Raw genomic sequence first — 54,493 nt, 5'->3', positions numbered from 1 at the left:
CGAGCAGGCCGATGAATGCGCCGGGCGCGTTTTCCAGACCTTCGGCGATGTCTTCGACGACTTTGATATCGCCGTTTAGAACCTTGGGCGCGACTTCGGCCAGGAAGGCGGGCAACCGGTCCCAGTGGTTCGAGATGATGAAGCCGTTGACCGACAGGAAGTTGACGAGGATGGGCCGCCAGAGGGCCGGGGCGGAGAGGGTCGTGTCGGCGCCCGCGCCGAGGCCCCCGGCATTGTACCACGAGATCATGCCGCAGACCGGAATGCGCCCGTGGGGGTTCATCAGCGGCATGACCGCTTCCAGCACTTTGCCGCCCACGTTTTCGAAATAGATGTCGATGCCGTCTGGGGCCGCGTGCTTAAGTGCGGTGCGGAGCGATTTGGCGTCTGCATGCGCGCGGTGGTCTATGCAGGCGTCGAACCCAAACCTGTCAGTAGCCAGCGTGCACTTGTCGGGGCCGCCCGCAATGCCGACGGTGCGCAGGCCCAGTGACTTCGCCAGTTGGCCGACCATGGAGCCGACGGGGCCGGTGGCTGCGGCGACCACAAGCGTTTCGCCAGCCTTCGGCCGTCCGTATTCCATCAGGCCGTGCCAGCCGGTGAAGCCGGGCATGCCGAGGACGCCGAGCGCGGCGGTGATGGGGCCGAGGTCGGGGTTGAGTTTGCGCAGGGTTTTTGCATCGGCCACGGCGTGGGTGGTCCAGCCGAACATGCCGAGGACCATGTCGCCCGGCGAAAAGCCATCCGCGTTGGAGGTCAGCACCTCGCCCACGCCGCCGCCTTCCATTGTGCCGCCGATGGGCACGGGGGCGGCGTAGGATTTCGCGTCGTCCATGCGCCCGCGCATATAGGGATCAAGCGACATGTAGTGGACGCGCACCAGCACCTCGCCCGCGCCGGGCTCTGGGACCGGGGCCGTTTCCATTGCGAAATTGTCTTGGGTCGGCGCGCCCTTGGGGCGGCTGGCGAGGGTGATGTGCTGCATCTGGTCGGGCATGGGGTTCCTTTCGCGTTTGGCGGGAACTGAACAGGTCCGTCCCCCCTTGGCAACCGTGTAGCACGCCGCTATAGCGCGCCCTTGACCTTTCCTATCCCCCGGAGTCATTGGCATGCAAGGCAGCGCAAATCTCAACATCATGATGAAGGCCGCGCGCAAGGCGGGCCGGTCGCTGGTCAAGGATTTCCGCGAGGTGGAGAACCTGCAGGTGTCCATGAAGGGCGCGGGTGATTTCGTATCCAAGGCCGATCTGGCCGCCGAGGAGATCCTGAAGGAAGAGCTGCGCACGGCCCGTCCGAACTATGGCTGGCTGGCCGAGGAGGGCGGCGAGGAGGATGGCGAGGACCCGACCCGCCGCTGGATCGTGGACCCGCTGGATGGCACCACCAATTTCCTGCACGGACTGCCGCATTGGGCCGTGTCCATCGCGCTGGAACACAAGGGTCAGGTTGTGGCCGGTGTCGTCTATGATGCGGCCAAGGACGAGATGTTCTTTGCCGAGAAGGGTGGCGGTGCGTTCATGAACGACAGCAGGTTGCGCGTTTCTGGTCGGCGACAGTTGATCGAGTGTGTGTTTGCCACGGGCCTGCCCTTTGGCGGGCGGTCGGACCTGCCGGAGACGCTGAAGGAGTTGGCGCGGTTGATGCCCACCTGTGCGGGTGTGCGTCGGTTCGGGTCGGCAGCGCTGGATTTGGCCTATGTCGCTGCCGGTCGCTACGATGGGTATTGGGAACGGCGCCTGAATGCATGGGACATTGCCGCGGGGTTGTTGATCGTGCGCGAAGCAGGCGGGCTGGTCGAGCCGTTGACCGAGGGTGGCAACATTCTGGAGGATGGCGAGATCATCTGTGCCAACGAGAACATGTTCTCGTCTCTGGCCAAGATCATTCGGACCTAGGCTTTTGCATCTGAGGGGTGGTTGACCCCGTCATGCCAGAGGATCGGCTCGTGTTCGGCAGGGTTGACCCCGTCGAGCGTGCCCATGTTCACCCCGATTTCGTTCGGATCGGATCGGCGGTTGTGGAACATGTAGATGCCGCAGATGCTGCAGAAGTGGTGTTTTGCCGTGTTTGTGCCCCATTGGTAGCGCGTGAGCTTGTCCGCGCCTTGCAGGATTTTCACACCGTCCTTGGGTGCTGTGACTGCGGGGGCGGCGCGGCGGCGGCAGAACGAGCAGTCGCAGCGTGCGGCAGTGCCCAGCCCGTTGGTCAGCGTCACCTCGAGCACGACGGCGCCGCAATGGCAGGTGGCTTTCATCGTCTGACCTTTGGAATGCGTGAGGTGGCGTATCGCGCTTCGGGGTGGGGCGGGTGCCCATCGGTGCGCCGCCAGAAGGCGGGGCCGCCGAGCCGGAGCCAAAGCGGGATTGTCAGCAAGACGCCAGCGACGAACCCGCCTGCATGGGCCCAATAGGCCACGCCGCCGCCGTTCGGGTCGCTGCCCACCCCACCGATGAACTGCATCCCGAACCAGACGGCCAGCATGATCCACGCCGGGATCGGGAAGACGCGGAAGATGATGATCAGGATCAGCAGGATGTCGATCCGCGCCTTGGGGAAAAGCAGCAGGTATGCCCCCATGACGCCGGCAATGGCGCCTGATGCGCCGACGACCGGCACCATCGAGGTCGGGGCCGAAAGGATGTGGATGCTGCTGGCGGCGATGCCGCTGGCGAGGTAGAGCGCGAGGAAGCGGGCATGCCCCATCTCGTCTTCGACATTGTCGCCGAAAATGTAGAGGAACAGCATGTTGCCCGCCAGGTGCAGCCAGCCGCCGTGCAGGAACATCGATGTCAGCAGCGTGGAGAGGCTGTCACCCGAGAGGATGCGCGCGGGGATGGCCGCGTAGTCGAAGAAGAAGCGACCAAGCGCGCGCTCGTCTGCGAAAAGGCTGACATAGCTGAGAAAAATCAACACATTGAGCGCCATAAGCCCGTAAGTGACATAGGGCGTGCGGCCGGATGGGTTGTGGTCACGGATTGGAAACATGTCCCGACACTTGTTTGGTCGGGCCTCCGGGTCAAGGGGGGTGCCGGAAACCGATGCGGTTTCCGGTCCGTTTTCCGTGCCGGAAAACAGCGCTGTGGTCAGCTGGCGGCCCCCAACAGCGCCGCGTTGCCGCCCGAAGCCGTGGTGTCCACGCAGATATGCCGCTCGATCAGCGCATGCGCGCGGTCAGGCTGGCCGGTGATCAGCGGTATGATCGGGCCGCTGCGATCGCTGAGTGCCCGTTCCATGGCGCGCGCCGTATCCGTGTCCCCCACCACAGGACACCGCCATAGGCCGGGCCGTCGGCCAGCGCCTGTGGGTCGACCGCGCCCACGGCTTCGACCGCGATGCCGCCATGCGCGCGAACGGCTTTTGCCTGTGCGGCTGCTGCGTCTGCCCCCGGCCCGGTGCAAAGAAGGGCGGGACGCGGGTGGCGGCTGTGCATGTTGGATTCGCCGGTTGGGCCGGGCAAGGCAGTGCTGGTGTGGTCGGTGGCTTCGGCCACCGGACGCGGCGGCAACGGAGCCGGAGCGTTCCATCTGCCTGGCGCTTGCGCCGGTGTCGGAGCCCGGAACCGCAGCAGGTAGTCCGGCCCGCCCGCCTTGGGCCCGGTCCCCGACAGCCCGTGCCCGCCGAACGGCTGGCTGCCGACGATGGCGCCGATCTGGTTGCGGTTGACGTAGAGATTGCCCGCCGTGATCCGGTCCGTCACGTGCTGCACCCGGTCGTCGATCCGTGTGTGCAGGCCGAAGGTCAGCCCGTAGCCCGTGCCGTTGATCGCCTCGATCACGTCGTCCAGCGCCTGCGCCTTGAACGTCGCGATGTGCAGGACGGGGCCGAAGATTTCGCGGTCCATGTCCGTGATCCCGTTCACGCGGATCAGGGTGGGGGCGATGAAGTGGCCCTCGGCCGGGGGTGTCAGTTGGTGCAGGACGCGGCCCTCGGCCCGTGCGTTGGCGATGTAGTCTGCGATGCTGTCTTGCGCCTCTTGGTCGATCACGGGGCCAATGTCGGTGGACAGGTGCCAGGGCAGGCCGATCTGCAGCGCGTCCATGGCGCCCATCAGCATCTCGGTCAGGTGCGGCGCGATATCTTCCTGCACGTAGAGGCAGCGTAGGGCGGAGCAGCGCTGCCCAGCGGATTGAAATGCGCTTTCCACGATGCTGCGCACGGCCTGTTCGGGCAGGGCGGTGCTGTCGACGATCATGGCGTTGAGCCCTCCGGTTTCTGCGATCAGTGGAGTGCCGGGGGCGGCATGGTCGGCGAGACTGGCGCGGATGCGCAGGGCTGTGTCTGTGGAGCCTGTGAACGCGACGCCGGACACGCGGCTGTCGCGTGTGAGGGCGGCGCCGATATCGCCCGCGCCAAGCAAGAGTTGCAAGGTGTCGGTCGGCACACCCGCTTCGTACATAAGCGAGACCGCGCGGTGGGCGATCAGCGGTGTTTGCTCGGCCGGTTTGGCCAGCACCGCGTTTCCGGCGGCGAGGGCGGCAGCGATCTGGCCGGTGAAGATGGCGAGCGGGAAGTTCCAGGGAGAGATGCAGGCGAAGGTGCCTGCGGGGGCGCTGTCGCCTGCCTGGGTGGCGTAGTAGCGCAGGAAGTCCACCGCCTCGCGCAGTTCGGCGACGGCGTCGGGCAGCGTTTTTCCGGCCTCGCGCGAGAGGAGGGCGAAAAGCGCGCCAAAGTGCTGTTCGTAGAGGTCGGCGGCCACGTTGAGCACTTTGGCGCGTTCCATCGCCGGGGCCGTCCACGATGATGCGTCGGCATAGGCTTGGCCAACCATGTCGGGCGTCGCCCAGTGCACGGTGCCGACGGTGTCCGTGGTGTCAGCGGGGTTGAGAACGGGTGCGGTGGTGCATTGGCCCGCCGTGACGGTCAGTGATTTTGCGGTCCACCGGTGTCGGGCGAAGGGCGCGCGGGCGATCTCTATCCTCTCCAATGTGGGCAGGTGCGTCAGGTCAAAGCCCTGCGAGTTGCGCCGCGCGGGCGCAAAGAGTGCTGGCCCGTCCGGGATCGTGACCGCGCCGTCTTCGAGCGCGTCGAAGGGATCGGCGGCCACGACCTCGGGCGGCACGTCCTCGTCCACGACCTGGTTGACGAAGCTGGAATTGGCCCCGTTTTCCAGCAATCGCCGCACGAGATAGGCCAAGAGGTCACGATGTGCGCCCACAGGGGCGTAGATGCGGCAGCGGGTGCCATGATCGCGCAGGACCATGCTGTGCAAGGCTTCTCCCATCCCGTGGAGGCGTTGGAATTCAAAGGGTTGGCCATCGGCCATGTGCAGGATGGCGGCGACCGTATGTGCGTTGTGGGTGGCGAATTGCGGATAGATACGGTCCGTCAGCCCCAGCAGCTTGCGCGCATTGGCGATGTAAGAGACATCCGTGGCCGCCTTGCGTGTGAAGACGGGAAAACCCTGGACCCCTTCGACCTGGGCGCGCTTTATCTCGGTGTCCCAATAGGCGCCCTTGACCAGCCGCACCATCACCTTGCGGTCGTGCCGCGTGGCCATGTCGTGGATCGCGTCGATGGCGGCAGCCGCGCGGGGGCCGTAGGCTTGCACGACGACGCCAAACCCGTCCCAGCCCGACAAGGCGGCGTCGCCCATCACCGCGTCGATGGCCTGCAGGGACAGCGACAGCCGGTCCGCCTCTTCCGCGTCGATGTTCAGGCCCATGCCAGCCGAGGCGGCAAGCAGCGCGAGGGAGCGCAGGCGCGGCACCAGATCGCGCATCACGGCGGCCTCTTGCGCGCGTTCGTAGCGGGGGTGCAGGGCCGACAGCTTGACCGAGATGCCGGGGCTTTCGCGGATGTCCGCACTGGTGCAGGCCCGCGCGATGGCCGAGATGGCCCGCGAATAGCTGAGGTGGTAGCGGCGTGCGTCGGCGTCGGTCAATGCGGCCTCGCCCAGCATGTCGTAGGAATAGGTGAAGCCCTTGGCCTCCATCCCTGCGGCGCGGTCCATGGCGCTGTCGATGTCCTCGCCCAGCACGAATTGCCGTCCCATTTCCTTCATCGCGCGCGACACGGCAGTGCGGATCACCGGCTCGCCCAAGCGTTTGATGGCGCCGCGCAAATGCCCGATGGGTCCGGGCTGATCGTCGTCCAGGACGCGGCCTGTCAGCATGAGGGCCCAGGTGGACGCGTTGACGAGGGTCGAGGTCGATTGGCCCAGATGCTTGCCCCAGTTGGAGGGCGCGATCTTGTCCTCGATCAGCGCGTCGATGGTGTCCGCGTCGGGCACGCGCAAGAGCGCCTCGGCCAGGCACATCAGCGCGACGCCTTCATCGGTGGAAAGGCCGTATTCGGCCAAGAACGTCTCCATCAGCCCCGGTGCGGTGTGCGTGCGAATGGCCGTCACGAGCTGTGCTGCAGTGGCGCAAATGGCCGCGCGGTCCTCAGGCGTCAGGTCGGCCTCGGCGACAAGGCGGCGGAGCGCGGTGTCGGTGCAAGCGTACATGTCTGCATCCAGCCGGGTGGCGATATTCAGGTCGATGTCGCGTGGCATTGCCGTTTCCCTTTTCGTTTCGCGCAGTATATCATCACAACAGAAGCCAATTTTACTGAATATGATCCGAGTTGCGATATAAATGGTAATTCACCCCGCAGATGCACCGCAAAAACAGCCCGTCACCCTGGATCGACTGGACCAGCTGATTCTCACTGCGTTGGCCGAAGATGGGCGGATCAGCATCACTGACCTCGCCGCCCGCATCGGACTGTCCAAGTCGCCCACGCAGGCGCGGCTTCGGCGTCTCGAAAAGTCTGGTATCATCATGGGCTACCGCGCGCTGCTGGACCCGATTTCGCTGGGGCTTGATCATGTCGCCTTTGTCGAGGTGCGGTTGAGCGATACGCGCGAGGCGGCCTTGCGGGCCTTTAACACCGCAGTGCAACAGGTGCCCGAGATCGAACAGGCGCATATGATCGCGAGCCACTTCGACTATCTGCTCAAGGTCCGCACCCGCAACATGGCGCATTACCGTCAGTTTCTGGGCGATGTGATTTCCGGCCTGCCGCATGTGGCATCGACTTCGACTTATGTGGCGATGGAAGCGGTCAAAGAGGTGATGCTGCCCGGTCTGGACTGAGCCGGGCCTTGACCAGTGCGGAGGCAGCATCACTTTTGTTCGGATGAAGCGATATATGCCAGCCATTACGTTTGCGTGCGTACCCGTATGGGCGATCGCGTGCCCCGCACCGCCCGACATCGCCGCAGAACTTGGCGCGTTGATTGAAGAGGCGAATGCCGCCCCGGATGAACGCGCGGGCCGGGCGGCCTCGGACAAGATGTGGCAGGTCTGGCTGCGGGCACCCGATGCCTCGGCGCAGGAGGTTCTGGATCGCGGCATGCGCCAGCGCGGCAATTTTGATTTTGTCGGTGCGTATGACAGCTTTGACGCCTTGGTTGCGTATTGTCCGGACTATGCCGAAGGGTACAACCAGCGCGCTTTCATCAGCTTTTTGCGAGAGGATTTCGCGGCGGCGCTGATGGATCTGGATCGGGCGTTGGCCCTGTCGCCGGACCATGTTGGTGCGCAATCGGGGCGTGCGCTGACCTTGATGAACCTGGGCCGCCGCGATGAGGCGCGGGCGCAGCTTGAGGCTGCGCTGGTGAACAATCCATGGCTGTCGGAGCGTCACTTGCTGGCCGACGGTGCGCCCTTGGGACCTGTCGGCGAGGAGCTGTAATCGCGGCCTTGAGGTCACGCGCCCGATTGCATATCACACAAGGTGTCGCGGACGTGGTGGAATCGGTAGACACAAGAGACTTAAGCCATGTTTTGAGTGCCCTGGTGGAAACGCTGGGAGTAGAACTGCTCAAAGTCGGGGAAAGCTAATGGCCATCAATATGGCTTATGCCAATCCCGAGCCAAGCCGGTCGAGTGTCACGCTCGGACGGAAGGTGTAGAGACTAGACGGGCAGCACCTAAGGCTGGGAAACCAGTGATGGTGAAGGGATAGTCCAGACCACAAACGGCGCAAGTGCGTCGGCGACGAAAGTCGTAGCGGGTAAGAAAATCTCTCGATCGTATGATCGTGCGGGTTCAAGTCCCGCCGTCCGCACCAATTCTGTTTTCCCGGTCAAGGAGACGCGCTGCGGTTTCAGACGGCGCATGTCACGCCTTGCACTGTTTGAGGGTGCTGGGAGCAGAAACCTGAAACACACCCGTTTGGGCAGATATTCGGATCGCCTTTCAAATCGGCCTGACGTGTGCGTATGCAGCGGCATCAGTCATGGCGTTGTTGGCGGGCGCGGGGTTTCTGACCATTGTTCAGCGCCTGCCGCCGACACAATCGCTGCCGATCCCGCGGGTGGGGCTGGTCTATGGTGGCGTGTTGGGGGCGGCACTGGGATGTGCTGGCTTTGGGACATGATGCAGCCACCAATCCGGGTTTGCGGGTCCGGCGCGAGATGGTGTTTGCGCTGCTCTTGGTCGCGGTTCTGGTTTCGGTGTCCACGGCGCTTGTTGGAGCCGTTGCATTTCTTGGTCTTTTGGTTGTTAGTCTTGCGCGGCTGGTGGATGCGTCCGAGACCCACCCGCGGCTTTTGCCCATAGCGCCGCTGATCTCGGCCATTGCGCTTGTCGGCGGGCAATTGGTGCCGGAGCGGGCCACACCGCTGTCGGTGGTCGTCGATCTGCTGGGTGGATTGCTGTTTTTCGTACTCTTGCTCAAAGGTTGGTCCCGATGATTTCGATCCGGAATGTGGTCCATGACATCGCGGGCAGACCTATCCTGTGTGACGTGTCACTTGATCTGCCGAAACACGGTATAAGCACGCTGATCCAACCGAATGGCGCCGGCACGTCGCCCCTGTTGTCCCTGGTCGCCCGGCTGTTGCCGTTGCAGCAGGGCCGCATAACGGTCGATGCGCATGACCTTACGACCTGCGATACCGCCGTGCTGGCCCGTATCCTGGCGATCTGCCGCAGATCAGGATACAGCGCCCCGGCTAAGCGTGGCGGACCTTGTTGCCTTTGGGCGGTATCCGCATTGTGGTGAAACACCTTGCTGTTCTGCCGCGCCCCGTCGATCGAGATGGCAAGGTTGTTTTCCTCGATCCCGTTCACATACACCTTCTGCGAGATTGGGATGGAGCCGCCAACCGGGATGCTTGGTTCTGCCATGAACACTTCTGACAAGTCCACCGGATTGCTCGGCACCAAGCTCTCGCGTGTCACCGAAATCCCGTCCTCGGCAATCGGGTTGTCCGGTGCGGACAACACAATGGTGCCAGGGAACGCGTCATCGCCTGTTTCGGGCGGCGCGTCCGGCGTGGTTTGATCCTGTGCGATTGCTCTAGTTGGTATCAACGCAACGGCGGCGCACACCTTTATAAAGGTGGATGACATATCTGTTCCCTCGTCTGGCTTGGTAGGTGGCGAGACGGATCACGGAGCTGCCTTGTATTGGCTTCCGCCTTGAACGACTGCGCAACACAATGCATCGGTGTCCGCGTGATGCTGTCTGTGTGCTTCGCGCCGAGCCGTCAAGGCGTCGCACCGGCGGCATGCCACCACTCAACCGCGATGTGTTTGATCGTCGTCAGGATGTGTTTAACGACCAGCGTGTCGATGCGTTTGACCGGTGGCAAATGGGTCAGGACCTGAAGGAAACGACCAAGGCGCTGCTTGAGAGTGAGCAACTGTTCGCTGGTGCCGTGAGCCAAAGAGGGGGCTCTCACGTCTCCACCCTCGTCGCGCATAGGGCGACACGTGGTCGGCTGAAATTTTGGAAAACGTATATTTTATAGCTGCTTATATGGAAGAGACAGGTGGGCGGATATGGACGGATTGGACCATGTCGGCGAGCTTGAAGTCCCAAGGGCGAACGTTCGCGTGCGTTCCAACCCCTCCGTCTGTACCAATTTTCGGAAAATTTACGGCAGTCTGGCCAACACGTGGGTTGGCGAAATTAAGGTGCCGGTAATGGCGCTGACGTAAATGAACAGGCAATTCAGCTTGGGACCGCCGTTCTGGTCCTCCGCAATGCCAAGGATCACGTCATGCCAGAAACTGGTTACAGCCGGTTGTTTTTGTCCCGTTTGAACACCCTGATGGTCAAGGCGCTTGCAACGACAGCATTTCTGACAATATCCGTCCTGGCCGCGATGGTGACGTTCGACTACACGGCGCAGCGCAATCTGTTGCACAACGAGATGACATCGCGCGCCGAAAATGTGACCGAACTTTTGGCTATGCAGCTGGGCGGATCCATCAAGTTCGCCAACGAAATCGCCATCCGGGACATCGCCACCAGTGTCTTGTCCGCGGCCGAACCGGAGGCGCGCAGCGTGTTCGTCACGGGCCCTGAAGGCGACTCCATGTACGCAACTTCGGTCGGTGTGGATGCGACCCTAGACCCGCGCATCTATGCGCGACAGGCGATCGAAACCGCGGGAGCGGTCAGGTCGGATGATGGGATGGTTGTTGCCTATCCGGTCTTCTTCGGGTCCGAGCAGTTGATTGCCGGTGCCGTGGTCACAACATGGGATGACGCTCGGATCATTTCGCTTTTGAGCCGCAACCAGATGATTGCCATGGCGGTCGCGATCAGCGTTTTCGTTGTGACGATGGCCTTTTTGATCTTGTACGCTTGGTATGACGTGTCGCGACCGCTGAACCGCATTGCGTCCGTCATGAAGGCGATGGCGCGCGAGAAATACGACATAGACGTGCCCGGCACGCAGCGCGGCGACGAGATCGGCAACATCGCCCGCCGACTTCACGGGTTCAGGAATGCCTTGTCCAATGCGCAGAAAGGTCAACGCGAAAGTGCGTTCAAAAGCGCAGCTTTCGAAGGATCTACGGCGCCAATGATGATTGTGGACGAGCGTGGGCGCATCAATTTTACCAATCCTGCATGCGCGGTGTTGTTGGATGATTTGTTGCCGGGACTTGCAGATCTATGGCCCGACGCGACAGGAGAGAACTGGATCGGCGCGGACTTGAGCAATCTGGAGGGGTTTGCCGAACTTGCCGCACTGGATAGGCCCACAGGTGTGCGCGACGCTGGAACCACCGTCTTGCGTGTTGGGGACCGGCACGTTCGCGTGACTATAAGCCCTGCATGCGACGACGCGGATCAGCCCATTGGCGCGGTTGTCGAATGGTCCGAGCAGACTGTGGCCCACCGAAACGCTGCATTGCTGGGTGGAATTGATAGCACCCAGATGCGTATTGAGTTTGATGCACAGGGGCAATGCTCTGACATCAACGACGTTGCAGCCTCGCGTCTGAAACTGGATCCAGGCGATCTGTCGCACTTATCCTTGCAGTCGATTTTGGCGCCCGTACAATCCACTGCCGATATTCCCGAGGATGTGCTTGGCAATCTGGCGGAGGGGGACGGCATCCACGGCAAGATCGACCTCATTCGCAGCGATGGCAAGCGGGTCGTCGTTGACGGCAGTTTTATCAACGTGTCGACTGCGGATGGCATCATGGAACGGTGCATTCTGATTGGAACGGATGTGACCGTGGCCGAAGCGGAAGTCCGCGATGCACGCGACCGACAAGCCCGTCTGGCAGAAGAGCAGGCCAAGGTTGTTGCCGCATTGGGTCACAGTCTTCAATGCCTCTCCGAGGGAGATCTCACTTTGGAACTGACCGCGCCGTTCCCGCCCGAGTATGAAAAGCTGAGGCGGGACTTCAACAATGCGCTGGTCGGGTTGCGTAGTGCCATGACCAGCGTAACGCACAACGTTGAATCGATCCGCAATGAAACAACGGAGATCACCAGCGCCGCGGACGATCTTTCCCGTCGGACGGAACGGCAAGCCGCCACGTTAGAGGAAACAGCCGCCGCGCTAGACGAATTGACGTCGTCGGTCCGATCCGCGGCCGAGGGTGCCGATGCAGCCAGCAAAATGTCCGAAGACGCGCAGCAAAACGCGGAACATGGAGGAGAGATTGCACGCCAGGCCGTGGTCGCGATGGATGGGATCAAGGCATCGTCGCAGGAGATTTCAAAGATTACGTCGGTCATTGACGATATCGCCTTCCAAACCAACCTGTTGGCTCTGAATGCGGGTGTCGAGGCCGCCCGCGCAGGTGAGGCGGGGCGCGGATTTGCGGTTGTCGCCACCGAGGTCCGCGCGCTGGCGCAACGATCTTCTGAAGCTGCGCGCGAGATCAACACCCTTATTTCGACCAGCGGCGAACAGGTGCAGCAGGGCGTCCACTTGGTCGACAGCACCGGCACGGCCCTGGCTGCAATTGTGTCATCGGTGGATGACATTTCAAACCGGGTGGCTGAAATTGCCAGTTCGGCGCGACAACAATCCGCCGGTCTGAATGAGATCAACGCGGCGGTGAACGAATTGGATCACGTCACGCAGCAAAACGCCGCCATGTTCGAGGAAACGACGGCCGCCAGCCATGCGCTTACTGGTGAGGCGGATGCGCTTGCGGAAGCCGTTGCGAAATTCAACATCGGAACAAGCCGGCTTGCGGTACGGGCCGGTGAGCAAAGCGCATCAGCACAAGTCGACATATCAAAGTCGCTCGCGACAGACGGCGCGCTGGCATTGCAGCCCGAACGCGAAGAAGAACCCATAGCCACCGGATGGGAAGAGTTCTGAGCCGACCCCGGCGTATGCCTGTTGAGCATTGTGCTGTCGCCTTTTTGAGACATTGACATTGGCCGCACACCCATATGGTTTCGAGCGGGTGGCGTTGTGCGCGTATTAGGAATTGACCGGATATCAACGGTTAAAGCGGTGCTCTGGCACGTGCCATCAACACGGGCCCGAGTTGGATGCGAGCGCGTATTCCATCATTCGCGAATGCCTGAGAACCGCTCTTGCCAGGCGCTACGATCATCATCGCTGATCTTTGCAAAAAGATTTTCCGGCACGGTGAATGCCTGTCCGGCCTGCAACCGGGTCAGCGCGTCTTCTGCGGTGTCCGGCCAGTTCAAGTCTTGGAGCCCCAACGCAGTCGCCATCAGCGCAGACGTGTCCGGAATGAAGGGCGACGACAGTGCGGCGTAGAGCGCAATAAGGTTCAGACCCAGCCGGATCTGCATGGCCGCACGCGCCTCGTCCTCCTTGATCGTTGCCCAGGGGGCAGCTGTTTGCAGGTACTCGTTCCCGGACACCCAGATGGCACGCAGTTCCTGCGCGGCCTTGCGCACCTCCATGGCGTCCATCAACGCGGCATAGCGCGCGATCCGGGTATCGAGGTCGGCGATAAGGGCCTGTTCTGCGTTTCCGTATGCGCCACCTTCCGGCACTGTCTCGCCAAACTTGGACCGGCAGAACTTGGTCACGCGGCTGACAAAGTTGCCCAGCACGTCGGCCAGATCCTTGTTCACGCCCTGCTGGAACAGCTCCCACGTGAATTCGGAATCGGATGTTTCGGGGCAGTTCGACAGCAGCCACCAGCGCCAATAGTCGGCGGGCAGGATCTCGAGCGCCTGGTCCATGAAGACGCCGCGGCCCTGGCTGGTCGAGAATTGACCGCCGTCATAGTTCAGGTAGTTGAACGACTTGAGGTGATCGACCATCTTCCACGGCTCGCCCGAGCCAAGGATGGTGGCCGGAAAGCTGAGTGTGTGGAAGGGCACGTTGTCCTTGCCCATGAACTGGGTGTAGCGCACGTCATCCGCGCCCTTGTCCGTCCGCCACCAGCGTTCCCAGTCGGCGCCGCCCTGCGCATCGGCCCATTCGCGAGCGCAGGCGATGTATTCGATGGGCGCGTCGAACCAGACGTAAAACACCTTGCCTTCCATGCCGGGCCAGTCTTTGTCGCCCCGGCGCACGGGAATGCCCCAATCGAGGTCCCGCGTGATGCCGCGATCCTGCAGGCCGTCGCCGTCATGCAGCCACTTCTTGGCGATGGAGGTGGTCAGGACAGGCCAGTCCGTCTTGCTGTCGATCCATGCGTCGAGATCGTCCTTGAGCGCGGATTGGCGCAGGAAAAGGTGCGTTGTCTCGCGCACCTCAAGGTCGGTCGAGCCGGAGATGGCGCTGCGCGGGTCGATCAGGTCGGTTGGATCCAACTGCTTGGTGCAGTTCTCGCACTGGTCGCCGCGTGCTTTGTCATAGCCGCAATTGGGGCAGGTCCCTTCGATATAGCGGTCGGGCAGAAACCGCCCGTCGGCGTTGGAATAGACCTGTTTTTCGGTCACTTCACGGATCAAACCTGCATCTGCCAGCCGCCCTGCAAAGTGCTGCGTCAACGCGTGGTTCTGCGGTGACGAGGAGCGCCCGAAATGGTCGAAGGACAGGCGGAAACCCTTGGCGATCTCTGCCTGGATCGCGTGCATCTCTGCGCAGTATTCGGCGACCGGCTTGCCTGCTTTGGCCGCGGCCAGTTCCGCTGGCGTGCCGTGCTCGTCCGTGGCGCAGAGAAACAGCACCTCGTTTCCGCGCGCGCGCTGGTAGCGGGCGTAAAGGTCGGCGGGCAACTGGCTGCCCACCAGGTTCCCGAGGTGCTTGATGCCGTTGATATACGGGATGGCGGAGGTGATCAGGTGACGCTGCATGATGGGCCTTTGACTGGTTGCGGCCCGTGTAGCAGCGGGATGTCGGCTGGAAAAGGCCCCTTACTTGCCGTCACGGCTTCGGCCCAGCAAACGCCCGATCTGGAACGAGGTGCGCGGGGCATAGACATAGCGCGTGCGCTCGGCGGGTGTGGCCCGCGCGCGCATTCGGGCGAGGCCGAAGACAATCAGGGCGACATGCCCCACCGCGATCATGGCAAACAGCGCAGGCGGGCCGAAGGTGTCGATCAGGGCCGAAGCGGTGAACGGTGCCGCAATGGCCCCAAGCGCGAAGTAGAACATGAGCGCGGCCGACAGCTCCACCCGTTCTGATGCGTCAGCGAAGTCGTGCGCGTGGGCGGCTGCCACAGAGTAGATCGGGAAGGTCGTCAGACCGAAGACGCCTGCGGTGATCATGATGCCTGTGGGGCTGAGGCCTGTTGCGAATGCGGTGATGCCGCAACTGGCAACGGCGGCGCCAGACAGCCAGATCAGCACCCAGCGCCGGTCGTATTTGTCCGCAAGCCAGCCAACGGGGTATTGCGCGAGCGCGCCACCGAGGACAAAGGCGGCCATGAACCATGCGATTTGCTGCGTGGTCAGCCCAACCTCTTGCCCGTAGATCGGGCCGACCATGCGGAAGGATGCGCTGGACAGGGCGGCGACAACCACACCTGCGGCCGCGAGGGGTGAGCGTTGTGCAGCGAGGCGCGGGCGCAGGCGGGGGGCAGAGGGGGTTTCGGGCTGTTTGACCCGGGTCAGTGTCAGGGGCAGGAGTGCCGCGCAGCAGACGATGGCAAGGATGTTATAGCTGACATAGCTTGCCGGTTCGAGCACCCCGATGACCAGCTGGGCCGCAAGCGACGCGCCCATGTCCATCAGTCGGTAGACGGCCATGGTGCGTCCGCGGGTTTCGTTCGTGACCTTGGATTGCAACCAAGCCTCGATCACCGTGTAGCAGCCCGCCACGCACATGCCGGAGGCGACCCGCATGACGGCCCAGGCCATGGGGTCCACAATCAGCATATGCGCGATCAGGCCGATGGCGCCCGCTGCCGTGAACGCGGCAAAGGCGCGGCTGTGCCCGACGCTGCCCATGAGCCGGGGCGCCCACCAGCAACCGACGAAGAAGCCGAGGAAGTGGGCAGAGCCCAGAAGGCCGATCTCTTGCCGTGTGAAGTCCAGGACCAGCCCCGACAGTGCGTCGAGCGGGCCAAGCGCGCCCGAGCTGAGTTGCAGCAGAATGACCGACAGAAACAGGGCCGCGAAGGAAATGAGCATACGCATGGCACCGCTCTTGTCGCTCAAGTGTGGTGCCGTTCCTAGCGGGTATTCGACGGCATGGCGTCGTTTTTAGCCTGCTGCGCTGATTTCCGCGGTGATGTCGATACCGACGTTGTTGTCCACAAGGTCCGGGTATCCCGAGGCGCCAAAGTCGCGCCGGTCCACGCGGCCCTTGAGCATGACGGTGAGCCGGGAGAAATCCTCCGCCGCGCTGCCACGCGCGCGGAAGAGGCCCGCATCGAAGCGGACGTTGCGGGTGACCCCGCGCAGGGTCAGATCCCCGTCGAGCGTGGCACCGTCCGAGATACGCCCGCCGGGGCCGAGCCGCACGCGGGTTGATCGGAACTGTGCAGTGGGGTGGGTGGCCGCATCGAGGACGGAGGCGGATTTCAGCGCCTCGGTCGCAAAGATAAGCCCGGTGCGGGCGCGGCGCACGTCTGCGCGCACGACAGCGGTCGAGGCGGCAAGGTTGTCAGGGTCCACCTGCAGATCGGCCTGGCTGATCGGCACCGTCCCTTTGACCGGGGCGCCGTTCAACATGAACGTATAGGTGATCGTGGCACCCCCGCCGCCCAGCCGATAAGGCCTGGGACCGGCGAGTGTGGTGCGCGGGGCAAGCGTTGCGAGGGCGCAAAGCAGAAGGTGACGGCGGTGCATGGCGATGTCCTGTGCGGGTGGGTTGTGCAAGGGTAACACGCCCGGCCCGCGATTATTCGGTCGCTCACGCGGCGTTGATCGATCCGGACACGCGCGGCAGGGGCTGGCCCGGCTGGCGCGTGACATTCCACGCCCGTTCGGGAGCGGTGCGCGCCCGCAGGCGGGTGAGTGTCCAACGCCCCGGGGCGCCCTTGTGATCGGTCGCCAGATGCCAGCGGCTTTCCACCCCTTGCGCGCCACCCATGCCGGGGGTCAGCAGCAGGCCCAGCGGCGCGTCCCCCTTGCCCGCAGCGCCATTTTCGGCGGCCAGGTGCATTCGCCGCACCGGCGTCAGCCCCGGCAGGCCGGGCAGATCGGCGATGGCCAGGGGCACGGTGCCGGACCGCAGCACTTCCTCCATGCTCCACAGCACGTCTTCGGGCCGTCTGGCATGGACCAGAAGCAGCCGGGCCGGATCGACGATGGGCGCGAAGCCGCAGGGGTTCAGGCTTTCGGTGTTCCAGTCCGTGGTGATCCAGATCACCGGGCCTGTCGTCTGGGCCGCGAGCCACAGGGCAAAGCGGTGGCGGGCGGGGCCGCATGCCTCATGCACGCGGCCAAGCGCCAGCCCATCGCCCAGCCCGTGCTGCGCGCCCTCGGGCAAGAGGGGCAGGCACGGGGCGGTACGGGTGTGTGTGCGGTGGGTAAGTGCGGTGGGCAGCGGCATACTGATGAGTATAGATGTTCTATTTTTGTTCTCAAATGAATTTTGCATGTTCTGCGCCAGGAATTTTGGCTTGTCCCTCATGCCCGCGCCGTTAGGGTCAGCCCGATGACCAAAGGAGCAAGGCGCATGGAACGACGTAAGCTGGGCCGCACGGGGATCGAGGTGTCGGCGCTTTGCCTGGGCTCGATGACCTGGGGCACACAGAACACCGAGGCAGAAGGGCACGCGCAGATCGATCGGGCGCTTGATGCGGGAATCGACTTTGTCGACACGGCAGAGATGTACCCGGTGAACCCCATCGCCAAGGACACCATCGGCCGGACCGAAGAGATCATCGGCACCTGGTTTGAGCGCGGCGGTGCGCGGGACCGGATGATCCTGGCCTCCAAGCACTCAGGGGCCGGGATGCGCCATGTGCGCGACGGGGCTGATATCTCCGGTGCGACAATCCCTGGCGCGGTCGAGGGATCGCTCAAGCGGCTGCAGACCGACTACATCGACCTTTATCAATTTCACTGGCCCAATCGCGGCAGCTACATGTTTCGCCAGAACTGGGCCTATGACCCGTCGGGCCATGACACGGCCGCCGTGCGCCAGAATATGGAGGACTGTCTGGGCGCGCTGCAACGCGAGGTGGAGCGCGGCACGATCCGCGCCTTTGGCCTGTCCAACGAAAGCGCGTGGGGCACCGCGCAATGGCTTGCGGCCTCCGACCGGACAGGCGGGCCGCGCGTGGCGTCTGTCCAGAACGAGTATTCGTTGATGTGCCGGTTCTATGATACGGACATGTCCGAGTTGAGCCTGAACGAAGATGTCGGGCTTTTGTCGTTTTCACCTTTGGCCGTCGGGCTTTTGACCGGGAAATATCAGGGCGGTGCGGTGCCTGATGGATCACGGCTGACGCTGAACTCTGATCTGGGCGGGCGCAAGACCGCGCGGGCCTTTGAAGCTGTGGATGCCTATCTGGCCGTGGCGCGCAAGCATGGGTTGGACCCGAGCCAGATGGCGCTGGCGTGGTGTGTGACGCGGCCCTTCATGTGTTCGGCGATCTTCGGCGCGACGACCATGGCGCAGTTGGAGGTCGCAATTGGGGCCGCTGATGTGCAGTTGAGCGACGAGGTGATGGCCGATCTGGACGCGGCGCACCGAGCCCATCCGATGCCGTACTGATCCAGATGCGCTGACGCATGTGATTTTCGGTGACCCCCATCCTGTCCTTCCCCTCGGGGGAAGGGAGCGGGGTGGTAGGCCGACCCATTTGGATGTGGCGTACGGCCCTTGGCATAGCGGCCCTCCTGGGGAGTTTATCTGGCAAGATGAAGGGCTTGGGCGCGGGCGGCGCGCGGGCTTTGGCCGTATTGGGCCATATGCGCGCGCGACAGGCCGGACTGGCTGGAGAAGCCTGTGGTGAGCGCGATGTCGTGCAGGTTCTGCGTGGTGGTGGTGATCAGCCGATGCGCCTCTGAGAGGCGCAGAGCGGCGTAATGTGCCTTTGGGCTGTGGCCGAACTGGGTCTGAAAGTGCTGTTGCAGGCGCCTTGGGCTGAGGGCCAGGCGTGCGGCGATGTCGGGGATCCGCAGCGGGGTGTCCAGGTGCGCTTCCATCACTTCGTGAGCGCGGGCGGTGATCCGGTTGTGGCCCGTTGAAGGCAGGTGTCGGATTTGCGGGTCTGACGGCGCGGGGTGTGCGGTGTGGATGAAACCGGCGGCCACCTTGGCGGCCAGTTGCGGGCCTTGCTGTTGCGCGATCAGATGCAGCATCATGTCAAGCGCCGGGGCTGCGCCACCGCTGGTCCATCGGGCTCCGGATACCACGTAGCGCGCGTTTTTGACAGTCACGGCGGGGAAGGTTTCGGCAAAGATCTCCAAATCTTCCCAATGGGTTGTGGCGTTGTGCCCGTCAAGCAGCCCGGCCTTGGCCGCCAGCCACGCGCCGCCGTCGATGGCGAGCAGCGTGACAGTTTTGGTTGTCAGGCGCCGGATGCTGGCCAGGAGGTTTGGACTGGCCTGATGGGCGGGGTCGAAGCCTGCCACGAGGATCAGCGCGTCACAGGCCGCGCGCCGGTGAATGGGATTGGCGGGGATGATCAGGCCGGAGGTGAGACGCACGGGGCTGTCGGTCGGAGTGAGAAATTCCCACCCGTAGAGGTCTTGTGCCGCTTGCCTGTTGGCGGCGCGCAATGGGTCCACGGCGGCGGCGAGGGACAACATGTTGGTGTTTTGCAGCACGAGGATTGCGATTTTAGTCATGTTGCTTCGCTTTTTGACAAGTCTCTTGGCCGTTGGATGCCAATGTGGGAGCGGATGCAAGGAGGATTGTCATGCCGCTGTCCATGAACCGTGAGGTTTTTATCACCTGTGCTGTGACGGGGTCGGGGGGCACGCAGGATCGCAGCCCGCATGTGCCGCGTTCGCCGGCGCAGATTGCCGACAGCGCCATCGCCGCGGCGAAGGCCGGGGCGGCGGTGGTGCATTGCCATGTGCGGGATCCGGAGACTGGGGTGCCGAGCCGGAAAATTGAATATTATCGGGAGGTTACCGATCGTATTCGCGAGGCTGACGTGGACGTTGTGCTGAACCTGACGGCGGGCATGGGCGGGGACATGGTGTTTGGTGATACCGAGGCCCCTTTGCCCCTGAAAGACGAAGGGACGGACATGATCGGGGCCTCGGCGCGGGTGGCGCATGTGGCCGAATGCCTGCCGGAAATCTGCACGCTCGATTGCGGCACGATGAACTTTGCCGAGGCTGATTACGTGATGACCAACACGCCCGGAATGCTGACCGCGATGGGGCGCATGATGACCGAGCTGGGGGTGAAGCCCGAGATCGAAGCCTTTGATACAGGGCATTTATGGTATGCAAACAATTGGTTAAGGAGGGTGTGCTGGACGCGCCCGCACTGGTCCAGCTGTGCATGGGCGTGCCGTGGGGGGCGCCGGATGACCTGAATACGTTCATGGCAATGGTGAACAATGTGCCCGAGGATTGGACCTTTTCCGCCTTTGCGCTGGGGCGCAATCAGATGGCCTATGTCGCTGCTGCGGTGCTGGCGGGGGGCCATGTGCGCGTGGGGTTGGAGGACAATCTTTGGCTGGGCAAGGGCGCGTTGGCGCAGAACTGGCAGCTGGTCGAGAGGGCCGCGACGATCATCGAAAACATGGGCGCGCGGGTCATTGGACCGGAGGAGGTGCGGGCGAAACTGGGCCTCGTGAAACGGGCGCCCAAGGCCGTATGACAGGGTGTCACACCCCGTGCACCGGGCGTGCACACCCTGTGCACCGCCACCGGGCGCTGTGGTGCACTTTGGTTAACCTCTGCGCAATAGGTTGGCTGGCTGCCTGCGCGCCTGCGCCATCCGGCGAGACACAGATGCTGCGCAATCCGACAGTGCCCATCGGTGCGATCACGCGCTTTGACGCGACCCTGTTCGAGGGGCGGTGGCAGACCGTGCGCAGTGGGGGCGGCGACTGGGCACTGGCCGGGTTCGACGTGGTGGGTGGGATGTGGCGCGAGCGGGATGGCGCGGGCGATGGGCGCGCCGGGACGGTGGAGCCGATTGGCACCGGCATTCTGCGCATCGCCTATGACGACGGCGGCACGCGGGACCTGTGGGTTCTGTGGATTGACCCCGATCACAACACCGCGGCGCTGGGCGATCCCGAGGGGCGCTTTGGGTTCGTGGCGACCCGCGCGGGCACGAGGCGCGGTGATCAGGTGCGCGCCGCCGAGCAGGTTTTGGATTTCAACGGATATCGGACAGAGACATGGGCGACGTTGCAGTAAGGACCGCGGCCATTATCGGCGGCGGCGTGATCGGCGGTGGCTGGGCCGCGCGGTTCCTTTTGAATGGGTGGGATGTGCGGGTCTTTGACCCTGATCCGGAGGCGGAGGCCAAGCTGGCGCCGGTGTTGGCGCAGGCGCGGCGGGCCTTGCCGAGCCTGACGGATGTGGCTTTGCCGGATGAGGGGGCTTTGAGCTTTCATTCTGATTTGGCTGAGGCCGTGGCGGACGCGGGCTGGATACAGGAGAGCGTGCCCGAGCGGTTGGACATCAAGCATCGCACATTGGCTGCGGTGCAGGCGGCTTGCCCGAAGGATGCGATCATCGGGTCCTCGACCAGCGGGTTCAAACCGAGTGAATTGCAGGAGGGCGCGGCGCGGCCCGGTCAGATCATGGTGTTCCACCCGTTCAACCCGGTTTATCTGATGCCGTTGGTCGAAGTGGTGCCGTCGCCCGCCACCGATCCCGCGATCATCGCGCGGGCCAAGGCCACGCTGTCGGCGCTGGGGATGTTTCCGCTGCATGTGCGCAAGGAGATCGACGCGCATATTGCCGACCGGTTCCTTGAGGCTGTGTGGCGCGAGGCGCTGTGGCTGGTAAAGGACGGTGTCGCCACCACGGAAGAGATCGACGAGGCCATTCGCATGGGCTTTGGCATCCGCTGGGCGCAGATGGGGCTGTTTGACACCTATCGCACCGCCGGGGGTGAGGCGGGGATGCGCCATTTCATGGCGCAGTTTGGCCCGGCCTTGCAGTGGCCCTGGACCAAGCTGATGGACGTGCCCGCGTTCACCGATGAGCTGGTGGAGTTGATTGCCGGGCAGTCGGATGCGCAGTCGGGGCATATGAGCATTGCCCAGATGTTGACCGCACGGGATGACAATCTGGTGGGCATGATGCGCAGCCTGAAGGCCAATGATTGGGGGGCTGGGGCCGTTCTGAACACGCATGAGGCGGGCTTGCGTGCGGGCACGGTTTTGGGCGCGCGGGCGGAGGACCTGGAGGATGTGTCGGCGCCCATTTTGACGGTGCGCCGGGCCGTGCCCCTGGATTGGACCGACTATAACGGTCACATGAACGAGGCGCGGTATTTGCAGGCCTTTGGCGATGCGACGGATCGGTTCATGGCGCTGATTGGCTGTGACGCGGGCTATATCGCGACCGGCGGCAGTTATTTCACGGCAGAGACGCATATTCGCCATTTGGATGAGGTGCATGCGGGCACCGTGATCGAGGTGCGCACGCAGGTGCTGGCCGGGGCGGGCAAGAAGCTGCATCTGTTTCACGAGATGCGCGATGGTGCGCGGGTGCTGGCCACCGGCGAGCATTTTCTGCTGCATGTGAGCCTTGAGACGCGGCGGCCGTCGGAGCCCGCGCCGGAGATATTGGCCGCGCTGGAACGGATTGCGGCGGCGCATGCGGGACTGCCCGTGCCAGAGGGTGCGGGGCGGGCCGTGGGGCAGCGCCCCTAGATCTTTCGGCGCGCGGCTCTGTTTGCTTGCAGCAAAGGCGCCCGCCCGCCGACCCCGGGGGTCAGACGATGAGCGTGCGCAGCCCTTGCAGGTGGCCCGGCAGGTCGCGTGCGGTGTAGGAGGCCTGCCGCACCAGCGTGTCGAAATGCAGCGACAGCGTTTCGATCCGCTCGCGGTCGCGGAACGCCATGTAGTGGCCGCCGGTGTAGATCACGGCCAGCAGGGGCCCGAAGATGGTGACGGGCGCCGAGTACACCTGCCGTTGGTCAAAGAGGTAGATGCGCAGGCGCGGGTAAAGCTGCGTGCCGAGGTCGAGCAGCTGGTCCAGCTGGCTGTGCCGCATGTCTGCGGGCAGGTCGGCGTAGTAGCCGGTGCCGCTGGCAAAGCTGTGCAATTCGTAGATCGGCAGGGCGATTTCGTAATCCGATTGTGCCGCCCGCATCCAGTCCAGCCGGTCGCGGGAGGCGTTGATGGCCTGCGTCGTGGTCTTGCCCAGATGGGGGCCGTATTCCCAGGCGAGCATCTCTTCGGTCTTGAGCATATCGGGCAGGCCGGCGGGCACGTGCCGGATCTTGTAGCCTGCCGCCTCCTGGTGCCAGGCGAAGATGCGTTCGTCGATCAGGGCGCGCGGCGCTTCGGTCAGGGTGAGCGCCGCCGCGGTGAGTGCCGCGGCGCTTTCGGGCCGGTCGGACAGCCCCAAGAGCCAGTCAGCCGAGACGCCGAGCGCCTGGGCGCAGGCGCCGACGATCTGTGCGCCCGGCAGCCGTGCGCCGTCATCGTTGAGCGCCTGGTTTATGGTCGACCGGTCGGTGCCGATGGCGCGGGCCAGCGCGCTTTGCGACATGTTCTGGTCCTGCATGGCCCGGGTGAGGCGGGTGCGGAACTGTGTGGCGCGCAGGCGTTTGTCGAGAATATCCAGCATGTCGTGATTTTTATCACCAATGCGCGCAATTGTTAACTCAATTCGGAATACGCTGCAGTGCGGCGCTGGCCTAGTATCGCTCTGTCCCCTCAGGAGAGATTTGCCCATGCCCGCACGCCGGTCGTCGCGTCGTTTGCCCTTTGATCGTCCTTCGCAGGTCGAGTGGGTTACGCTTGGATTGTGGGCCGCGTGTATGGGGCTGTGGGCCGGGGCGCTGGTCTGGGGCACCGGGCCGGTGGCGTGGGCGGTGCTGGTCTTTGCCCTGGTCCTGCATGCGTCGCTGAGCCACGAGGTGCTGCATGGGCATCCCTTTCCATCGCGCGCGGCGAGCGAGGCGCTGGTGGTGGTCAATCCGGGGCTGTTCATTCCGTATTTGCGCTTTCGCGACACGCATCTGGCGCATCATCAGGACGCGAACCTAACCGATCCCTATGACGATCCAGAGACGAACTATATAGATCCGGCCGTGTGGCGGCGGATGCCTTGGGTCATGCGTGCGGTGCTGCGGGTGAACAACACGCTGGCCGGGCGGATGCTGGTGGGGCCGCTTGTGGCGCAGGTCGGGTTCATGGCGGCCGACTGGCGCGCGATCCGGGCGGGCGACGGGCAGGTGCTGCGCGGGTGGGTGCTGCATGTGCCTGGCGTGGTTGCGGTGTTGGGGGTGGTGAGCTTGAGCGCGATGCCGCTTTGGGCCTATCTGACGGCCTGCTATGCGGCGCTGTCGGTGCTGAAGATCCGTACCTTTCTGGAGCATCAGGCGCATGAGCGGGCACGCGGGCGGACGGTCATCATCGAGGACCGGGGGCTGCTGGCGTTTCTGTTTCTGAACAACAATTTTCACGTGGTGCATCACATGCATCCGCGGGTGCCGTGGTACCGGTTGCCTGCGCTTTACCGGGCGCATCGGGACCGTTACCTGAAGTCCAACGAGGGCTATCGCTATGGGTCCTATGCAGAGGTGTTTGCGCGCCACTTTCTGAGGGCCAAGGATCCGGTGCCGCATCCGCTCTGGTCCTCTGATCGGTAAGCCGCCATAGAGGGCCATGACCCTCTGGATACCCATCACCGTTGCGGCGGCGCTGTTTCAGACGCTGCGGTTCATGTTGCAGCGACAGCTGGCGCTGGGCACGCTGAGTGCGGCGGGGGCGACGCTGGCGCGGTTTCTTTATTCTTCGCCCCTCGTGGCGGTGCTGATCGTGATCTACATGGGGGCGACGGCGCAGGCCTGGCCGGAGTTTGGTCCGCGCTTTTGGCTGTTCGGGGCGTTGGGCGGCGTGGCGCAGATCCTGGCCACCGTGGCGACCGTGCGTCTGTTTCAGGCGCGCAACTTCGCGGTCGGGATCACCTTCAAGAAGACCGAAGTGATGCAGGCAGTGCTGGTGGGCTGGGTCCTGCTGGGTGATGCGGTCAGTTGGGCCGGGTTCGCGGCCATCGGTCTGGGGCTGGTGGGCGTGCTGCTCTTGTCCGCGCCGCCCGGGATGGTGCGCTGGGGGTGGCGCGAGTTGGCGAACCGGTCCACGGGGCTTGGGCTGACGGCGGGGCTCTTCTTTGCCGTGTCGGGCGTGTGCTATCGGGGCGCTTCGCTGAGCCTGGATCTGGCCGATCCGTTTGCACGGGCCGGGCTGACGCTGGCCGCCGTCACGGCGATGCAGACGGTCGCGATGATGGCGTGGCTGCGCTGGCGCGAGCCGGGGCAGGTGGCCGCCGTCTGGTCCGCACGCCGGGTGGCGGTCTGGGTCGGGCTGATGTCGATGGCCGGGTCGTTCTGCTGGTTCACGGCGTTCACCTTGCAAAACGCGGCCTATGTCAACGCGGTCGGGCAGGTGGAACTGGTGATGAGTGCGCTGGCGAGCGTGCTGATCTTTCGCGAGGCGATCAGTGCGCGCGAGTGGATGGGGATGGCCGTGCTTTTGGCGTCGATCCTGTTGCTGGTTGCGGTGATCTAGTCCTGCAGAGGGTGACCGCGCAGGCGCAGGAACAGGCTTTCCTCATCATTGTTCTTGAAATACGGCACGCTGTCTGGCGGGGTGCGGTCCGTCACGCGGGCTGCAATCTCTGCCAGCACCACCTCGGTGATGAAGGGCATGTCGATGCCGCGCACGTCTTCGAGCGAGACCCATTGCAGATGCGACAGCTCGTCCGAGGCGCGGCTGAAATCATCCGGCTCTGAGGCCAGATCATCGGCGTCGATCAGGAAAAAGCGCGCGTCGAAGCGCCGGGGGCGGCCCGGCGGCGTGAGGGCGCGGAACACGAATTGCAGGGGCGCCGCGTGCGGGCGGTGGCCGGTCGCGGCGAAGTGCGACCAGTCGGGCGGAGCGTCGTGCCATGTGCTGGATTGGCCGAGGATCTGGCCGGTTTCCTCGAACAATTCGCGAATGGCGGCGGCGGCGAGGGCCGGAACCAGCTGCGCGCCGCCATCTTCGGCCAGGCGCACATCGTTCGGGGATGTCAGCGGTGACGCGAGGGGCACCGTGTGGTCGCCCGCATCAACCGCGCCACCGGGAAACACGAACTTGTTGGGCATGAACGCGGCCTTGGCCCCGCGCTGGCCCATCAGGATGCGCGGGGATGTGAACCGGTCCCGCAGCACGATCACGGTGGCCGCGTTTCTGACTTGTGTCTTGTCGATGTCCGTCATGTTACCCCTTGTGGCCGCTTGCCGTCCGGGGCGTCGGGTTTATCCGCCGCTGCCGAAGCCGCCCATGCCGCGCGCCCACTGAAAACCGACAATGGCCCCCTTGAACCGGGGCAAAAGGTAAAGCGACAGGCCGACGCAGCCAACCGCAAAAATGGTGAACAGCACAAGCGGTTCGGGACGCCAGGTCACGAACACGAAGTGCAGGAGCGGCGCCATCAGGTGGCCCACGATCAGGATCGTCAGATAGGCAGGGCCGTCATCGGCGCGCGCGTGGGTGTAGTCCAGTTTGCAGACCGGGCAGGTGTCGGCAAGCTTCAGATACCCTTTGAGCAGGTGGCCGTTGCCGCAGCGCGGGCACTTGCGGCGCCACCCGCGCAGCAAGGCAGGACGCATGGAGCGGTCTGGCGTGTCGGTAAGACGTGTCTGCTCGGATTGCATAGGGAGGAACCTTTCTGAGGCGTGGGTGCAACATGGCCTGCGTGCGCACAAAGCGGAATGCCGCAATCTGTCCTTGCGTCCCGATGTCGCGTTCCGTCCGGCGCGGTGCAGGCCGGCGGATATTTTTTGCGACGGAAACCATCAGCCCCCCCGTTTGAAAAGGCACAGAGCGGCGGAACACCCCGACCGCTCAGAGGCAAAAAAACGGAGAAACACCTATGAAACGCAGCACATTTATTGCCGCCATCGCCGCCGCAGCCATTGGCGTCACCACGCTTTCGGCCATGGCCCGTGATCGTGGTCCCGATTTTTCCACGCTTGATGCGGATGGAAACGGAGAGGTGACCCTGCAGGAGATGCAGGCCGCCGGGCAGGCCCGCTTTACCGATGCCGATACCGACGGGGACGGGTTCCTGTCGCTTGCCGAATTGCAGGCGCGGGTCGAAGCGCGCGCGCAGGACCGTTCGGAGCGCTTGATGGAGCGGATGGATGCCGACGAGGACGGCAGGCTGTCGATGGCAGAGATGCAGAGCCCGCGCCGCAATCCTGCACGGATGTTCGACCGGCTTGATGCCGACAACAGTGGTGGGATTTCGGCCGAAGAGTTCGAGCAGGCCCGCGCCGAAGGCCGCAATCGCGGTTCAAAGCAGCGCGATAACTAGGGCCAAAGGGTTCCGCCCCTTGTTTGCGGGGGCGGGACCATGCAGGTTGCCGAGACGATGACCATGCCGCTTGATGCCCGCGCAGATGTGGATGACGCAGCATTGCTTGCCCGTTATGCGCATGGTGATGCGGCGGCGGCGCGGGCGTTGACGCTGCGCCTTGTGCCGCGGGTCCAAGCGCAGGCGTTCCGCATGTTGGGCGACGCGGCAGAGGCGGAGGACGTGGTGCAGGAGGCGATGTTGCGCCTGTGGCGCATTGCGCCGGAGTGGCGAGAGGGGGAAGCGCTTGTGTCGACATGGCTTTACCGCGTGGTGTCCAATCTGTGCACCGACCGCTTGCGCAAGCGCCCGCGTGCGGGTGTCCCCCTTGAGGATGTGGCCGAGCCGCAGGATCCGAGGCCCGGGGCCGAAGCGCAGCTGCAGGAGGCGGCGCGCCATGCCGCTCTGCGCGGTGCCATCGCCGATTTGCCCGAGCGCCAGCGTATCGCCCTGACCCTGCGCCATTTTGAGGGCGCGTCGAACCCGGAGATTGCTGCCGCGCTGGACGTGAGTGTCGAGGCGGTGGAAAGCCTGACGGCGCGCGCCAAGCGTGCCTTGGCGCAGGCGTTGAAAGGGCGGGTCGCCGCCCTTGGATATGAAGGATGAAGGACATGACCCAGCGATCCCAAGAGCCCGATCCGGACAAGATCGTCGCGCGGATGCTTGATGATCTGGCCGCAGCGCCGGTGCCCGATCCGTCGGGTGATCTGATGGCGCGGGTCATGGCGGATGCGCAGGCCCATTTGCCTGCACCGGGCGGCGTGCGCGCAGCGTCCCCCTGGTGGCGACAGGTGGTGCAGGGCATCGGCGGCTGGGGCGCTGTTGGCGGGCTTGTGGCCGCAACGGTGACCGGATTTGTCATCGGTTTTGGCGCTCTGGAGTCCACGGGCGTCGATGCGGTCTGGACATTGGGATATGGCGAATATTACGACGCGGAGCTTGGCATTGATGCCTTTGGCTGGGCGCTGGAGGAGGGCTGAGCATGGCTGACACAGAGATCGCGCGGCGCGTGCCCGTGTGGGTGAAGATCCTGCTTGGGGCGTCGCTGGCGTTCAACCTTGCGGTGGTCGGGCTGGTTGGTGGTCTGGTCACACGCGGCGGCCCGCTGGGCGGCAAGGGGCCGGGCATGGGCTATGCGACGCCCTATGTCATCGCGTTGCCGTCCGAGCAGCGGCGCGTCGTCTTTGGCACCGTGCGCAATGATCCGGACCTGCCTGGGCGCGGCGCGCGGCGCGCGGCCTATCGTGACATGGTTGCGGTGCTGGAGGCCGATCCGTTTGACCGCGCCGCCGTCGAGGCGATCCTGCAGCGCCAGTCGCGCGGTGTTGCCGATGTTCAGGCTGTGGCCCAGGGCGCATGGCTGGACATCGTGGCCGAGATGCCGGTCGAAGAGCGCCGCGCCTATGCGCAGCGCGTGTCGGACGTGGCCGCCCGCGGGGGGCGGGGCAAGCCGGACAGAAAAGACTGAGCCGGGTTCAGGCGGCGGACCGGTCCAGCGTCACCCGGTTGCGCCCCTCGGCCTTGGCCCCGTAAAGCGCCTTGTCCGCGCGATCCAGCAGCGCTTCGGGCGTGTGGTGCACTGCCGTCTTGGTGCCGCGGGTCGGATCGACAACCGTCATCCCGATGGACATCGTCGCCTTCACCTGCGTGACCTGATCCGGCACGTCAAACGGCGTGGCTTCGATCATGGCGCACAGACGCTTTGCCGCCTTGCGCGCATTCGAAAGGCCCGCGCCGGGCAGGACAATCAGGAACTCTTCGCCCCCGATCCGGGCAATCAGGTCGACCGCCCGCAGGTTTTCCCGCAGCCGCCGCGCCGTTTCGACGAGCACCGCGTCGCCCGCGGCGTGGCCCAGCGTATCGTTGATCCGTTTGAAGTGGTCCATATCGGCCACCATGACCGCATAGGGCTTGCCCGTGCGCGCCGCCCGGTCGGCAATGCGGGCAAGGTGCGGCATGGCATAGCGGCGGTTGTGCAGTCCGGTCAGCGGGTCGATCACCGCCGCCTCGATCCCGGATCTGACAGTGTCGCGCAGCGCGTCCGTCACCCGCTTGCGGTTCAACAGCGCCTCGAGCCGCAACGCCATTTCATCTGCGGTGCGCGTGTTGCGCATGAGGTCATTGGCCCCCATGTCCAGCATCTGGGCGCCAAGCGCCATGTGTTCGGATCCCAGGACAGCGAGGATTGCGCAATGCCGCGTGCTGGCCTGGCTGCGCACGGTGGCCAGCAGTTGCAGCATCTGCGGTTCCTCATTCGGTCCGACCACCAGGAGCATCGCATCCGGCGCTTGGCCGGGTTCCAGGTCGGCGACGGCGGTGGCGGGGCGGGCAAAGGTGATCCTCGCGCTCATCCGGGTGCGCAGCGCCTCGGCCCAGGGCTCGGCCTGTTCCATGTCGCGCGCGATGATGCGCACGGACTGTTCGGGCGCAAAGGCCGTTGCCGCCTCGGCAAAGCCCAAGGCCCGCGATGTCCCTTCGCGCAATGTCCATTCACTTGCGGTGGCATAGGCCCGGATGATCGAGCGTGTGCGCGCCAGCAACAGCGCATCGTTGATTGGTTTTTGCATGACGTCGTCGACACCGCCCGCCAGAAGGCGCAACCGCTCTGAATCGTCGTCCGATCCGCTGAGCGCGATGACCGGCACCTTGTTGGAAAACCCGGCCTTGCGCATCCGCCGCAAGAGCCGCAGCGGGTCGCCATCTGGCAGGTCTGTCGCGCACAGGATCAGGTCCGGCGTCTCAAGCCCCATCACCTGCATTGCCTCGGCCACCGATGCGGCCTGGGCCATGTTGTAGTGGCAGGCGGCGAGTTTGACACGCAGCACGATGCGGTTCGTCGCAATCGGGTCGATAAGAAGGACCTTGCCGTGCATGATGCGTTTCCAATTCATTACAAAAGCCGTAGGTTAGGTTGTTGATTGATTAAGTTAACAAAGCGTTTCCATCAGATTGCAAAGGCGCAAACGTGATGTCCCATTCGCAAGAATCCGCCGAAGTCGTGGGTTTGCAGGCCATCGCCTGGATGGCGGGCAACCAGGAGTTGTTGCCGGTCTTTCTGGGTGCGACCGGTGCCAGCGAGGCTGATATGCGCGCCGGTGTGAGCGATTCCGGCTTTCTGGGTGCGCTTTTGGACTTCATCATGATGGATGATGCCTGGGTGACTGCATTCTGTGATGCGCACAGTCTGCCCTATGACGCACCGATGCGCGCGCGCATGGCCCTGCCGGGCGGAGGGGACGTGCATTGGACGTGACTGCGCCACCCGCGCCGGTGCGCGGCGTGATCTTTGACAAGGACGGCACGCTGTTTGACTTTTCCACCACGTGGGAGGCGTGGGCCGCCGCCTTTCTGCGCCGCGCGGCCCAAGGCGATGAGGCGCGTGCCGAACGTGCGGGTGCTGCCATTGGTTTCGACCTGTTGCGCGCCCGTTTTGCGCGCGATTCTGTCGTGATCGCCGGTACCCCGTCCGAGATTGCGACGGACCTTGCGCCCCATTTCCCGGACCTGTCGCGGGACGCGCTGGTGACGCTATTGAATCAGGAGGCCGCGCGCGCCCCGCAGGCCGAGGCCGTGCCGCTTGCCCCGTTGCTGACGGGGTTGCGGGCGCGTGGCCTGGCCCTGGGTGTTGCGACCAACGATGCGGAGGCGCCCGCGCGGGCGCATCTGGAAGAGGCGCAGGTCGAGCGGTATTTTGATTTCATCGCCGGAAGCGACAGTGGCTATGGCGGCAAACCGAGGCCCGGCCAGCTTGTCGCGTTTTGCGAACAGACCGGGCTGGGCCCCGACGCGGTCGTGATGGTCGGTGACAGTACCCACGACCTGCTGGCGGGCCGCGCCGCCGGGATGCGCAGCATTGCCGTTTTGACCGGCCTTGCCCCGCGCGAGGTTTTGGCCCCGTTGGCGGATGCTGTCCTGCCCGACATCGGCGGGTTGCCCGGCTGGCTGGATGGCATCGCCGCCCTCTGACCGGTCACAATCGCCCGTCCTCTCGGAAAAAACGACACGGATCGTCGCAAATGGGACGGTGCGGGGGCGGCACCTGCGGTGTCTTGGGGTCGCACAGAGACCGGGGGACAGCACCATGGCAGAGATCGCGACACGGCGCAAAGCACGCGGCGGCGGACGGGCAGGGGCCGCGGCCCGGCGGGGTGCGGCCGTCATCGAGCAGATGCCGTGGAACCCGCCCGTCATCACCGATGCCCCGATCGAGCCGTTGTCACCCGAAGGTGTCGCGGCGATCCATGACGGTGCGATGCGCATCCTCGAAGAGATCGGTGTCCAGTTCCTTAACGAAGAGGCCCTCGAGATCCTGCGCGAGGCCGGGTGCCAGATCGACGGTGACATCGTCCGCATGGGACGCGATTTTGTCATGGAGATGGTGGGCAAGGCCCCTTCGCAGTTCACGCTGACCCCGCGCAACCCCAACCGCGCCCTGACCGTGGGCGGCGGGCATATTCTGTTCGGCAACGTGTCTTCGCCCCCGAATTACTGGGATATGGAGATCGGGACCAAGGTGCCCGGCACGCGTGAGAAATGCGCGAACCTGTTGAAGCTGACCCAGTATTTCAACTGCATCCACTTTGCGGGCGGGTATCCTGTCGAACCGGTCGATCTTCACGCCAGTGTCCGCCATCTGGACGTGCTGTTCGACAAGCTGACGCTGACCGACAAGGTCATGCACGCCTATTCGCTGGGCAAGGAGCGTGTCGAGGACGTGATGGAGATGGTCCGCATCGCCAGTGGTCTGACCCATGAGGAATTCGAAGCAACGCCGCGGATGTACACCAACATCAACTCCACCTCGCCGCTGAAGCACGATCAGCCGATGATCGACGGCTGCCTGCGTCTGGTCCGGCGCGGGCAGGCTGTGGTGGTCACGCCCTTTACCCTTGCGGGCGCGATGGCGCCGGTGACGATGGCTGGCGCTGTCGCCCAATCCATTGCCGAGGCGCTCTGCGCCATTGCCCTGTTCCAATACGTGGCCCCCGGTGCGCCCTGTGCCATCGGCACGTTTACCTCGAACGTCGACATGAAGTCGGGCGCACCCGCCTTTGGCACGCCGGAATACATGCGCGCCACGCAGATGACGGGCCAGCTGGCGCGGTTCTATGGCTTGCCGATGCGGTCCTCTGGTGTGTGCGCCGCCAACGTGCCGGATGGCCAGGCGATGTGGGAGACGTCGAACAGCCTGTGGGCGGCGGTGCAATCGGGCAGCAACATGGTCTATCACGCCGCCGGCTGGCTTGAGGGCGGGCTGATCGCCAGCCCCGAAAAATTCGTGATGGATTGCGAGATATTGCAGCAAATTCAGCGGTATATGGATCCGTCGCTGACGGCGACCAGTGGCGAGGATATTGCCCTCGACGCGATCAAGTCGGTGGGCAATGACGGCCATTTCTTTGGCATTCAGCACACGCAGGACCGCTATTCGACGGCCTTTTACCAGCCCTTCCTGAGCGACTGGAAAAACTACGAAGGGTGGGAGGCCGCGGGCGCCATCTGGACCCCGGAACGAGCGCACAGGATGTTCAAGGACATCATCAACAGCTTCGAGGCGCCGCCGATGGACGTCGCCATCCGCGAGGAGCTGGCGGACTTCGTGGCGCGGCGAAAATCCGAGGGCGGCGCGCCGACCGATTTCTGAGCCGCACGGGTCCAATAATAGGTCAAATTGCAACTGTTATTGGATTATTCAGAGATGTGCGGGCAGGATGCATTCCGAGGAAACGGGAATGTCGCGCCATGCATGGGCTGATCAATCGGGCAATTCAGTGTTTCGTGACGGACAGTTACGGGGCCGACAAATGGGTCGAAGCGACCCGCTTTGCGGATATGGACTTTGTCGAGTTCGAAGCGATGTTGATCTATGACGATGACATCACACCGAAACTGCTGGACGCGATCAGCAACATCTTGAACCGTCCGCGTAGTGACGTGATGGAGGACATGGGGACATATCTGGTTTCCCACCCGAATGTCGAAGCGCTGCGGCGCCTGTTGCGTTTTGGCGGTGTGACATTTGTTGAATTCCTGCACTCGCTCGATGATCTGCCGGACCGCGCGCGGCTCGCCGTGTCCGATTTGAACCTTCCGCGGATCGAGTTGAGGGATCACTCGCCGACGCATTTCAGCCTGATCTGTGAAAGCCCGATAGATGGATACGGGCATGTGATGATGGGCATTCTGCGCACGATGGCGGATGACTATGGCGCGCTCGCCTTGCTTGAGCACACGGGCAGTGGAAACGGGATCGAGACGATTTCGGTGACGCTCGTTGAAACCGAGTTTGCCGCCGGCCGCGCCTTTGACCTGGGGGCGCGGGCGTCATGAAGCAACAGGATGCACTCATGCAGGCATTGGATGTTCTGTGTCCGATGCACGTGATCCTCGGGCCCACCGGACATGTCGTGCATGTGGGAGCCACGCTGCAAAAACTGCGGCCGGACGCGAAAATGGTGGGCCGCCGCTTTCTTGAGATTTTCGACCTCAAGCGCCCGCGCGCGATCACCACGATGGACGCGCTGCGGGCCGCCGCGGGCACCAAGTTGCACCTGCAATTGCGCGACGCCCCCAAGACCGAGGTCAAGGGGTTGCTGGTGCCCGGCCTGAGCGAGGGGCAAAGCATCGTGAACCTGTCATTTGGCATTTCGGTGGTGGATGCGGTGTCGGACTATGCGCTGACCAGTGCCGATTTCGCCGCGACGGACCTGACCATCGAGATGCTCTATCTGGTGGAGGCGAAATCGGCTGCGATGGAAGCCTCGCGCAAGCTGAACCTGCGCCTGCAAGGGGCGATGATTGCAGCCGAAGAACAGGCGTTCACCGACACGTTGACGGGGCTCAAAAACCGGCGGGCCATGGATCATGTTGTGGCGCGCCATGTGGATTGGGGCACGCGGTTTGGCCTGATGCAGATTGACCTTGATTGGTTCAAGGCAGTGAATGACACGCTGGGTCATGCCGCCGGTGATCACGTGTTGCAGACGGTGGCCCGCGTGATGGTCGAAGAAACCCGCGACAGCGATACGGTTGCGCGTGTGGGGGGAGACGAGTTCGTGATCATCCTGCCGCATGCCAAGAGCGGCGAAGCGATGGAGGGGATTGGCCGCAGGATCATCGAGAGGCTGTCACGGCCCATTCCGTTTCAGGGCGAGGTGTGCAAAATCTCGGCCAGCATTGGATCGGCCATTTATGATCCCGTGTCCGAGCAGACTGTGGCTGAGGTCATGGATGACGCCGACGTGGCGCTTTATGCCTCGAAAAACGGTGGGCGTGGTCAACAGACCAGTTACACGCCCGCTCTGCGCGGCAGAACCCAAAACCTCGTGCCGCCGATGGGACGCGATGTGGAGCGTGAGGCCTGATGGGGGATCGCCCTGACGTGTGAAAGCAGGCAGAGAAGCCGTCTGCTTCGCGTCGCCCACGACAACGGCCTGCGCGCGCGCTGCGATCCCACCGGACCTTCAAAGTAGGGATTGGCCGAAGCTCGTACGCCGACGCAAAGACTGTTTTGACAGACATAATGCGGCCCAAACGCAGTTGGGGCAAATTGGCGCTATTGGGGATGGATGGCAGCCCGTAGGGGAATCGAACCCCTCTTTCCAGGTTGAAAACCTGGCGTCCTAACCGATAGACGAACGGGCCATCGCTGGTGTGAGCGCTCAGATAGGCAATTCGGCGGAAGGGCGCAAGCGGAAAAAAGGCTGAAGCCGGGATAAATCTGCGGAAAACCGACATGGCGCGAAGGTCAGGCGCGCGCTGCATCTTCAAGCCGAAGCTGGACCGACTGGCGCCCGCGGAAGGTGTTGATTTCGACGCGCCCTGCCAGGTGAAAAGACGCGCCGCCGTGATCCATCAATTCCGGGCCAAGCGCCGTGTCGAATGCGCCAAATGCGATGGCGTCCAGCCTTGCTCCACCCGCCTCACCAAAGGTCACCTTGAGGTGTGTTTCACCGACACGCCGTGCGTTCAATATCCGCATGGCTGGAAAGGCGTAACGCGGTGCCGGGGCGCCAGAGCCAAAGGGGCCTGCGGCTTCAATCTGGTCCAGCAACTCAACCGTTGCCGCGCCGGGCATCAATGCACCGTCCAGCCTCAAATCGGCGGGGCCAAGTGCGTCTGCCCCCTGTTTTGCAAGCAGTTCCGACAGGCGGGACATGGCGGTGTTGATCTTGCCCTCCTCCACGGTCAGGCCCGCGGCCATCTTGTGTCCGCCGCCCTTGATCAGTAGCCCCTCGGCGGCCAGCCTCTGGATGGGTGCGCCCAAGTCGATGCCAGAGACGGATCTGCCCGATCCCTTGCCGATCCCGTCCTCGACACCGATGACGATGGCCGGTCTGTTGGTCGCCTCCTTCACGCGTGCGGCGACGATGCCCACGACGCCGGGGTGCCAGCCGGGTCCTGCTGCCCAAGCCAAGGCGCCATCTGTACCGCGCGCCTCGCATTGCGCAAGGGCTTCTGCGCGGACCTTGGCCTCGATATCGCGCCGTTCGGCGTTCAATGTGTTCAGCCGTTCGGCCAATGCTGCGGCCTCGTGCGGGTCGGTCGTGCCCAGAAGCCGCGCGCCCAGGTCGGCCTGGCCGATCCGACCGCCTGCGTTGATCCGTGGCCCCAACAGGTAGCCCAGGTGGTAAGGCGTGGGCGCCGTGTCGAGCCCGGCAATATCCGCGAGCGCAACCAGCCCGGTCCGGTCCCTCCGCGCCATGACCTTGAGCCCTTGCCGGACAAAGGCGCGGTTCACGCCGACCAGCGGTGCGACATCAGCCACGGTGGCAAGGCCGACCAGGTCGAGCATCGCCATCAGGTCCGGTCCGTTTTGCCCCGCTGCGCGCAGCTGGCGGCCCGCCTCGACCAGGGCCAGAAACACGACCGCTGCGGCGCACAGGTGCGCGAGCGCGCCGTCTTCGTCCTGTCGGTTGGGGTTCACGATGGCAAAGGCGTCTGGCAGCGTCTCGCCGCCCAGGTGGTGGTCCAGCACGATCACGTCTGCGCCCTGTGCTGCCGCGATCGGGCCATGGGACAGGGTCCCGCAATCGACGCAGACGATCAGGTCGTGTGCGGCGGCCAGGTGCGCCATGGCGGCATCATTGGGCCCATACCCCTCATCGATGCGGTCTGGCACGTAGAGCGTGGGCGCCGCGGCGCCCAGTTCCCGAAACCAGGTCATGAGCAGGGCTGCCGAACTGCCCCCGTCCACGTCGTAATCGGCAAAGACAGCCACGCGCTGCCGATGGCGGACGGCGGTCAGGATGCGCTCGGCTGCGCGTTCCATATCGCGCATGGACCGCGGGTCCGGCATGAGGTCGCGCAAGGTCGGCGTCAGATAGGCATCGGCGCCCTCCGGCGGCACGCCCATCCGGGCCAGGATCTGGCAGATCGGGCGAGGCAGTTGGGTGTGCTGTGCAAGGGTCTCCGCTGCCCGTTCCACGGGCAGGTCGGGGCCGATCCAGGCGCGACCGGTCAAGGACTGTTCGACCCCCAGGAATGCCATTGCGCCACTCTCTCCCCCCTTGCGCCGCGCCGGTATGGTGCAGGCCTGTCCCCGGCACGCGCAAGGGCAATCGTAAGGCGGGCGTGTCGCCCGCCCCGCGCTCAGACCGTGTGGGTCGGCGTGCGGTAGTTGATGCGGCGGACCGAGCCGGTCTTGGACCGCATGAGCAGTGTTTCGCAGGTCAGCCAGCCGGGCTCGCGTTGCACGGCGTGCAGAAGCGAGCCGCTGGTCACGCCGGTGGCGGCAAAGATCACGTCCTGCGTCACCATTTCGTCGCGTGTATAGATGCGGTCAAGGTCAGTGATCCCGGCCTTGGCCGCGCGGCTCTTTTCGTCGTCATTGCGGAACAGCAGTCGGCCATAGATCTGACCACCCATGCATTTGAGTGCCGCAGCCGCCAGCACGCCCTCGGGTGCGCCGCCTTCGCCCATGTACATGTCGATGCCGGTGGTCGGGTCGGCGCAGTGCATCACGCCCGCCACGTCACCATCGGTGATCAGGCGGATGGAGGCGCCGGTGTCGCGCACGGCCTTGATCACCGCCTCGTGCCGGGGCCGTTCCAGGATGCAGACGGTGATGTCAGCGGCGTCGCAGCCCTTGGCCTTGGCCAGTGCCTCGACCCGTTCGGCGGGCGACATGTCCAGCGTGACGGTGTCGGGCGCATAGCCCGGGCCGATGGCCAGCTTGTCCATGTAGACGTCGGGCGCGTGCAGCATGCTGCCGCGCGGGCCCATGGCGATCACGGTCAGGGCGTTGGGCATGTCCTTGGCTGTGAGCGTGGTCCCTTCGAGCGGGTCCAGCGCGATGTCCACGCCGGGGCCCGATCCGGTCCCGACCTCTTCGCCGATATAGAGCATGGGCGCCTCGTCCCGCTCGCCCTCACCGATCACGACGACGCCAGCGATGTCCAGCATGTTCAGCTGTTGGCGCATGGCGTTCACGGCGGCTTGGTCCGCCGCCTTCTCATCGCCGTGCCCCACAAGGCGGGCAGAGGCGAGGGCCGCCGCTTCGGAGACGCGGGCGAGGCCCAGCGACAGCATGCGGTCCTGGAATTGTGCGGTATCGGTCATGATGAAAAGTCCTTTGGCGAAGTATGAAAATCAGACGGCTTCGATCCGAAGCACGACAGGATCGGAGGCAAGCACGCCGGTGTCTTGCATGGCCTCCAGCGCTTCGTTCACGGCAGATCGTGTGCAGGTGTGGGTGACAATCAGAACGGGCGCAGTGGTGTCGCTGTGCCCGTATTGGCGCATCCGGTCGATGCTGACGCCCGCATCGCCCAGCACGGTCGCGATCTTGGCCAGCGCGCCGGGTTTGTCGACCAGCGCCATGCGCAGGTAGTACGGTGCCGGCAGGATGGATGCGGCGCGCGGCGCGTCTGTCAGTGTGTCGGCAGGTTGGCCAAAGACCGGCAGACGCAGGCCACGGGCGATGTCGCACACGTCGCCCATCACGGCAGAGGCGGTGGGCCCTTCGCCCGCGCCGGGGCCGCGCAGCACCACCTGTTCCACCGCGTGCCCTTCGACGGCCACCATATTGGTGCCGCCCTGAAGCTGGCCGAAGGGCGAGGTGTCTGGCACAAGGCAGGGCATCATGCGCTGTTCCAGCCCGCGCCCGGTCTTCTGGGCGACGCCCAGCAGCTTGATCTTGTAGCCCATGTCGGCCGCGTGGTGGATGTCGTCGATGCTGACCCGCTCGATGCCCTCAAGCTCGATCCCGTCAAAGTCGACGCGCGTTCCGAACGCGATGGAGGACAGGATCGCCAGCTTGTGGGCTGCGTCGATGCCGCCCACATCGAGTTGCGGGTCGGCCTCCAGATAGCCCAGCCCGTCGGCTTCGGCAAAGACCTCTGCGTAGCTCAGCCCGGCGCTTTCCATCCGTGTCAGGATGTAGTTGCAGGACCCGTTCATGACGCCGACGATGCGCGTGATCTCGTTCCCGGCGAGGCCTTCGGTCAGGGATTTGATGACGGGGATGCCCCCGGCCACCGCCGCCTCGTAGCGCAGGCTGACGCCCTTGGCTTCGGCGGCTTCGGCCAGCGCCTGGCCGTGGATGGCCAGCATCGCCTTGTTGGCGGTGACCACGTCCTTGCCCGCTGCTATCGCCGCCTCGACCGAGGCTTTGGCCGGGCCATCGGTGCCGCCGATCAGCTCGACATAGATGTCCACGTCGTCGCGGGTGGCGACGGCCACGGGGTCGTCTTCCCATACGTAGCCATTCAGGGGCACGCCGCGGTCCTTGTCGCGAGACCGCGCGCTGACGGCGCTGATCTCGATCTTGCGGCCGGTGCGCGCCTCCAGCAGGGCGGCGTGCTGGCGCACGATCTTGACCACGCCGATCCCCACGGTGCCCAACCCTGCGATGCCAAGCCGAAGCGGTGCGTTCATGTCGGGATCCTTTGAGCGATGGGGCGTCGCGGGCGATGTAGCGGGTTCAGGGGCAGGGTGCAATTGCCGTTAGCCGAGGCGGTCCTGCATCCGGGCACGGGTGGCCGGATCGACGACAGGCCGCCGCTGCAACGCGCTTGCGCGCGCCCTGAGGGCGGCGATGCGTGCTTCGAGGTCTTCGGTGGTTGCAACCGGGTCGCCGACAATCGGCTGCGCGCCCGCAAGCAGCGGCTCGAGCGGGACGAGGGCGGGGAAGTCGGAGGCGGCGACATCAGGCGACACCGCGTCGTCCAGGTCCGGGAACTGAGTGCAGGCCGCAAGCGTCAGGCAGAAAAAAGCGGCATGTGCGCGCATTGTCGAAGCGTTCCGTCAATCATGTGTTGCCCTTGTGATGCACCATGGCCCCGAATGGCGCAAGCATCGCTTGGGTTTGAACGGCCGTTCAGTTAAATCCTGCCCATGGCGCGCACAACTGGTTCGCATTCCGACATCACTGGCCCGCGTATCCGCGACGCGGCGCTGCGGCTGTTTGCGCGGCAGGGGTACGCCGCGGTGTCGATGCGCCAGATCGCGGGTGAGGTCGGCGTGCAGGCTGGGGCGCTGTATAACTACATTCCGGACAAGCAGAGCCTGCTGGTCGAGTTGATGCGCGACCACATGGTTGAGTTGCTGGCGGCAGTGCCGGTGGATCCCTCTGACGCACCGCTGGTGCAGCTTGAAGCCTTTGTCCGCTTTCACATCGGCTTTCACCATGCGCGGCCTGACGCAGTGTTCATTGCCTATATGGAATTGCGTAATCTGGACCCCGCTAATTTTGCCGAGATCGAGGACCTGCGCGGCCGTTATGAGGCTGTTTTGGAACGTATTTTGCGCGATGGCGCAGAGGTGGGCGCGTTCGATGTGCCTGATCCGAAGATCGCGACGCTGGCGGTCATTGCGATGCTGACCGGGGTGACCACCTGGTTCCGGGCCGGTGGCCGTTTGAGCCTGGGGGACGTACAGGATCAATATTGGGATATGGTGCGGAAATCCGTGCTGGCGTGACGGCGGGCCGGACGCTGTTTGGCTGTGCCAAATGCGCCCCGCCCGCCGTCCCGTTCAGTGTGCGGGCTGGATGAAGGTGCCGTTGCGCAGATCGCGCATGGCCTGCATCAGCTCTTCTTGCGTGTTCATCACGATGGGTCCGTGCCAGGCGACCGGTTCGTTGATGGGCGCGCCCGAGATCAGCAAGAAGCGGATGCCGTCGGGACCGGCCTGGACTGTCACTTCATCCCCGGTGCCAAAGCGGATCAGGGTGCGGTCGCCTGACAGGTCGCGGATGTTCAGTTCCTGTCCCGCGACCTCTTTTTCCAGCAGCACGCCCGAGGGGTTGGATGCGTCCGCAAAAGCGCCCGCGCCTTGGAACACATACGCGAAGGCACGACGATAAGTGTCAATTTTGAAGGTCTTTTTCATTCCCGACGGCACCGAGATGTCGAGGTATTGCGGATCGGCGGCGATGCCGTCAACCGGCCCTGTCTGCCCCCAGAATTCGCCTGTGATCACGCGCACGCGCGTCCCGTCATCGTCGGTGACTTCGGGAATGTCCGCGCCCGTGATGTCCTGATACCGCGGTGTCGTCATCTTCTGGTCGGAGGGCAGGTTGCCCCACAGCTGAAAGCCGTGCATCTGGCCCTTCGCGTTGCCGTGCGGCATTTCCTGATGGAGGATGCCGGAGCCTGCGGTCATCCACTGGACGGAGCCCGCGCCCAGCGTGCCGGAATTGCCCAAGCTGTCGCTGTGCTCGACCGTGCCTTCAAGCACGTAAGTGATTGTTTCTATTCCCCTATGTGGGTGCCAGGGGAAGCCTTTTTCGAAATGTTCCGGCACGTCATTGCGGAAGTCGTCAAAGAGAAGGAACGGGTCAAGTTCGGAGGGGTCCTGAAAGCCGAAAGCGCGGTGCAGGTGGACGCCTGCGCCTTCCATGGTGGGTTGCGCCCTGCGCGTCTCGATGGTGGGTCTGAGGGACATCGGTGTCTCCTTTCATCCTTGCGTTGGCACTCAGATAGGCGCGGCAGATGCACGCACAATTGGCATCCGCGAACCGGACCTGTGCGCAATTGCAAACGCAAGATGTTGGGTGAAAGTGACGGGACCACCACAACCGTTTGGTTCTCTCATTCCCGAGGACCTGTATATACAGGTGGGCGTCAGGTAACCGGACCAGGGCCCGGACAGAGCCAACTCCCTCGGAATTGCTTAAGGCCACCGGAATGCAACCTATCACGAGAAGGGCAGAACCCGTCGTAGCGGTACATAGGGGTGCGGGGGTGGCGCGGCAAGGTTGATCGTGCGGCGCTTGTGGTGCCTTGGCCATTTCCTCCCAGCGGCGAAGCCGTCCTGCGGGCAGTGGGGTAGGATTTCTTGAGCCAGAAACTTCTGAGGGTTCTTGGGAAAAATCCTGGCAGAATGTGTGTGCGAGCAGGCGCTGTCCCAGACTGTAACACCTTGCGGTCCGACGTCTGTGGCTTGGAAATATGTCACGCTGTTTTCAAATCTACTGGCTGGTTTGCCGGAACTTTAATTGTCTGGCGCTGTAAATCTGTAGCGCTCCAACTCTTCTGGCAGCAGGACATAGATCTGGTCTGGCGGGGTGCTGAGGGCGTGCTGCATCACCAGCGGGTCGATGCCCATCTCGTTCAGATAGGTCATCACCTCGGCCTGGCCGCGCTGGATGTCTTCGACCGCGAAGGCGGCGGGCAGGAATGTGTTTTCGCCGAAATAGTGCTGGTGCACGCCGACGGAGGCATCCGCGTCGATGTCGCGGGTTGTGCCTGCGGCCAGCAGGTAGGGGCAGGCGGAGTAGCAGAACTCGCCGCGCAGCATTTGGGTGGCGATCCCTTCGGACCGGATGGTGCGACCCAGGGCCAGCGCATCGGCGACCGAGCCGCCGGGGCTTTGCAGGATGAGCGTTTCGGGCCGGGGATCGGCCTGGGTGATCATGTCCGTGATCCGGTCGGCGTCGCCTGCGCTGATCCCCCCTTCGAGCCGGTAGGTGGTGCCGTCGGTTTGCGTCAGCACCAGCCGGTTCGGCAGTTCGCCGGGATTGCGGGCGGGTTGCGTGACGGGGCGGTCGCGGTCGGGGCGGAAGGTGCGCCGCTGGTCGCCGGGGCGCACGGGTTCCGTGAGGCGTGGGGCGTCCGGACCGAAGCTGGGCAGCCGCAGCCCCTGCATGTCGCCAAGCACCAGGAGCGCGCCGATGCCCAGCTGGAAGACCAGGACGCCCATGAGCACGCGGGCGATGGGGTTGCGGTGTTTTGCGGTCGTTTCCGTCATTCGGCGACGCGCTTGGGGGTTTGCGGAGGGTCCACCTGATCGGCGGGCGCTGTCATGGTGGTTTCGACGTCGCGCAGGGCGGCCATGGCGGCGCGGAGTTCAGCGAGCGTCAGCGTGTCCTCGACCGCCGCGCCCTCGCGCCCGCCGCGGATGGCGTTTTGGGTAATGGCGAGGATGAAGACGAGCACGGCAGGCAAAAGGTCGATGGCAATGGCGCCCGCCCAGGAGGGGACGAAGTTCCGGGCGTAGAGGATCACCGCATCCGCCGATGAGATGGGGGTGTAGGTCACGTCCGTGGCCTGGCCCTGTGCCTGCACGTTTTGCGCGGCCCGTTCGAGGGTGGCGGCACGCTGGGCCAGCACTTCGAGCACGGAGGTGATGGTGGCGGCCTGGTCGGTGCGCCCCTGTTCGGTGCTGCTGTCGAGTTCTGGCAACACGACGGAGGCGGCCAGATCTTGGGCCGCGCGTTCAACGAGGGGGGCGACGGAGAGCTGGCGCAATTGGGTGATGAGGCCCGCGAGGCGGACGGCCTGTTCGGAAAACTCGACGCTGCGCGCCTCAACCGGGCCGGGCTCAACCGTGAGGGCGCGCATGCGCGACAGGATCGCGTTGCCTTCGGCAAAGGCGCTTTCGACCAGAGGGGTTTGGGCGCTGATTTGCGCTTCCAGCCCCGACAGTTCGGCGGCTTTCTGGCGCAAGACCCGGAAGACGGCGCCGCGACCGGCGAGGCCCGACAGCGCGCCTGCGGCTTCCTGTTCCGACAGATCCTCGAACGACTGGCGCACGCGGGCGACGTCGCGTTCGAGGGATTGGCCGTTGAGGGCGACCTCGTGTGCGCGTTCCAAGCTGGTCTGGTAGTCCTGCACCGTTTTTGCGAGGTGCTGTTCGACGGCCGCCGAGCCTGCAAGGGCGGCGGCGTTGAGCCAGGAGGACATCGCCACGATGGCGAGCGAGCCCGCGCCCATCGCCACGATCAGCCCGATGCGCGCCTGCGCCGACCGGACGGCAGGAAAGAGCCGCATCATGTAGGACCAGAAGACGAAGATGCCGACGGAGACCGCGACCGAATAGGCGATGGCGGCAAAGACTGACATGGCGCCGTTTTCATCCAGCAGGGAGGAGACGCCGAGATAGGTGTAGATGCCCGAGGCCGTGGCCAGCACGCCGAGGGCTGTGCCGGAGAAGGTTTCGAGCCAATTGAGGTGCCCCTCAAGCTCGCGCGCGTAGCGGACGCCGCGGGCCTGTGATTGGCTTAGCCTTGTGTCATCGGTCATTGTGTCGGCTCCTCACCGCTGTCGGCCAAAGGTAGGGGCAGAGCGCGCCAAGGCCAAGGGGCGCAGGCGTGGCTTGCCTTTGTTCAGGGTTTGTTCGTATGTTCGGAAACATGGAGAGTGCACCCGATATGACGGCGCTGATGCCCGGCCAGTTGCTGGCGCGGGGCGTGTCGCGCCATCTCGCCTCGCTCGGCTGGGCCACGGTCGAGGAGTTGGTGCCTGCGCGCGGTTTGCGCGTGGATGTGATGGCGCTGGGGCCGAAAGGTGAGGTCTGGGTGATCGAGTGCAAGTCGAGCCGTGCCGATTTCATGTCGGATCACAAGTGGGACGGCTATCTGGAGTGGTGCGACCGGTTTTTCTGGGCCGTGGACGGGGAATTTCCCGTTGATCTGTTGCCGGAGGGCACGGGGCTGATCATTGCCGATGCCTATGATGCCGAGATCATCCGCATGGCGCCCGAGGACAAGCTGGCGCCTGCGCGGCGCAAGGTGATGGTGCAGAAATTTGCCACCCATGCGGCGCGGCGCTTGCAGGCGCTGCGCGATCCCGGCGCGGGGTTGGGATGGTGACGCCGGGTGGCGTTGCGCGTCTTGGGCGCGTGCTGTGCGCTGTTGTCAGCGCAGGTTTCGCGCGGCGTCAGCGTTTCATCGCGCCTGCGGCTTTGGCGGCGGCCTTGATCTCATCCGCTATTTCGTTGGCTTCTTCAGGGTCGAAATCCATCGGGATTTCAATGCCTTTCGCCTCGATATAGATGCGCACCATACCCGCGTCGGTCGGGCCGATCTGCAGGTTGGCTTCGATATCGCTTTCTTTGTTGATCCCCATGGTCATCTCCGGCGGATATGGAGGCTGCGTGCTAGACTGATCGCGATTGAAAGGCAAGCGAGCAAAGGGGATAGTGGGGCCATGACGGATGTGCATTTGCGCCCCTTTGTGGCTGCCGACACCGATTGGCTGGTGACGCAGCATGGCGATCTATACGCCCGCGAAGCCGGGTTTGATGACAGTTTCGGCCCGCTGGTGCGGTCCATCCTCGAGGCGTTCAATGCGGATCATGATCCGGTATGTGAGCGTGGGTGGATCGCAGAGGCGGGTGGCACACGCCTGGGGTCCATCTTTTGTGTGCGCGAGGACGCGGTCACGGCCAAGCTGCGCCTGTTCCTGCTGGTGCCGGAGGCGCGGGGCCGGGGCGCGGGCCAGATGTTGCTGGGGCAGTGCATGTCGTTTGCGCGTGAGGTGGGCTATGATGGCATGTCCTTGTGGACGCATGAAAGCCACGCGGCTGCCTGTGCCCTTTATGCCCGCAACGGCTGGGATTTGGTGGCGTCGAAACCGGTGCGCTCCTTCGGGCAGGATTTGGTGGAACAGAGGTGGGTTTATCGCTTCTGACGGTCTTGCATTCGGTTTGCAGCATCGGTATTTGACCCCCAGTGCCGCCGTAGCTCAGTTGGTTAGAGCGCCTGATTGTGGATCAGGAGGTCCCCCGTTCGAGCCGGGGCGGTGGTACCACCCCCTTCAAAGCGCGTGATTGAGGCTTGGCAATTTGAGCTGCGCGTCCTAGCCTGCGCACAGGTTCACGATCCACAAAGGGAGGGCACACGCTGAGCATGCGCATCATCCGCCGACTTCAGCATGGTCCCCGTTACGCCCTGTAAATCCGTTTGCAGGGCTGGCCACAGGTAACTTTGATCCACGGTCTGCCCCAAGCCGCGTTGCGGCACGTCTTTTGATCCGAGATCCCTATGGCTATCCTGAACATCAACGCATTGGCGGTGACGCTGAGTGAACCGCTTTTTTCCAACCTTGATCTGACCATCTCCAAAGGCAACCGCATCGGCCTTGTCGCCCAGAATGGCGGTGGCAAGTCGACCCTGCTGGCCTGCATTGCGGGTCAACATGATCCAACCGGCGGAGAGATCACCCGCGCGCGCGGCCTGCGCATCGGCTACGTGAAGCAGAACCTGCCGCCCGATGCGCTGGCGTGCACCATGTATGAGTGGGTTCTGGCCGCCTTGCCGCCCGAACAGGCAGATTATGAAAACTGGCGGGTGGATGTCGTTTTGAACGATCTGTCAGTGCCGTATGAGTTTCAGCACAGGCTGTTGTCCAAGCTGAGTGGCGGGTGGCAGCGTATGGCGATGCTGGCGGCGGCATGGGTGGTGGAACCGGGGCTGTTGCTGCTTGATGAGCCGACCAACCACCTGGACCTGCACCGGATTGCCCTGGTGCAGGGGTGGATGGCGGCGCTGCCCGGTGATCTGCCGGTGCTGGTGATTTCCCATGACCGGGCGTTTCTGGATGCGGTGACCAATGCGACACTGTTTCTGCGCGCCGAGCAGTCACGCTATTTCGCACTGCCGTTTTCGGCGGCCCGCGCCGCGTTGGAGCAGGCGGATGCCGCTGATGCCCGGCGCTTTGCCAATGACGTGAACAAGGCGCGGCAATTGCGCAGGCAGGCGGCGAAGCTGAAGAATGTCGGCGTCAATTCGGGCTCTGATCTGCTGTTGACCAAGACCAGGCAGTTGACGGAACGGGCCGAGAAGATGGAGGCGGCGGCGAAGCCTGCGCATGTGTCGCGCCATGCCGGGGACATCCGGCTGTCCAACAGTGGCACCCATGCCAAGGCGTTGATCGCTCTGGAGGATGTTGAGGTTACCACCCCGGATGGGCGGTTGTTGTACCGGACCGGCCGGAAGTGGATTGCGCCCGGCGATCGCGTGGTGCTGCTTGGGTCGAATGGGACGGGCAAGACGCGGCTGGTCGGGATGATCGCCCGCGTGTTGGAGGCGGATGTGCCGGGGATCAGGTGTGCGGCCTCTGTCATTCCGGCCTATTCCGATCAGCATCTCGGCCAGCTTGCTGACAGCGACACGCCGATGCAGGCGGTGACCCGTGCGTTTGACATCGGGGACCAGCGCGCGCGGGCGGTGCTGGCGGGGGCGGGCGTGAATTACCGGATGCAGGACACGGCGATTGCAGCGCTGTCCGGCGGGCAGAAGGCGCGGTTGGCGATGTTGGTGCTGCGGTTGAAGCAACCGAACTTCTATCTGCTGGATGAACCGACGAACCATCTGGATATCGACGGGCAGGAGGCGTTGGAGGCGGAGTTGGTTGGCCACGAGACCTCGTGCCTGCTGGTCAGCCACGACCGGTCGTTCCTGCGCCATGTGGGCAACCGGTTCTGGTGTGTGCAAGGACAGACGCTAGAGGAAGTGGAGAGCCCGGAGGTGTTCCTGGCCGCTGAAATGGCCGGTTAGTCCGCGGCCATCTGCACGTCGATGGTTTGCCGCAGGGTGCCGGTGACCTGGTCGAAGATCAGGATCTCGTCACCCGCGGTGACCACCGCATACCAGTCTGATCCCACGGTGAAGGCCGTCGCTGTGGTGCCATCGGGCAGGGTGACCTGATCGGGCAGGTGCAGCGGGGCCGGGTCTGCGTTCAGCCGGATGACAAGCAGGCCAACCACCGTTACAACGCCTCCGATCATGATGATCGTCAACACCGTCACCAACCGCCTGAGAAAGGCCAGGTTGGCCGGAAGCTCTGGGGTATCCATGTCGTCCACGCGCCTGTCCTTTGTCATTGCGGCCGATCCGCCTGCGCGTCTTGATAAGGCCATCGCCCGCGACGTGCCAGAGGGCGCGGCCCTGTCCCGCACGCGGCTGGCGCGGCTGATGGCCGACGGGGCCGTGGTCGTGGATGGTGCCGTGGCCTCCGATCCCAAGGCCAGGGTGGCCGAGGGCGCGGTGATCGAGGTCACGGTCGAGGCGCCGGAGGAGAGCCATATCGGAGCGGAGGATATTCCGCTGAACGTGGTCTTCGAGGATGCCGAGTTGATCGTGGTGAACAAGCCTGCGGGCATGGTCGTGCATCCCGCACCCGGCTCGCCCTCGGGGACGCTCGTGAACGCGCTGATGCATCATTGTGGTGACGATTTGTCGGGTGTGGGCGGCATGAGACGGCCCGGCATCGTGCACCGGATCGACAAGGACACCAGTGGTCTACTGGTCGTCGCCAAGTCCGACGCGGCTCATCACGGGCTGGCCGCGCAGTTCGCCAAACATACGGTTGAACGCTATTACCGCGCGCTGGTGTACGGCGTGCCCGATGGCAATGATCCGCGTCTGCGCGGGGTGAAGGGTGCCTCGTTCGAGCCGGGCAATGTGTTGAAGCTGACCACGCAACTGGCGCGCCACAGGACCGATCGGCAGCGGCAGGCGGTTCTGTTTCAGGGCGGGCGCCATGCGGTGACGCGCGCACGGCTGGTGGCGCGCTACGGCGCGCCGCCGGTTCTGGCCCAGATCGAATGCTGGCTGGAGACGGGGCGCACCCACCAGATCCGGGTCCATATGGCCCATGCAGGTCACGGGCTGGTGGGCGATCCGACCTATGGGGGCAAGCGCAAGCTGCCGCGCGGTGCATTGAACGAGGCGGCGGCAGAGGCGGTTTCGGGCTTTGGCCGGCAGGCTCTGCACGCCGCTGTGCTGGGATTTGAGCACCCGGTTTCTAGTGAGATGTTACGGTTTGAGGCCCCTCTACCGGGGGATTTCGCCGATTTGCTGGCTGTTCTGGCCGCGTGAGCCGGAACGGATCGCACACGTAACGCATTCTTTACACATCGCTGTAACGAACAGCACATGCGCGTGAAAGCACGGGCCTGCCCCTGCCGGGCATCCGCTTCGCGTGCCATATTGAAGCTGCGACAACGCCCGCCTCTTGTATGCGGGGGTATGCCGTCCCATATGAGATGTTAAGCCCGTAAACATGACTGGGCACAGGAGGGACATTATGGCCAATTATGCAAATCTTCCCGCACCGACACCTGAGGGCGGACTGAACCGCTACATGCAGGAAATCCGCAAGTTCCCGCTGCTCGAGCCGGAAGAGGAGTACATGCTCGCCAAGGCCTGGGTCGAAAAAGAGGACACGGGGGCCGCGCACAAGATGGTGACGAGCCACCTGCGCCTCGCGGCCAAGATCGCCATGGGCTATCGCGGCTATGGTCTGCCGCAGGCCGAAGTCATTTCCGAGGCCAATGTGGGCCTGATGCAGGCCGTCAAACGCTTTGATCCGGAAAAGGGCTTTCGTCTGGCCACCTATGCGATGTGGTGGATCCGCGCGTCGATCCAGGAATACATTCTGCGGTCGTGGAGCCTGGTGAAGCTGGGCACGACATCCGCCCAGAAGAAACTGTTTTTCAACCTGCGCAAGGCCAAGGCCAAGATCGGCGCGCTGGAAGAAGGCGATTTGCGCCCCGAAAACGTCAAGCAGATTGCAACCGATCTGGGCGTGACCGAGGCCGAGGTGATCAGCATGAACCGCCGTCTGTCGGGGGGGATGCGTCGCTGAATGCGACGGTCGGCTCCGAAGGCGAGGGGGCGATGCAGTGGCAGGACTGGCTGGAGGACGAGAGCGCCGACCAGGCGGGCGATTACGAGGCTCGCGACGAGCTGGAAGTGCGCCGCGAGATGCTGGCCGAGGCGCTGGATGTGCTGAACGACCGGGAAAAGGACATCCTGACCCAGCGCCGTCTGGCCGATGCGCCCGTTACGCTAGAGGATCTGTCGACCGAATACGGTGTGAGCCGTGAGCGCATCCGCCAGATCGAGGTCCGCGCGTTCGAGAAGTTGCAAAAGAAGATGCGCGAGATCGCCAAGGCCAAAGGGTTGATGACCCCGGCCTAAGCCACCTGAACAGACCAGCGATCACGCCCCGCCGTCCTCGGTGGGGCGTTTGTTGTTTCGCCTGTCCGTTTACCGCGCTTTGCGAATGGTGCAACTTACGGTAAGCTGCCGTTATTGTTTGAAATCGTTGATCTAAGGGCGGGATGCCATGATTTTGAAGCGATGGAGTGTGATTGCCGTGCTTGGCATCATCGGGCTGGCGTTATTGGTCTACGTGCTGGGTTCTGATACCGGAGAGGTGCTGCGCACCGGGGCGGCCGATCCGGGCGTCGTGCCGCAGGGGCCGGACGACAGCAGTGACCTCGTGGCTGCCATCACCGCTGTGGCGGGGGCCGTGACCACCCTTGGGGCTGCCGTCTTTGGGTTGTTGGGCAAGTGGACGGACTACCGCAAGGCGCAGCTTGAGGTCGCAGCCAAAGAGCTGGAGCTGGAGCAGAAGCGCCGGGCGGCCGAGACGGAGTGATGTGGCGGCTGGCCCTTGGTGTGCTGGTACTGGCCGCGCCGCTTTGGGCGGACACAGTTTGGGCGGACACAGGCGGCGGGCTTGACGAAGCATACATCCGGCCCGACGACCGCACCGTGACCGAGCGCCTTTTGACGCGCGCGGGGTTTCGCGATCTGCAAAAAAGCTATGCGCTGATCGTCGGCATCAGTGACTTTGACGACTTCAACGATCTGCCCACCGCGCAGGACCCGCTGCGCATGCGGGACTATCTGGTGGACGAGGCGGGCTTTGACCATGTCCATATCCTGACCGGCGACAAGGTGACCAAGGACCGGCTGGAAGAGCTGATGCTGGATGATTTTCGCCAGCTGGTCGGCCCCGATGACCGGTTCCTGTTCTACTGGTCGGGCCATGGCGAGACGCTGGGCCAGGATGCGGGCGCGCGCGGCTTCCTGCCCGTGAAATCCAGCCGCAAGGGCCGGTTTTCGACCATGGTGTCGATGGACGACATTGCCGATTGGGACAGCTATATCCCGGCCCGCCAGGTGCTGTATCTGATGGACAGCTGTTTTTCCGGGCTGGTGGGATCGGCGCCGCAATCGGATCTGGCCGACATCACCCGCGCCCAGCTGGGCGGCCCGGCCCGCCATGTGATCACGGCGGGGCGCGCGGACGAACAGACCATTGCGGTCGACCAGCTGGGCGGTTCGGTCTTTACCCACGCGCTGCTGGCTGGGCTGCGCGGGGCCGCCGACGCCGCGAACGCGCTGGGCAAGGACAACCTTGTGTCCGTGGGCGAGTTGAAATCATATCTGGGTCAGGAGGTGACCCGCCTGCGTCTCCGCTTTGGCTGGCAGCGTTCGATCACGCCGCAGATCCGCGACCTGACCGGGTCGGATGGGGCGTTCTTTTTTCCCATCCCGGCAGCGTTCGCGCCCACCGATGACGAGACGCCGGTCCCTCCCACGTCGGATCGGGTGGGCGAGGTGCAGCAGGCGCTGATCGACCTGGGCTACGACCCTGGCGACGTGACCGGCGTGCTGAACCTGCGCACGCAGGTGGCGTTGACCCTGTTCCAGCGGGATCAGGGATTGGAAGAGACGGGACAGGACGATGACCTCACCTGGCGCGCGATCATCAGCGCGCTGGCCTCGCTGGTTCAGCCGCAGGGCGACGGGGATGCGCCGGAAGAGGACAGCCTGCCCGAAACCACTGTGGTGCTTGAGCATCGTGATCAGGCTGGACCGCAGCCCGCGATCCCGGCGCTGCCACCGCCGCTGGCACCCCGCATCCGGGCCTGCGACAGCTGCCCCGAACTGATCCGTGTCCCTGGCGGCACGATGGCCTATGGTCCGCGCCCCGTGGACGATCCGATCCCTTCGATCACGGCAAAGGTCGCGCCGTTCTTTATTGCGGAGACGGAGGCGACCATAGGTCAGTTCAGGGCCTACGCGGAGGATACCGGGATCGCCTTCGTCGATGGTAAAACCTCGGACGGGGCCAGCTGCTTTGCCTGGCAGGCGGGCGACAAACTGCGCAAGACCGCGCAGGCCTTCAATCAGGGAAGCGATTTGAGCGACGACCACCCTGTGTCCTGTGTCAGTCGCACCGATGTGATGGGCTATATCGACTGGCTGAACGAGCAAACGGATGGGCCGGACTATCGCCTGCCCACCGAAGCCGAGTTCGAACTGCTGCTGGAGCGGCAAGTGCGCCTGTTGAATGGGCAAGACAACGATGGGCCGTCCTTCGATATATCCCCACAGTTTGTCTGCGCGCTGGGGAACTTCGGCGACGCAACATCGCAGTTCAGCTGGCGTAACACGTCCTGCGCAGACGACCATCCGGGCGTCGCCGTTGTCGGGTCCTACCGGCCGGACGCCAACGGTGTGCATGATCTGGCCGGCAACCTCTGGGAATGGGTGGCCGATTGCTGGCGGGGCAACCTATCGCTGCCGCGTCAATTGCAGGGCTGCGAAAGCGGTACGCTCAAGGGCGGGTCGTTCGACGATCCGGTAAAGAATACATCGCCGCACACCCGTCAATCCGTGCCCGCCAATCGCCGTCAGACCAATATCGGTTTCCGCGTTGCGCGCGATGTCGAGTGATCAGTTCAGACGCGCCCGCAGCACCCGCACCATGTTGCCGCCCATGACCTTGGCAATCGTCGGCTCATCCAGGCCCGCCGCCAGCAGCGCGTGGGTCAGGGCCGACAGCTTGGACGTGTCAAATGCCGTCGTCACCGAACCATCGAAGTCCGACCCGAGTGACACGTGATCCGCGCCGACGGTGTCAATGGCCTGCACGATCATGGCAGCGATCGCCTCGGGCGTGGCGTCGCGGCAGAGCACGCTGCCCCAGTAGCCCATCCCGATCACGCCGCCCGTCGCGGCAACCGCCTGCATCAGGTCGTCTTCGAAATTGCGGATCACCGGACAGAAGCCGTGCAGCCCGGTATGGCTGACGATCAGCGGCATGTCCGTCATCGCGATCACGTCGCGCGCCACCGCCGGGCTGGAATGCGCAAGGTCCAGCACCATGCCGCGGGCCGCGATCTGGGCCACGACGGCGCGCCCGAAGTCGGTCAGGCCCATATCGCGGGTGCCGTGCAGCGACCCGCCCAGTTCATTGTCGAAAAAGTGGTGCAGGCCGATGATGCGGTGACCCGCCTCTTCGAGCCGGTCGAGATTGGCCATATCCCCTTCGAGAGCGTGCGCGCCTTCGATGCCAAGGATACCGCCGACCACCTTGGTGCCCTTTGCACGGGCGGCCAGATGCGCGTCAAGCTCCGCCCGCGAGGTGATCACGGTCAGCCGGTCCGGGACACGGGCCGCGACCCGGTGCAGGCGCTCGGCCTGGTAGATCGCGCGTTCGGCCAGCGACCCCCACGTGCGGGGCGGCCACATCTGGCCGATGGCCAGCGGTGTGATGTTGTCGAATGTGTCGGGCGCGTTGGCTTCGTAGTTCTGCCCCGCAGGCGACTTGGTGACGGCGGAAAAGACCTGTAGCGCGACGCCCCCTTCGATCAGGCGCGGCACGTCCACATGGCCGCGGTCGGCGCGGTGTTCGATGCTGCGTTTCCACAAGAGGCTGTCGGCGTGCCAATCCCCCACGACCAGCGTGTCATGCAGCGATTGCGCAGCATCCGAGACCGGGTAGGGGGCGTGCTCCACCACGGCGTTGCGTTCGCGTTCCACATAGCCGGGCGCAAAGGTCAGGAAGGCCGCGATGGCGGCCGCCAGCACGATGGACAGTCCGATAAGGCCGCGTTTGATCCAGCGCATGATGTTCTCCTGCCTGTTTCGGTCAGCATAGGCTGGGCAATGTTCCGGGGGCCAGCGTGACGATACGGCAAGAGCCGCCTTGTGCCAGGTGCGGCAGCCGGTAAAGTTGCAGTTCACGTCAGGAGGGTGGTCATGGTGGAACCGATCAGGTGGGGCATTCTGGGCGCGAGCGCCTTTGCCCGCAAGGACATGGCGCCTGCCATTCATGCGGCCCGCGGGGCGGAGTTCGTGGCGCTGGCGACGTCATCGCCGGATAAGGCAGAAGGCTTTCGGGCGTTTTGCCCGTCGCTGCGGCTGCATGACGGTTATGACGCGCTGCTGGCGGATCCGGCGATCGACGCGGTCTACATCCCGCTGCCCAATCACTTGCATGTGGAATGGTCGCTGAAAGCACTTGAGGCGGGCAAGCATGTGCTGTGCGAAAAGCCCATGGCGATGGCGGCGGGAGAATACGACGCGCTCATTGCGGCGCGCGATGCGTCGGGACGTTTTGCCACCGAAGCCTATATGATCGTGCACCATCCGCAGTGGCAGCGGGCACGCGCGCTCTATGAGGACGGCGCCATCGGTCGGCTGATCCATGTCGAGGGGCTGTTCGGCTATGACAACGCGGACGCGCCCGGCAACGTGCGCAACCGGCCCGAGACGGGCGGCGGCGGCATTCCCGACATCGGGGTCTATACCTATGGCTGCACCCGCTGGCTGACCGGCGAGGAGCCGGTGGAGATCACCCATGCGGACGTCGATTTCGAGAATGGGGTTGATGTGCTGGCCCGCGTGTCGGCGCGCTTTCCCTCCTTTTCTGCCCATTGGGTGAATTCGATGCGGATGCATCCGTGTCAGGAAATGACATTCGTCGGCTCCGAAGGGATCATCAAGTTGACCGCGCCCTTCAACCCGGCGCGCTTTGCCACCGCGCGTCTGGAAGTGCAGCGCAATGCGCACGGGCGGGCCGGTGCTGCGGCAGTGACGGAGGAACGGTTTCCCGGTGTCGATCATTATATACTGCAGGTCGAGGCCTTTGGTGACCACGTGCGCAATGGCGCGCCCTATCCCTGGCATCTGGAGGATGCGCGGGGGACGCAGGCGGTGATTGACGCGGTCTTTGCCAAGGCTCGGGGTGCGGGTGGCTGACCGGCCCTTCGGGGAGGATTTTTTGAACCAGAGAAGGGACGCATGATGGCAGGTGGATGGGCCAAGGACGGCGCGGTGTCGGAACAGATCGAGGCGTCGATTTCTGATGAGTTGGCGCGGATGAAGGCGCGCCGCGCGCCCGTGGGCGAGAGCCTGACCCATTGCGCGGAATGCGAGGAGCCGATCCCCGAGGCGCGGCGCAAGGCGCTGCCGGGGGTGAAGCTGTGCATCGACTGCGTGGCCGAGCGCGATGCGGCTTTCAAGGCACGCGGCGGGATCAACCGGCGCGGGTCGAAGGACAGTCAGTTGAAGTGAGGGCGTTCCGATGTTTATGGATTTGAAGACGGCGCGCATATTCTTTGACGTCGTTGGACCGGGGTTGGAGCCGCGAGGCGCGGAAATGGT

54 protein-coding genes, 2 tRNA genes, 1 other RNA gene and 3 pseudogenes (2 of these 60 only partly in view) are annotated in these 54,493 nt (G+C 64.3%); 34 read left to right on the top strand and 26 right to left on the bottom strand.

Features of this window, described 5'->3' with window-relative positions:
* Positions 1–997: the 5' portion of an NADP-dependent oxidoreductase gene (locus BWR18_RS09860; RefSeq protein WP_076627850.1), read on the bottom strand. 41 nt of this gene lie to the left of the window's left edge; 997 of the gene's 1,038 nt are visible here — the first part of the coding sequence; it begins with the start codon at positions 995–997; the stop codon falls past the left edge of the window.
* A gap of 112 nt (positions 998–1,109) precedes the next feature.
* Between BWR18_RS09860 and BWR18_RS09855 the strand changes: the two genes are divergently transcribed.
* Complete coding sequence (locus BWR18_RS09855) at positions 1,110–1,895, top strand: inositol monophosphatase family protein (RefSeq protein ID WP_076627848.1); 786 nt, start codon at positions 1,110–1,112, stop codon at positions 1,893–1,895.
* On the opposite strand, the gene BWR18_RS09850 is transcribed toward BWR18_RS09855, so the two are convergent.
* The 3 genes and pseudogenes from BWR18_RS09850 to putA all read right to left on the bottom strand — a co-directional run bounded on the left by BWR18_RS09850 (position 1,892) and on the right by putA (position 6,493).
* Complete coding sequence (locus tag BWR18_RS09850) at positions 1,892–2,254, bottom strand: GFA family protein (protein ID WP_076627846.1); 363 nt, start codon at positions 2,252–2,254, stop codon at positions 1,892–1,894. The genes BWR18_RS09855 and BWR18_RS09850 overlap by 4 nt on opposite strands.
* Entirely contained in the window at positions 2,251–2,985 is a 735-nt protein-coding gene (locus BWR18_RS09845) for a rhomboid family intramembrane serine protease (RefSeq protein ID WP_076627845.1), read from the bottom strand. The genes BWR18_RS09850 and BWR18_RS09845 overlap by 4 nt, the downstream gene beginning before the upstream one ends.
* Positions 2,986–3,083: 98 nt before the next feature.
* A pseudogene (gene putA, locus BWR18_RS09840) lies at positions 3,084–6,493 on the bottom strand (bifunctional proline dehydrogenase/L-glutamate gamma-semialdehyde dehydrogenase PutA).
* Between the two features lie 82 nt (positions 6,494–6,575).
* Here putA and BWR18_RS09835 point away from each other — a divergent pair.
* From BWR18_RS09835 to BWR18_RS22355, 5 genes are all read left to right on the top strand, one after another.
* Positions 6,576–7,076, top strand: coding sequence for an Lrp/AsnC family transcriptional regulator (locus BWR18_RS09835; RefSeq protein ID WP_076627843.1), 501 nt, complete (start codon positions 6,576–6,578; stop codon positions 7,074–7,076).
* 43 nt (positions 7,077–7,119) lie between these two features.
* A complete protein-coding gene (locus BWR18_RS09830; protein WP_076627841.1) occupies positions 7,120–7,677 on the top strand; it encodes a tetratricopeptide repeat protein in 558 nt (185 codons plus the stop codon).
* Between the two features lie 637 nt (positions 7,678–8,314).
* Positions 8,315–8,680, top strand: coding sequence for an iron chelate uptake ABC transporter family permease subunit (locus BWR18_RS09820; protein ID WP_076627839.1), 366 nt, complete (start codon positions 8,315–8,317; stop codon positions 8,678–8,680).
* Complete coding sequence (locus tag BWR18_RS22360) at positions 8,677–8,991, top strand: ATP-binding cassette domain-containing protein (protein ID WP_076627837.1); 315 nt, start codon at positions 8,677–8,679, stop codon at positions 8,989–8,991. The genes BWR18_RS09820 and BWR18_RS22360 overlap by 4 nt, the downstream gene beginning before the upstream one ends.
* 6 nt (positions 8,992–8,997) lie before the next feature.
* On the top strand, positions 8,998–9,273 hold the full coding sequence (locus BWR18_RS22355) for a hypothetical protein (RefSeq protein ID WP_076627835.1): 276 nt from the start codon (positions 8,998–9,000) through the stop codon (positions 9,271–9,273).
* A gap of 205 nt (positions 9,274–9,478) precedes the next feature.
* Here BWR18_RS22355 and BWR18_RS09805 read toward each other — a convergent pair whose 3' ends face one another.
* Complete coding sequence (locus BWR18_RS09805; protein ID WP_076627833.1) at positions 9,479–9,694, bottom strand: hypothetical protein; 216 nt, start codon at positions 9,692–9,694, stop codon at positions 9,479–9,481.
* Between the two features lie 300 nt (positions 9,695–9,994).
* On the opposite strand from BWR18_RS09805, the gene BWR18_RS09800 reads away from it, so the two are divergent.
* Entirely contained in the window at positions 9,995–12,571 is a 2,577-nt protein-coding gene (locus BWR18_RS09800) for a methyl-accepting chemotaxis protein (protein ID WP_076627831.1), read from the top strand.
* Between the two features lie 194 nt (positions 12,572–12,765).
* Here the strand turns inward: BWR18_RS09800 and metG are convergent, their stop codons facing one another.
* The 4 genes from metG to BWR18_RS09780 form a co-directional block, all read right to left on the bottom strand.
* Positions 12,766–14,478: a methionine--tRNA ligase gene (gene metG, locus BWR18_RS09795; protein WP_076627829.1), complete on the bottom strand. Its 1,713-nt coding sequence runs from the start codon at positions 14,476–14,478 to the stop codon at positions 12,766–12,768.
* Positions 14,479–14,538: 60 nt separating this feature from the next.
* Positions 14,539–15,762 (bottom strand): MFS transporter, encoded by a 1,224-nt coding sequence (locus BWR18_RS09790; protein WP_076627827.1) that lies wholly within the window; start codon positions 15,760–15,762, stop codon positions 14,539–14,541.
* Between the two features lie 66 nt (positions 15,763–15,828).
* Positions 15,829–16,416, bottom strand: coding sequence for a YceI family protein (locus BWR18_RS09785; protein WP_076627825.1), 588 nt, complete (start codon positions 16,414–16,416; stop codon positions 15,829–15,831).
* Positions 16,417–16,480: 64 nt separating this feature from the next.
* Positions 16,481–17,122, bottom strand: a complete 642-nt coding sequence (locus BWR18_RS09780; RefSeq protein WP_076627824.1) for an ImuA family protein — start codon at positions 17,120–17,122, stop codon at positions 16,481–16,483.
* A 126-nt stretch (positions 17,123–17,248) separates the two neighbouring features.
* On the opposite strand from BWR18_RS09780, the gene BWR18_RS09775 reads away from it, so the two are divergent.
* The gene (locus tag BWR18_RS09775) at positions 17,249–18,292 is read left to right on the top strand and encodes an aldo/keto reductase (RefSeq protein WP_076627822.1); all 1,044 of its coding nucleotides are present in this window, start codon (positions 17,249–17,251) and stop codon (positions 18,290–18,292) included.
* 134 nt (positions 18,293–18,426) lie between these two features.
* Here BWR18_RS09775 and BWR18_RS09770 read toward each other — a convergent pair whose 3' ends face one another.
* Positions 18,427–19,371 (bottom strand): GlxA family transcriptional regulator, encoded by a 945-nt coding sequence (locus BWR18_RS09770; RefSeq protein WP_076627820.1) that lies wholly within the window; start codon positions 19,369–19,371, stop codon positions 18,427–18,429.
* Between the two features lie 152 nt (positions 19,372–19,523).
* Here BWR18_RS09770 and BWR18_RS22350 point away from each other — a divergent pair.
* The 3 genes and pseudogenes from BWR18_RS22350 (at position 19,524) to BWR18_RS09755 (ending at position 22,376) form a co-directional block, all read left to right on the top strand.
* A pseudogene (locus BWR18_RS22350) lies at positions 19,524–20,359 on the top strand (3-keto-5-aminohexanoate cleavage protein).
* Between the two features lie 134 nt (positions 20,360–20,493).
* The gene (locus tag BWR18_RS09760) at positions 20,494–20,907 is read left to right on the top strand and encodes a lipocalin family protein (protein ID WP_076627819.1); all 414 of its coding nucleotides are present in this window, start codon (positions 20,494–20,496) and stop codon (positions 20,905–20,907) included.
* A complete protein-coding gene (locus BWR18_RS09755) occupies positions 20,889–22,376 on the top strand; it encodes a carnitine 3-dehydrogenase (protein WP_076627817.1) in 1,488 nt (495 codons plus the stop codon). The genes BWR18_RS09760 and BWR18_RS09755 overlap by 19 nt, the downstream gene beginning before the upstream one ends.
* Before the next feature lie 61 nt (positions 22,377–22,437).
* On the opposite strand, the gene BWR18_RS09750 is transcribed toward BWR18_RS09755, so the two are convergent.
* The gene (locus BWR18_RS09750; RefSeq protein WP_076627813.1) at positions 22,438–23,298 is read right to left on the bottom strand and encodes a helix-turn-helix domain-containing protein; all 861 of its coding nucleotides are present in this window, start codon (positions 23,296–23,298) and stop codon (positions 22,438–22,440) included.
* Between the two features lie 106 nt (positions 23,299–23,404).
* Between BWR18_RS09750 and BWR18_RS09745 the strand changes: the two genes are divergently transcribed.
* Together BWR18_RS09745 and BWR18_RS09740 are read left to right on the top strand one after the other, a co-directional pair.
* The gene (locus BWR18_RS09745) at positions 23,405–24,325 is read left to right on the top strand and encodes a fatty acid desaturase (RefSeq protein WP_076627809.1); all 921 of its coding nucleotides are present in this window, start codon (positions 23,405–23,407) and stop codon (positions 24,323–24,325) included.
* Positions 24,326–24,341: 16 nt separating this feature from the next.
* Positions 24,342–25,244, top strand: a complete 903-nt coding sequence (locus BWR18_RS09740) for a DMT family transporter (RefSeq protein WP_076627805.1) — start codon at positions 24,342–24,344, stop codon at positions 25,242–25,244.
* Here BWR18_RS09740 and BWR18_RS09735 read toward each other — a convergent pair.
* Positions 25,241–25,936 (bottom strand): NUDIX hydrolase, encoded by a 696-nt coding sequence (locus BWR18_RS09735; protein WP_076627802.1) that lies wholly within the window; start codon positions 25,934–25,936, stop codon positions 25,241–25,243. The genes BWR18_RS09740 and BWR18_RS09735 overlap by 4 nt on opposite strands.
* A 39-nt stretch (positions 25,937–25,975) precedes the next feature.
* Positions 25,976–26,374 carry a DUF983 domain-containing protein gene (locus tag BWR18_RS09730; RefSeq protein WP_076627799.1) on the bottom strand — a complete coding sequence of 133 codons (399 nt, stop codon included), beginning with the start codon at positions 26,372–26,374 and terminating at the stop codon, positions 25,976–25,978.
* 218 nt (positions 26,375–26,592) lie between these two features.
* Here BWR18_RS09730 and BWR18_RS09725 point away from each other — a divergent pair, with 218 nt between their 5' ends.
* Genes BWR18_RS09725 through BWR18_RS09710 form a run of 4 tightly spaced genes read left to right on the top strand, consistent with a single transcriptional unit; the run spans position 26,593 to position 28,543 of the window.
* On the top strand, positions 26,593–27,036 hold the full coding sequence (locus BWR18_RS09725) for an EF-hand domain-containing protein (protein WP_076627795.1): 444 nt from the start codon (positions 26,593–26,595) through the stop codon (positions 27,034–27,036).
* 57 nt (positions 27,037–27,093) lie between these two features.
* Positions 27,094–27,681 carry an RNA polymerase sigma factor gene (locus BWR18_RS09720; RefSeq protein WP_076630238.1) on the top strand — a complete coding sequence of 196 codons (588 nt, stop codon included), beginning with the start codon at positions 27,094–27,096 and terminating at the stop codon, positions 27,679–27,681.
* A gap of 5 nt (positions 27,682–27,686) precedes the next feature.
* On the top strand, positions 27,687–28,055 hold the full coding sequence (locus BWR18_RS09715; RefSeq protein WP_157598689.1) for a hypothetical protein: 369 nt from the start codon (positions 27,687–27,689) through the stop codon (positions 28,053–28,055).
* A gap of 2 nt (positions 28,056–28,057) precedes the next feature.
* Entirely contained in the window at positions 28,058–28,543 is a 486-nt protein-coding gene (locus BWR18_RS09710) for a periplasmic heavy metal sensor (RefSeq protein ID WP_076627777.1), read from the top strand.
* A 7-nt stretch (positions 28,544–28,550) separates the two neighbouring features.
* On the opposite strand, the gene BWR18_RS09705 is transcribed toward BWR18_RS09710, so the two are convergent.
* Positions 28,551–29,966: a diguanylate cyclase gene (locus BWR18_RS09705; protein ID WP_083957672.1), complete on the bottom strand. Its 1,416-nt coding sequence runs from the start codon at positions 29,964–29,966 to the stop codon at positions 28,551–28,553.
* A gap of 77 nt (positions 29,967–30,043) precedes the next feature.
* On the opposite strand from BWR18_RS09705, the gene BWR18_RS09700 reads away from it, so the two are divergent.
* From BWR18_RS09700 to BWR18_RS09680, 5 genes are all read left to right on the top strand, one after another.
* On the top strand, positions 30,044–30,328 hold the full coding sequence (locus BWR18_RS09700; RefSeq protein WP_076627775.1) for a DUF3572 domain-containing protein: 285 nt from the start codon (positions 30,044–30,046) through the stop codon (positions 30,326–30,328).
* Positions 30,325–31,041: an HAD family hydrolase gene (locus BWR18_RS09695; RefSeq protein ID WP_157598688.1), complete on the top strand. Its 717-nt coding sequence runs from the start codon at positions 30,325–30,327 to the stop codon at positions 31,039–31,041. The genes BWR18_RS09700 and BWR18_RS09695 overlap by 4 nt, the downstream gene beginning before the upstream one ends.
* Positions 31,042–31,156: 115 nt before the next feature.
* Positions 31,157–32,719, top strand: coding sequence for a trimethylamine methyltransferase family protein (locus BWR18_RS09690; RefSeq protein ID WP_076627773.1), 1,563 nt, complete (start codon positions 31,157–31,159; stop codon positions 32,717–32,719).
* Positions 32,720–32,817: 98 nt separating this feature from the next.
* Complete coding sequence (locus BWR18_RS09685) at positions 32,818–33,405, top strand: heme NO-binding domain-containing protein (RefSeq protein WP_076627772.1); 588 nt, start codon at positions 32,818–32,820, stop codon at positions 33,403–33,405.
* Positions 33,402–34,439, top strand: coding sequence for a GGDEF domain-containing protein (locus BWR18_RS09680; RefSeq protein ID WP_076627771.1), 1,038 nt, complete (start codon positions 33,402–33,404; stop codon positions 34,437–34,439). Before BWR18_RS09685 ends, BWR18_RS09680 begins: the two co-directional genes overlap by 4 nt.
* Before the next feature lie 205 nt (positions 34,440–34,644).
* Here the strand turns inward: BWR18_RS09680 and BWR18_RS09675 are convergent.
* The 5 genes from BWR18_RS09675 to BWR18_RS09655 form a co-directional block, all read right to left on the bottom strand.
* A tRNA-Glu gene (locus BWR18_RS09675) sits at positions 34,645–34,719 on the bottom strand.
* A gap of 103 nt (positions 34,720–34,822) precedes the next feature.
* A complete protein-coding gene (gene recJ, locus BWR18_RS09670) occupies positions 34,823–36,565 on the bottom strand; it encodes a single-stranded-DNA-specific exonuclease RecJ (protein ID WP_076627770.1) in 1,743 nt (580 codons plus the stop codon).
* Positions 36,566–36,666: 101 nt separating this feature from the next.
* Positions 36,667–37,635 carry a class II fructose-bisphosphatase gene (gene glpX / locus BWR18_RS09665; RefSeq protein WP_076627769.1) on the bottom strand — a complete coding sequence of 323 codons (969 nt, stop codon included), beginning with the start codon at positions 37,633–37,635 and terminating at the stop codon, positions 36,667–36,669.
* Between the two features lie 30 nt (positions 37,636–37,665).
* The gene (locus tag BWR18_RS09660) at positions 37,666–38,952 is read right to left on the bottom strand and encodes a homoserine dehydrogenase (protein ID WP_076627768.1); all 1,287 of its coding nucleotides are present in this window, start codon (positions 38,950–38,952) and stop codon (positions 37,666–37,668) included.
* Positions 38,953–39,021: 69 nt separating this feature from the next.
* Positions 39,022–39,234: a hypothetical protein gene (locus BWR18_RS09655; RefSeq protein WP_254684830.1), complete on the bottom strand. Its 213-nt coding sequence runs from the start codon at positions 39,232–39,234 to the stop codon at positions 39,022–39,024.
* 177 nt (positions 39,235–39,411) lie between these two features.
* On the opposite strand from BWR18_RS09655, the gene BWR18_RS09650 reads away from it, so the two are divergent.
* Positions 39,412–39,996: a TetR/AcrR family transcriptional regulator gene (locus BWR18_RS09650; protein WP_076627766.1), complete on the top strand. Its 585-nt coding sequence runs from the start codon at positions 39,412–39,414 to the stop codon at positions 39,994–39,996.
* Between the two features lie 54 nt (positions 39,997–40,050).
* Here BWR18_RS09650 and BWR18_RS09645 read toward each other — a convergent pair whose 3' ends face one another.
* The 4 genes from BWR18_RS09645 to BWR18_RS09635 form a co-directional block, all read right to left on the bottom strand.
* Positions 40,051–40,962 carry a pirin family protein gene (locus BWR18_RS09645; RefSeq protein WP_076627765.1) on the bottom strand — a complete coding sequence of 304 codons (912 nt, stop codon included), beginning with the start codon at positions 40,960–40,962 and terminating at the stop codon, positions 40,051–40,053.
* A gap of 117 nt (positions 40,963–41,079) precedes the next feature.
* Positions 41,080–41,235, bottom strand: a non-coding RNA gene (gene ssrS, locus BWR18_RS22495) — 6S RNA.
* 276 nt (positions 41,236–41,511) lie between these two features.
* On the bottom strand, positions 41,512–42,267 hold the full coding sequence (locus BWR18_RS09640) for a hypothetical protein (RefSeq protein ID WP_076627764.1): 756 nt from the start codon (positions 42,265–42,267) through the stop codon (positions 41,512–41,514).
* Positions 42,264–43,541: a hypothetical protein gene (locus BWR18_RS09635; RefSeq protein ID WP_076627763.1), complete on the bottom strand. Its 1,278-nt coding sequence runs from the start codon at positions 43,539–43,541 to the stop codon at positions 42,264–42,266. Before BWR18_RS09635 ends, BWR18_RS09640 begins: the two co-directional genes overlap by 4 nt.
* Positions 43,542–43,651: 110 nt before the next feature.
* On the opposite strand from BWR18_RS09635, the gene BWR18_RS09630 reads away from it, so the two are divergent.
* Positions 43,652–44,110, top strand: coding sequence for an MmcB family DNA repair protein (locus BWR18_RS09630; protein ID WP_083957841.1), 459 nt, complete (start codon positions 43,652–43,654; stop codon positions 44,108–44,110).
* Between the two features lie 67 nt (positions 44,111–44,177).
* On the opposite strand, the gene BWR18_RS09625 is transcribed toward BWR18_RS09630, so the two are convergent.
* Entirely contained in the window at positions 44,178–44,366 is a 189-nt protein-coding gene (locus tag BWR18_RS09625) for a DUF6324 family protein (RefSeq protein WP_076630235.1), read from the bottom strand.
* An 81-nt stretch (positions 44,367–44,447) separates the two neighbouring features.
* On the opposite strand from BWR18_RS09625, the gene BWR18_RS09620 reads away from it, so the two are divergent.
* The 3 genes from BWR18_RS09620 (at position 44,448) to BWR18_RS09610 (ending at position 46,798) form a co-directional block, all read left to right on the top strand.
* Positions 44,448–44,930, top strand: a complete 483-nt coding sequence (locus BWR18_RS09620) for a GNAT family N-acetyltransferase (protein WP_076627761.1) — start codon at positions 44,448–44,450, stop codon at positions 44,928–44,930.
* 43 nt (positions 44,931–44,973) lie between these two features.
* Positions 44,974–45,050, top strand: a tRNA-His gene (locus BWR18_RS09615).
* A 233-nt stretch (positions 45,051–45,283) separates the two neighbouring features.
* Positions 45,284–46,798, top strand: a complete 1,515-nt coding sequence (locus tag BWR18_RS09610; RefSeq protein ID WP_076627760.1) for an ABC-F family ATP-binding cassette domain-containing protein — start codon at positions 45,284–45,286, stop codon at positions 46,796–46,798.
* On the opposite strand, the gene BWR18_RS09605 is transcribed toward BWR18_RS09610, so the two are convergent.
* Positions 46,795–47,097: a DUF6476 family protein gene (locus tag BWR18_RS09605; RefSeq protein WP_157598897.1), complete on the bottom strand. Its 303-nt coding sequence runs from the start codon at positions 47,095–47,097 to the stop codon at positions 46,795–46,797. The genes BWR18_RS09610 and BWR18_RS09605 overlap by 4 nt on opposite strands.
* On the opposite strand from BWR18_RS09605, the gene BWR18_RS09600 reads away from it, so the two are divergent.
* From BWR18_RS09600 to BWR18_RS09585, 4 genes and pseudogenes are all read left to right on the top strand, one after another.
* The gene (locus BWR18_RS09600; RefSeq protein ID WP_076630233.1) at positions 47,096–48,121 is read left to right on the top strand and encodes an RluA family pseudouridine synthase; all 1,026 of its coding nucleotides are present in this window, start codon (positions 47,096–47,098) and stop codon (positions 48,119–48,121) included. The genes BWR18_RS09605 and BWR18_RS09600 overlap by 2 nt on opposite strands.
* A gap of 208 nt (positions 48,122–48,329) precedes the next feature.
* Positions 48,330–49,225: pseudogene (gene rpoH, locus BWR18_RS09595) on the top strand (RNA polymerase sigma factor RpoH).
* Between the two features lie 154 nt (positions 49,226–49,379).
* Positions 49,380–49,688 (top strand): hypothetical protein, encoded by a 309-nt coding sequence (locus tag BWR18_RS09590; RefSeq protein ID WP_157598687.1) that lies wholly within the window; start codon positions 49,380–49,382, stop codon positions 49,686–49,688.
* On the top strand, positions 49,688–51,778 hold the full coding sequence (locus BWR18_RS09585) for an SUMF1/EgtB/PvdO family nonheme iron enzyme (RefSeq protein WP_076627758.1): 2,091 nt from the start codon (positions 49,688–49,690) through the stop codon (positions 51,776–51,778). Before BWR18_RS09590 ends, BWR18_RS09585 begins: the two co-directional genes overlap by 1 nt.
* Here BWR18_RS09585 and BWR18_RS09580 read toward each other — a convergent pair whose 3' ends face one another.
* Complete coding sequence (locus tag BWR18_RS09580) at positions 51,779–52,954, bottom strand: dipeptidase (protein ID WP_076627757.1); 1,176 nt, start codon at positions 52,952–52,954, stop codon at positions 51,779–51,781.
* A gap of 132 nt (positions 52,955–53,086) precedes the next feature.
* Between BWR18_RS09580 and BWR18_RS09575 the strand changes: the two genes are divergently transcribed.
* The 3 genes in view from BWR18_RS09575 to BWR18_RS09565 are tightly spaced (at most 45 nt apart) and all read left to right on the top strand, a layout consistent with a single transcriptional unit that may run on beyond the window.
* Positions 53,087–54,088, top strand: a complete 1,002-nt coding sequence (locus BWR18_RS09575) for a Gfo/Idh/MocA family protein (protein ID WP_076627756.1) — start codon at positions 53,087–53,089, stop codon at positions 54,086–54,088.
* A gap of 45 nt (positions 54,089–54,133) precedes the next feature.
* On the top strand, positions 54,134–54,403 hold the full coding sequence (locus BWR18_RS09570) for a DksA/TraR family C4-type zinc finger protein (protein WP_076630232.1): 270 nt from the start codon (positions 54,134–54,136) through the stop codon (positions 54,401–54,403).
* Between the two features lie 10 nt (positions 54,404–54,413).
* On the top strand, positions 54,414–54,493 hold the start of the coding sequence (locus tag BWR18_RS09565; protein ID WP_076627755.1) for an alpha/beta fold hydrolase. Its footprint extends 766 nt past the window's final position; only the first 80 of its 846 coding nucleotides appear in the window; the start codon lies at positions 54,414–54,416; the stop codon falls past the right edge of the window.

It is taken from the genome of Tateyamaria omphalii (assembly GCF_001969365.1).
Classification (GTDB): Bacteria; Pseudomonadota; Alphaproteobacteria; order Rhodobacterales; family Rhodobacteraceae; genus Tateyamaria; species Tateyamaria omphalii_A.
Note: the sequence above shows the minus strand (reverse complement) of the source record. Positions and strands in the feature narration are given on the sequence as shown.

Bases quoted from the DNA above. Each gene is read 5' to 3' on its own strand.
- BWR18_RS09715 (WP_157598689.1), top strand. From the start codon at position 27,687: ATGACCCAGCGATCCCAAGAGCCCGATCCGGACAAGATCGTCGCGCGG.
- BWR18_RS09620 (WP_076627761.1), top strand. From the start codon at position 44,448: ATGACGGATGTGCATTTGCGCCCCTTTGTGGCTGCCGACACCGATTGG.
- BWR18_RS09855 (WP_076627848.1), top strand. From the start codon at position 1,110: ATGCAAGGCAGCGCAAATCTCAACATCATGATGAAGGCCGCGCGCAAG.
- BWR18_RS09750 (WP_076627813.1), bottom strand. From the start codon at position 23,298: ATGCTGGATATTCTCGACAAACGCCTGCGCGCCACACAGTTCCGCACC.
- BWR18_RS09790 (WP_076627827.1), bottom strand. From the start codon at position 15,762: ATGCGTATGCTCATTTCCTTCGCGGCCCTGTTTCTGTCGGTCATTCTG.
- glpX (WP_076627769.1), bottom strand. From the start codon at position 37,635: ATGACCGATACCGCACAATTCCAGGACCGCATGCTGTCGCTGGGCCTC.
- BWR18_RS09730 (WP_076627799.1), bottom strand. From the start codon at position 26,374: ATGCAATCCGAGCAGACACGTCTTACCGACACGCCAGACCGCTCCATG.
- BWR18_RS09725 (WP_076627795.1), top strand. From the start codon at position 26,593: ATGAAACGCAGCACATTTATTGCCGCCATCGCCGCCGCAGCCATTGGC.
- BWR18_RS09745 (WP_076627809.1), top strand. From the start codon at position 23,405: ATGCCCGCACGCCGGTCGTCGCGTCGTTTGCCCTTTGATCGTCCTTCG.
- BWR18_RS09710 (WP_076627777.1), top strand. From the start codon at position 28,058: ATGGCTGACACAGAGATCGCGCGGCGCGTGCCCGTGTGGGTGAAGATC.
- BWR18_RS09630 (WP_083957841.1), top strand. From the start codon at position 43,652: ATGGAGAGTGCACCCGATATGACGGCGCTGATGCCCGGCCAGTTGCTG.
- BWR18_RS09575 (WP_076627756.1), top strand. From the start codon at position 53,087: ATGGTGGAACCGATCAGGTGGGGCATTCTGGGCGCGAGCGCCTTTGCC.
- BWR18_RS09600 (WP_076630233.1), top strand. From the start codon at position 47,096: ATGTCGTCCACGCGCCTGTCCTTTGTCATTGCGGCCGATCCGCCTGCG.
- BWR18_RS09805 (WP_076627833.1), bottom strand. From the start codon at position 9,694: ATGCGCGACGAGGGTGGAGACGTGAGAGCCCCCTCTTTGGCTCACGGC.
- BWR18_RS09685 (WP_076627772.1), top strand. From the start codon at position 32,818: ATGCATGGGCTGATCAATCGGGCAATTCAGTGTTTCGTGACGGACAGT.
- BWR18_RS09820 (WP_076627839.1), top strand. From the start codon at position 8,315: ATGGTGGCGTGTTGGGGGCGGCACTGGGATGTGCTGGCTTTGGGACAT.
- BWR18_RS09640 (WP_076627764.1), bottom strand. From the start codon at position 42,267: ATGACGGAAACGACCGCAAAACACCGCAACCCCATCGCCCGCGTGCTC.
- BWR18_RS09775 (WP_076627822.1), top strand. From the start codon at position 17,249: ATGGAACGACGTAAGCTGGGCCGCACGGGGATCGAGGTGTCGGCGCTT.
- BWR18_RS09800 (WP_076627831.1), top strand. From the start codon at position 9,995: ATGCCAGAAACTGGTTACAGCCGGTTGTTTTTGTCCCGTTTGAACACC.
- BWR18_RS09570 (WP_076630232.1), top strand. From the start codon at position 54,134: ATGGCAGGTGGATGGGCCAAGGACGGCGCGGTGTCGGAACAGATCGAG.
- BWR18_RS09680 (WP_076627771.1), top strand. From the start codon at position 33,402: ATGAAGCAACAGGATGCACTCATGCAGGCATTGGATGTTCTGTGTCCG.
- BWR18_RS09625 (WP_076630235.1), bottom strand. From the start codon at position 44,366: ATGGGGATCAACAAAGAAAGCGATATCGAAGCCAACCTGCAGATCGGC.
- BWR18_RS09700 (WP_076627775.1), top strand. From the start codon at position 30,044: ATGTCCCATTCGCAAGAATCCGCCGAAGTCGTGGGTTTGCAGGCCATC.
- BWR18_RS09830 (WP_076627841.1), top strand. From the start codon at position 7,120: ATGAAGCGATATATGCCAGCCATTACGTTTGCGTGCGTACCCGTATGG.
- BWR18_RS09835 (WP_076627843.1), top strand. From the start codon at position 6,576: ATGGTAATTCACCCCGCAGATGCACCGCAAAAACAGCCCGTCACCCTG.
- BWR18_RS09755 (WP_076627817.1), top strand. From the start codon at position 20,889: ATGGGCGACGTTGCAGTAAGGACCGCGGCCATTATCGGCGGCGGCGTG.
- BWR18_RS22360 (WP_076627837.1), top strand. From the start codon at position 8,677: ATGATTTCGATCCGGAATGTGGTCCATGACATCGCGGGCAGACCTATC.
- BWR18_RS09850 (WP_076627846.1), bottom strand. From the start codon at position 2,254: ATGAAAGCCACCTGCCATTGCGGCGCCGTCGTGCTCGAGGTGACGCTG.
- BWR18_RS09610 (WP_076627760.1), top strand. From the start codon at position 45,284: ATGGCTATCCTGAACATCAACGCATTGGCGGTGACGCTGAGTGAACCG.
- BWR18_RS09580 (WP_076627757.1), bottom strand. From the start codon at position 52,954: ATGCGCTGGATCAAACGCGGCCTTATCGGACTGTCCATCGTGCTGGCG.
- BWR18_RS09705 (WP_083957672.1), bottom strand. From the start codon at position 29,966: ATGAATTGGAAACGCATCATGCACGGCAAGGTCCTTCTTATCGACCCG.
- BWR18_RS09760 (WP_076627819.1), top strand. From the start codon at position 20,494: ATGCTGCGCAATCCGACAGTGCCCATCGGTGCGATCACGCGCTTTGAC.
- recJ (WP_076627770.1), bottom strand. From the start codon at position 36,565: ATGGCATTCCTGGGGGTCGAACAGTCCTTGACCGGTCGCGCCTGGATC.
- BWR18_RS09650 (WP_076627766.1), top strand. From the start codon at position 39,412: ATGGCGCGCACAACTGGTTCGCATTCCGACATCACTGGCCCGCGTATC.
- BWR18_RS09735 (WP_076627802.1), bottom strand. From the start codon at position 25,936: ATGACGGACATCGACAAGACACAAGTCAGAAACGCGGCCACCGTGATC.
- metG (WP_076627829.1), bottom strand. From the start codon at position 14,478: ATGCAGCGTCACCTGATCACCTCCGCCATCCCGTATATCAACGGCATC.
- BWR18_RS09605 (WP_157598897.1), bottom strand. From the start codon at position 47,097: ATGGATACCCCAGAGCTTCCGGCCAACCTGGCCTTTCTCAGGCGGTTG.
- BWR18_RS09585 (WP_076627758.1), top strand. From the start codon at position 49,688: ATGTGGCGGCTGGCCCTTGGTGTGCTGGTACTGGCCGCGCCGCTTTGG.
- BWR18_RS09645 (WP_076627765.1), bottom strand. From the start codon at position 40,962: ATGTCCCTCAGACCCACCATCGAGACGCGCAGGGCGCAACCCACCATG.
- BWR18_RS09690 (WP_076627773.1), top strand. From the start codon at position 31,157: ATGGCAGAGATCGCGACACGGCGCAAAGCACGCGGCGGCGGACGGGCA.
- BWR18_RS09770 (WP_076627820.1), bottom strand. From the start codon at position 19,371: ATGACTAAAATCGCAATCCTCGTGCTGCAAAACACCAACATGTTGTCC.
- BWR18_RS09845 (WP_076627845.1), bottom strand. From the start codon at position 2,985: ATGTTTCCAATCCGTGACCACAACCCATCCGGCCGCACGCCCTATGTC.
- BWR18_RS09720 (WP_076630238.1), top strand. From the start codon at position 27,094: ATGACCATGCCGCTTGATGCCCGCGCAGATGTGGATGACGCAGCATTG.
- BWR18_RS09660 (WP_076627768.1), bottom strand. From the start codon at position 38,952: ATGAACGCACCGCTTCGGCTTGGCATCGCAGGGTTGGGCACCGTGGGG.
- BWR18_RS09780 (WP_076627824.1), bottom strand. From the start codon at position 17,122: ATGCCGCTGCCCACCGCACTTACCCACCGCACACACACCCGTACCGCC.
- BWR18_RS09785 (WP_076627825.1), bottom strand. From the start codon at position 16,416: ATGCACCGCCGTCACCTTCTGCTTTGCGCCCTCGCAACGCTTGCCCCG.
- BWR18_RS09740 (WP_076627805.1), top strand. From the start codon at position 24,342: ATGACCCTCTGGATACCCATCACCGTTGCGGCGGCGCTGTTTCAGACG.
- BWR18_RS09635 (WP_076627763.1), bottom strand. From the start codon at position 43,541: ATGACCGATGACACAAGGCTAAGCCAATCACAGGCCCGCGGCGTCCGC.